We start from the raw sequence: 57,671 nt of genomic DNA, 5'->3' as shown, positions 1-57,671 counted from the left end.
CCTGACGGCGTACGAGGCCGCGCGCAATGGCATGCCGTACAGCCTGCTCACGGACAACGCCGCGGGCTCGCTGTTCGCCGCCGGGGAGGTGGACGCCGTGCTCATCGGGGCGGACCGCATCGCCGCGGACGGATCGGTGGCGAACAAGGTGGGCAGCTACCCGTTGGCGGTGCTCGCGAAGTACCACCACGTACCGTTCATCGTCGTGGCGCCGACCACGACCGTCGATCTGGACACCGTGGACGGGGCGTCGATCACCGTCGAGCAGCGACCCGGGAGTGAAGTGACGGAGTTCACATCGTTGCGGGCAGGGGCCGCAGGCGGGGACGCCGGTGGGGTGCTTGTGGCGCCCGCGGGAGCCCCGGCGTACAACCCCGCGTTCGACATCACACCGCCGGAGCTGGTCACGGCGATTGTCACGGAGGGGGGCGTGGTTTCCCCGGTCATGGGGGTCGGACTGGCAGAGCTGTGTGCCAGATCATCGCAGGTAACGATTAGCTAATGGGATGATGTCGATTATGAAGGGACGCGTCCTTGTCGTCGACGACGACACCGCACTGGCCGAGATGCTCGGGATTGTGCTGCGTGGTGAAGGGTTCGAGCCGTCGTTCGTAGCGGACGGCGACAAGGCACTTGCCGCATTTCGAGAGGCCAAGCCGGACCTGGTCCTGCTGGATCTGATGCTGCCCGGTAGGGACGGCATCGAGGTCTGCAGGTTGATCAGGGCCGAGTCGGGTGTGCCGATCGTCATGCTCACTGCCAAGAGCGACACGGTTGATGTGGTGGTGGGTCTGGAGTCCGGGGCCGACGACTACATCGTGAAGCCGTTCAAACCTAAGGAGTTGGTTGCCCGGATCAGGGCACGTCTGCGGAGGTCCGAGGAACCGGCGCCGGAGCAGCTGACCATCGGGGATCTGGTCATCGATGTGGCCGGTCACTCGGTGAAGAGGGAGGGGCAGTCGATCGCCCTCACCCCGCTGGAGTTCGATCTGCTGGTCGCGCTCGCCCGCAAGCCGTGGCAGGTCTTCACTCGTGAGGTGCTGCTGGAGCAGGTGTGGGGGTACCGTCACGCTGCCGACACCCGGCTGGTGAATGTGCATGTCCAGCGACTGCGTTCGAAGGTCGAGAAGGACCCGGAGCGGCCCGAGATCGTGGTGACCGTCCGAGGGGTCGGTTACAAGGCCGGACCGAGCTGACATGTCCCTGGGTAGCGCTGCTCCGCAGCCCGGGGAGCCGGGAGCCCGTGCGGAGCGGGCTGCTGCTCCAGGACACAAGGCGTCCCCGGTGGGGCGTCTTCTGCAGGGTGGCCGGTTGATCCAGGACTGGGCGCTCGGCGGTCCTGTGCCGCGATTGCTGATGCGTTGGGTGCGGCGTCCGCTGCTGCCGGCTGTGCGGCTGTGGCGGCGGAATCTGCAGCTGAGGGTCGTGGCGGGCACGCTGCTCATGTCGCTCGGTGTGGTGCTGCTGCTCGGCTTCGTCGTGATCGGGCAGGTGCGCAACGGCCTTCTCGACGCGAAGGGCAAGGCTGCCCAGACCCAGGCCGCCGGCGGTTTCGCCGCAGCCCAGGAGAAGGCCAACGCTCCGCTCGTCCCTGGCGGGCAGGGCGGTGACACGACGGACGGCACCACGGCCAACAACTCCTGGCGGACCGAACTCGTCGACCAGCTCGCCAGCGGCGGCAAGAACGCCTTCAACGTGGTGGCGCTCAGTGCCGACGAGGGCACCCGTGCGCCGCGCGGTTCGGGCAGCGTGGAGGCGGTGAGCATTCCGCAGAGCCTGCGGGACTCCGTGAACAAGGGCCCCGGGGCGTTCCAGACGTACTCCTGGATCCAGTACGCGAACGGGCAGCCGTCGCAGCCCGGGCTCGTCGTGGGTAAACGGCTGTACGACATCGACCACAATCCCTACCAGCTGTACTACCTCTTCCCGCTGACGCAGGAGGAGAAGTCATTGACGCTGGTCAGGGGAACGCTGGCAACAGCAGGGCTGTTCGTCGTCGTGCTGCTCGGGGCCATCGCGTGGTTCGTGGTGCGGCAGGTCGTCACACCCGTGCGGATGGCGGCGGGCATCGCCGAGCGGCTCTCCGCCGGCAGGCTCCAGGAACGGATGAAGGTCGCGGGCGAGGACGACATCGCGCGGCTCGGTGAGGCCTTCAACAAGATGGCGCAGAATCTGCAGCTGAAGATCCAGCAGCTGGAGGAGCTGTCGCGGATGCAGCGGCGCTTCGTCTCCGATGTCTCCCACGAGCTGCGGACACCGCTGACGACCGTGCGGATGGCCGCCGATGTCATCCATGAGGCCCGCAGCGACTTCGATCCCGTGACGGCGCGCTCCGCGGAGCTGCTCGGGGATCAACTCGACCGGTTCGAGTCGCTGCTCTCCGATCTGCTGGAGATCAGCCGGTTCGACGCGGGCGCCGCGGCGCTGGAGGCCGAGCCGATAGATCTGCGGCAGGTCGTGCGACGGGTGATCGGCGGGGCCGAGCCGCTGGCCGAGCGCAAGGGCACCCGGATCCGGGTGAGCGGTGACGAGCAGCCGGTGATCGCGGAGGCCGACGCACGGCGGGTCGAACGCATCCTGCGCAACCTGGTGGTGAACGCCGTGGAGCACGGCGAGGGCCGGGACGTCGTGGTGCGGATGGGGGTGGCCGGAGGCGCGGTCGCCGTGGCCGTGCGGGACTACGGTGTGGGGCTCAAGCCGGGCGAGGCGACGAGGGTGTTCAACCGCTTCTGGCGGGCCGATCCGGCCCGCGCGCGGACGACCGGCGGCACCGGACTCGGACTGTCCATCGCCGTGGAGGACGCGAGGCTGCACGGCGGCTGGCTGCAGGCATGGGGCGAGCCGGGCGGCGGCTCGCAGTTCCGGCTCACTCTGCCGCGTACGGCGGACGAACCGCTGCGCGGATCGCCGATACCGCTGGAACCCGAGGATTCCCGGCGCAATCGGGAGAACCGGGAGCGAGCCGCGACCGCTCCCACGACCGGGAGCGAGCACCGGCTGACGGCAGTGCCGGCCCAGCCCGGAGGCAACGACCGCGCCGCACTGCCCGTACCCTCGCGTGCTCCCGTGGCTTCCCGGACGGCGCCGGTCTCGGTGCATCCGGCGGCCCTGCCGGGGAGTGGCGCACGCGTGGTCGCGCGCCCCGCAGAGGAACGGCCGGGCGGAGATTTCGACTCTGCAGGGCAGGACCCGGACCGGGGGGACGCGAACCATGGGCACTGACCGTCACAGGGGCGGCCATGAGCGTGTGCCGGGGCTGGTCGCACTGCTCGGATGCGGTGTCCTGCTGCTGTCCGCGTGCAGCTCGATGCCTGTGACCGGGGACGTCAAGGCTGTGGACGCATCGCAGCCCGGTGACTCCCAGGTACAGGTGTACGCCGTGGCGCCGCGCGACAACGCCACCCCCGAGGAGGTCGTCGACGGCTTCCTGGAGTCCATGACCAGCGATGACCCGGGCTTCAGGACGACCCGCATGTACCTGACGAAGAAGGCGGCGAGCAAGTGGAGGCCGAGCGCGTTCACGACGGTGCTCACCAAGGCGCCGAACCGGAGCGACCGCCCGTTCCGCGACAGAGACCCCGGCGCCACGGACGTCACCTACACCCTGACCGGTGAGATGGTGGCAACGGTCGACGCCCAGAGCGTCTATCAGCCGCTTGCGCCCACGGACTACGACCAGACGCTGCGTCTGGTGAGAGAGAACGGGCCGGAGGGCAAGGAGTGGCGCATCGATGCCGTGCCGGACGGTCTTCTGCTCGGGCAGTCGGACTTCAAACGCCTCTACCGTTCCGTCGACAAGTACTACTTCGCCGCAGGGCGGGGGGAGGCGCAGTCGACGCTGGTCGCCGACCCCGTCTACCTCCGCAGCCGGACGGACCCTGCCACCAAGATGGACACCGTGACGCAGGCCGTCCGAAGCCTGCTGGCGGGGCCGACCAGTTGGCTGCGCCCGGTGGTCCGCTCCAGCTTTCCCCCGGGTACGACGCTGAAGAAGGGCGTCACCTCCCTGACCCCCGACGACCGCAATGTTCTGAAGGTTCCGCTCAGCAAGAAGGCGGACGGCGTCGGGCAGCGTTCCTGTCGCATGATGGCCTCTCAGATCCTGTACACCTTGCGGGACCTGACGTCCGCACGGGTCGAGCAGGTCGAGCTGCAACGCTCCGACGGCTCCCCGCTGTGCGTTCTCGGGACGGATCAGGCGGAGGAGTTCGCCCCTGACGGCTCGTCGAGCGGTCCGGACAGCCAGTACTTCATCGATCGCAAGGGGCATGTGGAGCGCATTCCTGGCAGCACCAAGGGCAGTGGCACCCCGGAGACGGTGGCCGGCCCGCTCGGCCACGGGCCGGTGCAGATGGGCACGGTCGGTGTGGCCAGGGACGAGCAGTCGGCGGCGGCGGTCTCGCGGGACAAGAGGAGCCTCTATGTGTCGTCCATCGTCTCGGACGGCGAGCTTCCGGCTGCCTCGGTGACCAGCAAGGCCGCGGACGAGAACGACCGTCTGTCGGTGCCGAGCTGGGACGGCCGGGGCGACCTCTGGGTGGCCGACCGGGATCCCGGCAACCGCAGGCTGCTGCGGCTGGCCGGTGGGGACGGCAGACCGGAGGCGGTCGCCGTGCCGGGCCTGGACGGTCGGATCGAGGCGCTGCGGATGTCCGCGGACGGAGTGCGGATCGCGCTCCTGGTCACCCAGGACGGCCACACCACGTTGAAGATCGGCCGGATCGAGCGGCACGGGCCGGAGACGGATCAGCAGGTCTCGGTCGTGGAGTTGCGCCAGGCCGCCCCCCAGCTGACGGACGTGACCGCGATGTCGTGGTCGGGCCGGAGCCGTCTCGTGGTGGTCGGCAAGGAGCAGGGCGGCGTCCAGCAGGTGCGCTATGTGCAGGCGGACGGTTCGACGCCCGCGTCCGGCGTTCTGCCCGGCGTGAACCAGGTGTCGTCGGTCGCGGCGGCGGACGACGAGCAGTTGCCGCTGATGGCGGCCACGTTGAGTGACGGGATAGTGAAGCTGTCGCCGGGTGACAACTGGCAGACGGTGGTCAAGGAAGGCTGGTCGCTGGTCTACCCGGGCTGAGACCCGTGAGTCCGGGCCGGGAACCGCGCGTCCGGCGTCGTGTTTTCCACAGGGGTGGCCGGGTGCCTTCGAGAGAGGCACAGTGGAGTCATGCGGGGGTGGTGGCGGGAGATATCCGGACTTGTCCTGCCGGTGTCCTGTGGCGGCTGCGGCAGGCCGCGTACGGAGCTGTGCGAGGAGTGCCGAGCGCAGCTGTGCGGCCAGGCGCCGCGCCGGGTGAGGCAGGTGCCGGAGCCCAGGGGCCTGCCGGTGGTGCATGCGGCGGCCGGCTACGAGAACGCGGTACGTGCGGTGCTCCTGGCCCATAAGGAGCGCGGTGCCCTGGGCCTTGCCGGGCCGCTCGGCAAGGCGCTGGCGGGGGCCGTCCAGGCGGGGGCGAGGTATGCGGGCGACATCGGCCCGCTGCTGCTCGTCCCCGTGCCGTCGGCGCGGCGGGCCGTGGCGGCGCGGGGCCATGATCCGACGCGGCGGATCGCTCTGGCCGCCGCAGGTGAGCTACGGCGCCGCGGTACTCGGGCCCGGGTGGTCGCGGTGCTCCGGCAGCGGCGTCCGGTGGCCGATCAGGTGGGGCTCGGGGCCCGGCAGCGGCAGGAGAATCTCGCCGGGGCCCTGGAGGTCGTGGCCGGGGGTGAACGGCTGCTTGCGGCCGGACGGGTGGTGCTGGTGGACGACCTTCTGACGACCGGTGCCTCGCTGGCCGAGGCGGCTCGGGCGATCGCGACAGCGGGCGGGCGCGAGGGCGTCGCACACGGCAATGGGCAGGCGGCCGTTGTCGCAGTTTCTCCGTCGGCCTTCGAAATAGACCGGAACTGTCAGTGAACTTGCATCGTTGCAGGTAGTGAGTGAGTAAAAAGACCTGAACGGAGGTACGTGCGAGTAGCGGGTGCCGACATCAGGCCGGGCAGGCTATGTTCGGTTGTGAGGAATGGTGAATGCCGGACCTCGACGAATGCACCGCCAGGTTTCGGGCAGGCAACTCACCAGTAGTCCGGAAGCAGGGAATTCGGTGGGGTGGAGACCCTGCCGATGGGGGAGGAGGAGGTGGAAGTCACCGAGTCCGCGGCTCCGGTCAACACCGGGGCCTGGTGCAAAAGGGAGACGCTCCGCCGCTGAGCGGAGCGATCCGGGAACGGAGTTCTGCGTGGACATCGTCGTCAAGGGCCGCAAGACCGAGGTGCCGGAGCGGTTCCGCAAGCACGTGGCCGAGAAGCTGAAGCTGGACAAGATCCAGAAGTTCGACGGCAAGGTGATCAGCCTCGACGTCGAGGTGTCCAAGGAGCCGAACCCCCGTCAGGCCGATCGTTCCGACCGGGTGGAGATCACGCTCCGTTCGCGTGGGCCGGTCATCCGGGCGGAAGCGGCCGCAGGCGACCCGTACGCAGCGCTGGACCTGGCCACCGGCAAGTTGGAGGCGCGGCTGCGCAAGCAGCACGACAAGCGCTACAGCCGCCGTGGCAACGGCCGGATTCCCGCTGCGGAAGTCGCCGAGACCGTGCCGGGCGCGGCGTCGTTCAACGGCGAGGGCGATCTGGTGGGCAGTGAGACGGGCCAGACCGTGCCCACCACCAGGTTCGGCTCGCTGGAGGTACAGGGCGAGGGTCCGCTGGTGATGCGCGAGAAGACGCATGTCGCCGCACCGATGTCGCTCGATCAGGCGCTCTACGAGATGGAGCTGGTCGGGCACGACTTCTATCTGTTCGTCGACTCCGAGACGAAGGAACCCAGTGTCGTCTACCGGCGGCATGCTTATGACTACGGTGTCATTCACCTGAGGACCGATCCGCTGGCCGCCGATGAGGCGGGCGGCGCGGGCGGTGCGCTCGGCGGCTGACGCCACGCTTCCACGGTGCCCCTGGAGCGTCTGTGCGCCCCCAGGGGCACCCGTGTGCGGCGGCGGGATCGCCGCTCCGACGTCCAGGCATGAAATCATGTCGTCCCAAGCCAACCGGTGCTCTGTGAACTGACGTTGGCGGACAGTTTGTGAACTTCAGGCCATGGCCTTCAGGGGGAGGAACGATGGCGGACACCTTCGGGCCCGTGCGCGATGCGAATGACGCCGGTGGCGCTGCCGGTACCGGCGCCGGCACGGAAAGTGGTTCCCACAAGGAGCCGATCCGGGTCCTCGTGGTGGACGACCACGCTCTCTTCCGCAGAGGGCTGGAGATCGTCCTCGCCCAGGAGGAGGACATCCAGGTCGTCGGCGAGGCGGGTGACGGGGCGGAGGCGGTCGACAAGGCCGCCGATCTGCTGCCCGACATCGTGCTGATGGATGTACGGATGCCCAGGCGCGGGGGCATCGAGGCCTGTACGTCGATCAAGGAGGTGGCCCCCAGCGCGAAGATCATCATGCTGACGATCAGCGATGAGGAGGCCGACCTCTACGACGCGATCAAGGCGGGCGCCACCGGCTATCTCCTCAAGGAGATCTCGACGGACGAGGTGGCCACGGCGATTCGCGCGGTCGCCGACGGACAGTCCCAGATCAGCCCCTCCATGGCGTCCAAACTGCTCACCGAGTTCAAGTCGATGATCCAGCGGACCGACGAGCGTCGGCTGGTACCAGCGCCGCGGCTCACCGAGCGTGAGCTCGAAGTCCTGAAACTCGTTGCAACGGGCATGAACAATCGCGATATCGCGAAGGAGCTGTTCATTTCCGAGAACACCGTGAAGAACCATGTCCGCAACATTCTGGAGAAGCTGCAGCTGCACTCCAGGATGGAGGCCGTGGTCTATGCCATGCGGGAGAAGATTCTGGAGATCAGGTGACCGCTGCGACGACGGGACCGAACGGATCGAACAGGTCGGCGCCGGGTAAAGGCAAGGGAATGCGCGCTCACGCCAGAGCGCGGGCGATTTCCTGAGCGAGCGGCCCGCGCAGTCCCGGTGCGTCGACCTGCTCCAGACGGACGTCCGTGCAGCCGACCCAGGACGCGGCCTCCACCAGGGCCTCGGCCATCGGTACCACGGCCTTCCCGCTCTCCAGGGACACCTGACGGGCCACCAGTGTGCTGCCCTCGCGCGCCGGGTCGACGCGGCCCTGCAGCCTTCCGCCCGCCAGCAGCGGCATCGCGAAGTAGCCATGTATCCGCTTGGGCTTGGGGACATAGGCCTCCAGGCGGTGCGTGAAACCGAAGATCCGCTCGGTGCGCGCCCGCTCCCAGACCAGGGAGTCGAACGGCGACAACAGGGTCGTGCGATGCCGCCCGCGCGGCTCCGAGGCCAGCGCCGCCGGGTCCGCCCAGGCCGGCTTCGCCCAGCCCCGCACCGTCACCGGCACCAGACCGGAGTCGGCCACGACGGCGTCGAACTGCTCCCCCTTGAGCCGGTGGTAGTCCGCGATGTCCGCGCGGGTGCCGATGCCCAGGGACTGCCCCGCGAGCGCGACCAACCGGCGCAGGCACTCCGCGTCGTCCAGATCGTCGTGCAGCACGGCATCGGGCAGGGCCCGCTCGGCGAGGTCGTACACCCGCTTCCAGCTGCGCCGCTCGGTGCACACCACCTCCCCGTACATCAGGGCGCGCTCGACGGCGACCTTCGACTCCGACCAGTCCCACCACTCCCCGCCGTTCTTCGCGCCGCCCAGCTCCGTCGCCGTGAGCGGGCCCTCGGTGCGCAGCTGCTTGATCACTGTTTCGTACGCGCCGTCCGGCAGGTCGTGGTGCCAGTGGGGGCGCGAGCGGTAGGCACGGCGGCGGAACGCGAAGTGCGGCCACTCCTCGACCGGCAGGATGCACGCCGCGTGCGACCAGTATTCGAAGGTACGGCCGCCCGACCAGTACGCCTCCTCGACCGCGCGCCGGCCGATCGCGCCGAGGCGCGCGTACGGAATCAGTTCGTGCGAACGCGCGAGCACCGAGATCGTGTCGAGCTGCACGGCACCGAGATGCCGCAGCACACCCGGAACCCCGGCCCGGCGGTCCGGAGCACCCAGGAAGCCCTGGGCGCGCAGGGCGATCCTGCGCGCTTGGTCGGCGGAGAGTTCGGCGGTGGGGGGCGGCACAGACGTCATGTCCCGCACCCTAGGGGGAGGCACTGACATCCGGGCGTGGAGTTCACCGATCGGGGTCAGCCGGCTGCGGTCAGATAGGTGTCGGTGCCCGGCAGGCCGAGATCGGACGGGATCAGCGCACCGATCCAGGCGTCGCGCCGTACACCCTTGTTGAGCAGTCCCGATCGTTGCTCGCCCTCCATCCGGAACCCCGCTCTCAGCGCCACGGCACGCGAGGGGGCGTTGCCGACCTCGGCCCGCCACTCCAGCCGGTCACCGCCGAGCGAGGTGAAGGTCCAGCGGGCGGCGGCCAGGACCGCCTCCGACGTGTAGCCGCGACCCCGGTGCTCCCTGGCGGTCCAGAAACCCACCTCGTACGTGCCCGGCAGATCGCGGCGGGTGATGCCGACCGCGCCCACCAGCGCCCCGCTGCCGCGCAGGACCACCGCGAAGCCGTACGCGGAGTCGTCGTGCCAGCCGCCGGGGGACTGCTTTTCCGCGAAGAGCTCCGCGTCGGCATGGCTGTACGGGGAGGGCACGACCGTCCAGCGCTGGATGTCCGGGTCCTGACAGGCGGCATGGATCTCGTCCGCGTCGCCACCGGCGAAGGGACGCAGCAGCAGACGCTCGGTGGTGAGGGTGATCGGCTCCATGTACGGATTCTGCTGAGGAGCCGACCGGGAAGCGAACACTTTTCGGACTTCCCGGCACCTTCGGAGCCCCCCGGCCGTTGACTGGGAGGGGACGGTGGAGCCGACGCGGCGGCAGCCCTCCCGGCGCGGCGGGGTCCTCGCTTACGATGGCCGTTGCGGTGGGGCCCACCTGCCGTGCCCGCGCCAGAGTCCATTCCACGACCCAGTGCCAGGCCCGACCGGCAAGGAGACCAGCCTCAGTGTCCGTCTTCAACAAGCTCATGCGTGCAGGCGAAGGCAAGATCCTGCGCAAACTGCACCGCATCGCGGACCAGGTCAGCTCCATCGAAGAGGACTTCGTCAACCTCTCCGACGCCGAGCTGCGGGCGCTCACCGACGAGTACAAGGAACGGTACGCGGACGGCGAGAGCCTGGACGACCTGCTCCCCGAGGCATTCGCGACCGTCCGTGAGGCCGCCAAGCGGGTCCTCGGACAGCGCCACTACGACGTTCAGATGATGGGCGGCGCAGCCCTGCACCTCGGCTATGTGGCCGAGATGAAGACCGGCGAGGGCAAGACCCTGGTCGGCACCCTGCCGGCGTATCTCAACGCGCTCTCCGGCAAGGGCGTGCACCTGATCACGGTCAACGACTACCTCGCCGAGCGCGACTCCGAGCTGATGGGCCGGGTCCACAAGTTCCTCGGCCTGACCGTCGGCTGCATCATCGCCAACATGACGCCGGCCCAGCGCCGTGAGCAGTACGCCTGCGACATCACGTACGGCACGAACAACGAGTTCGGCTTCGACTACCTCCGCGACAACATGGCGTGGTCCGCGGACGAGCTCGTCCAGCGCGGCCACAACTTCGCCGTGGTCGACGAGGTCGACTCGATCCTCGTCGACGAGGCCCGTACGCCGCTGATCATCTCCGGCCCGGCCGACCAGGCCACCAAGTGGTACGGCGACTTCGCCAAGCTGGTCACGCGCCTGACCAAGGGCGAGGCGGGCAACCCGCTCAAGGGCATCGAGGAGACCGGCGACTACGAGGTCGACGAGAAGAAGCGGACCGTCGCCATCCATGAGTCCGGTGTCTCGAAGGTCGAGGACTGGCTCGGCATCGAGAACCTCTACGAGTCCGTGAACACCCCTCTCGTCGGGTACCTCAACAACGCCATCAAGGCGAAGGAACTCTTCAAGAAGGACAAGGACTACGTCGTCATCGACGGCGAAGTCATGATCGTCGACGAGCACACCGGCCGTATCCTCGCCGGCCGCCGCTACAACGAGGGCATGCACCAGGCGATCGAGGCGAAGGAAGGGGTGGACATCAAGGACGAGAACCAGACGCTCGCCACGATCACCCTGCAGAACTTCTTCCGCCTCTACGGCAAGCTCTCCGGTATGACCGGTACGGCGATGACCGAAGCCGCCGAGTTCCACCAGATCTACAAGCTCGGTGTGGTACCGATCCCGACGAACCGGCCGATGGTCCGTGCCGACCAGTCGGACCTGATCTACCGCACCGAGGTCGCGAAGTTCGCCGCGGTCGTCGACGACATCGCCGAGAAGCACGAGAAGGGCCAGCCGATCCTGGTCGGCACCACCTCGGTCGAGAAGTCCGAGTACCTCTCGCAGCAGCTCTCCAAGCGCGGTGTCCAGCACGAGGTCCTCAACGCCAAGCAGCACGACCGCGAGGCGACGATCGTCGCCCAGGCCGGCCGCAAGGGCGCGGTCACGGTCGCGACGAACATGGCCGGACGAGGCACCGACATCAAGCTCGGCGGCAACCCCGACGATCTTGCCGAGGCGGAGCTGCGCCAGCTCGGCCTCGACCCCGTCGAGCACGTCGAGGAGTGGGCGGCCGCGCTGCCCGCGGCGCTGGAGAAGGCCGAGCTGGCCGTGAAGGCGGAGTTCGAAGAGGTCAGGGAGCTCGGCGGGCTCTACGTCCTGGGCACCGAGCGGCACGAGTCGCGGCGTATCGACAACCAGCTGCGCGGTCGTTCCGGCCGTCAGGGCGACCCCGGCGAGTCCCGCTTCTACCTGTCGCTCGGCGACGATCTGATGCGGCTGTTCAAGGCGCAGATGGTCGAGCGCGTCATGTCGATGGCCAATGTGCCGGACGACGTGCCGATCGAGAACAAGATGGTGACGAGGGCGATCGCCTCGGCGCAGTCGCAGGTCGAGCAGCAGAACTTCGAGACGCGTAAGAACGTCCTGAAGTACGACGAGGTGCTCAACCGGCAGCGCGAGGTCATCTACGGCGAGCGTCGCCGGGTCCTGGAGGGTGAGGATCTGCAGGACCAGATCCGCCACTTCATGGACGACACGATCGACGACTACATCCGTCAGGAGACCGCCGAGGGCTTCGCCGAGGAGTGGGACCTGGACCGGCTGTGGGGTGCGTTCAAGCAGCTCTACCCGGTGAAGGTCACCGCCGAGGAACTGGAGGAGGCGGCCGGCGACCTGGCCGGGATCACCGCCGAGTTCATCGGTGAGTCCATCAAGGACGACATCCACGAGCAGTACGGCGAGCGCGAGAAGCAGCTCGGCTCGGACATCATGCGTGAGCTGGAGCGGCGTGTCGTGCTGTCCGTCCTGGACCGCAAGTGGCGTGAGCACCTCTACGAGATGGACTACCTCCAGGAGGGCATCGGCCTCCGTGCCATGGCGCAGAAGGACCCGCTGGTCGAGTACCAGCGCGAGGGCTTCGACATGTTCAACGCCATGATGGAGGGCATCAAGGAGGAGTCCGTCGGCTACCTGTTCAACCTGGAGGTCCAGGTCGAGCAGCAGGTCGAGGAGGTTCCGGTGCAGGACGAGGCCGAGCAGGCCCCGCTCGCCAAGGAGGACCTCGTACCGGCGGCGCGTCCGGAGATCCGGGCCAAGGGGCTCGATGCCCCGCAGCGTCCCGACCGGCTGCACTTCTCCGCTCCCACGGTGGACGGGGAGGGCGGGGTCGTCGAGGGCGACTTCTCCAACGGTGACGGCGGGGCCGGGTCCGAGTCGGACGGGTTGACCCGGGCGGAGCGCCGCAAGGCCCAGAAGAACGGTGGCGGTGGGCGGCGCCGCAAGAAGTAGCGGTGGCGGTGACGTCGGCGCTGTTGGCGCCGATCGGCTTCTGACCGGGGCCGGGCACCTTGTTCGGGTGCTCGGCCCCGGTCTGTTTTTTCCTCGGTCCACTTTTTCCTCGGTCCACGGTTCGTTTTCCCCCGGCCCCGACCCCTGGCCCCGACCCCTGGCCCCGACCCCTGGCCCTGACCCCTGGCCCCGACCCCCGGCCCCGTTCGGGCCGGGGGCCGGGGGTCGGGGCCGGGAGGGCCGCGGGAAGGTCCCTGCTCGGGCGTCTACCGGGCTGTCGCCACCCGCAGGTGTTCGTCGCCCAGCTCCACCGCGGCGCAGCGCCAGCGGAGGTCCGGTCCCTGTTCGAGGCGGAAGGCCATCGCCCTCACCTGTTCGCCCGCGGCGATGCTCGCGCAGGCCTCCACCACACCCGGGGCCGGCTGGGCGCCGTGGCACATGCGGATCACGGGGCGGGCGCCGCGGGCCCTCAGCGGGGTGCGGGGAGCCAGTTCGGCCAGTTGGTCGTAGGCCTCCCCGATGGTGTGTCCGAGCATCCAGTGCACCGGGCGCTGGCCGCTGAGAACCGCCAGGAGGCGCTCGGCGAACCAGTGGTGGGGGTGGAGGCGCCGGGGAGTCCTTGTGCGCTGCGGTGGTACGGCTTCGGGCCTGCGTCGGTCGTGTCGTCCGGTGGGCCGGGTCCTGTTCGTGCTCATCGCTCATCGCCCCCGTGCTTCAGAGGCCCGGTCGAATACCGGGCGGTAACTTCTGCTGTGGATCTTCTACGGCGACGGCGGAGGCGGCCGCAAGCGCCCCAGGGGTGCCGGACGCGATCGGGCGGAATCACCTATCCGGGTGATGTGCCGGGTGTCGTGCGGGGCGCGAGGCGGGCGGGGGGAGGGTGAGAGACGGTTGTCGGGTGGACGGGGCGGCGGTGGTGCACGTAACCCCAAAGAGGGACGTCGCACGTATCCTGAGGGCGTTTCCGACTACGAAAGCGGCCAGCCATGCGCGTGTACGTCCCCCTGACGCTCCCCGGACTCGCAGCGGCGCACAAGGCGGGCGAGATCGGTCCCGGTCCGCTGACCGCCTACGCGGTGACTCCCGGTCTGCGCGAGTGGTACGTCTCCGACGACATCGAGGAACTGGAGTACGCGGCGCTCAACCGTGCCGCCTCCGCCTCGCTGCGCCTGATCGCCGGGAACCCCGACGTGGTGCGCCGACGGGTCGTCGTGGCCGTCGACGTGCCGGACGGTTCGGCCGTGGCCGACCCGGACCACAGCCTCGACTCGTCGTCGATCGGTGAGGTGCGGATCGCGTCCCCCGTCGCGCTGACGGAGGCCGCCGCGGTGCACGTCGACGCGGACGACGCGGAGAAGGACGTCACGGCCGCGGCGGCGGCGCTGGGCGCCGCGGACCTCGGTGACGACGACGCGCAGTTCACCGTGGACGGCGCCGAGGATCACGAGCTGCTGTGGTTCGGCGTCCAGGAGATCCCGAATCTGATCGGCTGAGGGCGGGCGCAAGAGGGGCCCCTCCCGCGCCGTCGGACCGGCTCCCGGACGGGACCGAGCCGCTCCCGGGCCGGCGATCGGGTCGGCTCCCGGATCGGGTTCGGGCCGGCTCCCGGGTCGGCTGTCGGACCCTGCGGGTACTTTCTGACGCATGGGGACGCACGGGAAGCACCGCACACATCTGGTCTGGGACTGGAACGGCACACTGCTCGACGACAACGCCGCGGTCGTCGGCGCGACGAACGCCGCGTTCGGAGAGGTCGGTCTGGAACCGATCACGCTGGAGCAGTACCGGGAGATGTACTGCATCCCGATCCCCCGCTTCTACGAGCGGCTGTTGGGCCGGTTGCCCACGGAGGCCGAGTGGGAGCGGATGGACGGGATATTCCACCGGTACTACACCGAACAGCGGGCCGCCTGCGGGCTCACCGAGGGTGCCGAGGAACTGCTCGCGGGGTGGCGGCTGGGCGGGGGCAGCCAGTCCCTCCTGAGCATGTACGGACATGACCAGCTCGTCCCCGTGGTTCGCGGGTACGGCATCGAGCGGCACTTCGTACGCGTCGACGGGCGCACCGGGCCGTCCGGCGGCAGCAAGGCGCTCCACATGGAGCGGCACCTCGCCGCACTGGACGGGATATCCCCGGAGCGCACGGTCGTCATCGGCGATGCGGTGGACGACGCCGTGGCCGCCGCCCACGTCGGTGCGAAGGCCGTCCTGTACACCGGCGGATCGCACAGCAGGGCCAGCCTGGAGGCGGCCGGGGTACCCGTGGTCGACAGCCTGGCCGAAGCCGCTGAGCTGGCCGAGGGAATGGCCGGATAGGAGCTGAAGGACGCGGCGGGGTCCCTGGAAGGCGCCGTCAGGCGGTGACCGGGGCCTTCGTACGGAGCACCTTCAGGAACTCACGCATCCATGCCGAGTGGTCCGGCCACGCGCGGGACGAGACCAGCGTGCCGTCGACCACCGCCTCGTGGTCCTCGAAGGTGGCGCCCGCCGCCTGCACGTCGAGCTCCAGAGCGGGGTACGCGGTGACGTGCCGGCCGGCCAGTGCGCCGACGGCCGCCGTCATCAGCGGGCCGTGGCAGATCTGGGCCACCGGACGGTCCGAGTCGAAGAAGGCCTTGAGGATCTTGCGCAGCTCGGCGTCGTTGCGCAGATACTCGGGGGCCCGGCCGCCCGGGACGACCAGGGCCACGTAGTCCCCGGCATCGACCTCGGAGAAGGCCAGATCCGCGGGCCAGGTGTAGCCGGGCTTCTCGGTGTACGTGTCGAAGCCGGGCTCGAAGTCGTGGACGACGAAGCGGAGCGTCTTGCGGGCGGGGGCCGCGATGTGGACGTCGTACCCCTCCTCGCGCAGCCGCTGGTACGGATAGAGGACTTCCAGGGACTCGGCGGCGTCGCCGGTGACGATCAGGATCTTCGGTGCCATGGCGGGGCTCCCACGGGTTCGTCGGCCTGTTCCGTCTACCAGAGTGCGGCAATACCGGCCGCCGCGCTGTCCAGAGTGTCAAACTTCGGGACCTTCTTTTGTACACATACGGGTCGTGACGGTTACGGGGGCGGGCGAGATAGCCTGGACCCCGTGATCAGCGCGATACGCCTCGGGGGCAGCGAAGCCCCCGGCCTGCGCCCGGAGTGCCACAGCACCCGGGCCATCACTGATCCTCACAGCCCGGCCCGACTGCCAAAAATGGCCAATATGGGCCCGGGTATCTCTCATAGCGGCATAGCGTCGACTCAGACCGGAAACCCCGTGTCGTGGCGGTACGTCGTCTTTTACACCTACGTCACGCAACGGCGCGCGACAGGAGCCAGAGGACATGCAGACCAAGCTGGACGAAGCCAAGGCCGAGCTGCTCGCACGGGCCGCCAAGGTAGCTGACAACAGCCCGGGCGGTGGTGTCGGTGGCCCGGGCGGTACCCCCCGGGTGAGTGCCGCGGCCACCGGGGCCGGGCAGGAGCGTCCCGGGCAGGACGTACTCCTCTCCTACCTCCAGCGCTACTACCTGCACACCGCTCCGGAGGACATCGGCGGCCGCGACCCCGTCGACGTCTTCGGTGCGGCCTCCTCCCACTACCGGCTCGCCGAGAATCGCCCGCAGGGCACGGCGAACGTCCGGGTGCACACCCCGACCGTCGAGGAGAACGGCTGGACGTGCAGTCACTCCGTGGTCGAGGTCGTCACCGACGACATGCCGTTCCTGGTCGACTCCGTCACCAATGAGCTGTCCCGGCAGGGGCGCGGCATCCATGTCGTGATCCACCCGCAGGTCGTCGTACGCCGCGACGTCACCGGCAAGCTCATCGAGGTCCTCGCCGAGGGCAACGGTCACGCCACGCGCCTGCAGGACCGCGCGAACGCCAAGGGTGCCAAGGCCGCCGGGACCGAGCTGCCGCACGACGCGCTCGTCGAGTCCTGGATCCATGTCGAGATCGACCGTGAGACCGACCGCTCCGACCTCCAGCAGATCGCCGCCGATCTGCTGCGGGTGCTGTCCGACGTGCGGGAGACCGTCGAGGACTGGGAGAAGATGCGCGAGGCCGCGCTGCGCATCGCCGACGACCTGCCCGGCGAGCCGCTCGACGACCTCGCCGACGAGGAGGTGAACGAGGCCGGGGAGCTGCTGCGCTGGCTCGCCGCCGACCACTTCACCTTCCTCGGCTACCGCGAGTACGAGCTGAAGGACACCGACTCGCTGGCCGCCGTCCCCGGCACCGGCCTCGGCATCCTGCGCTCCGACCCGCACCACAGCGTCGACGAGGCGCACCCCGTCAGCCCGTCCTTCGACCGGCTGCCCGCCGACGCACGGGCCAAGGCCCGCGAGCGCAAGCTCCTCGTCCTCACCAAGGCCAACAGCCGGTCGACCGTCCACCGCCCCAGCTACCTCGACTACGTCGGCGTGAAGAAGTTCGACGCCGACGGCAACGTCATCGGTGAGCGCCGCTTCCTCGGACTGTTCTCGTCCGCCGCGTACACCGAGTCCGTGCGCCGGGTGCCCGTCATCCGCCGCAAGGTCGCCGAGGTGCTGGAGGGCGCGGGCTTCTCGCCCAACAGCCACGACGGCCGTGACCTGCTCCAGATCCTGGAGACGTACCCGCGCGACGAGCTCTTCCAGACGCCCGTCGACCAGCTGCGTTCCGTCGTCACGTCCGTCCTGTACCTCCAGGAGCGCCGCCGGCTGCGGCTCTACCTGCGCCAGGACGAGTACGGGCGCTACTACTCCGCGATCGTCTACCTGCCGCGCGACCGCTACACCACCGGTGTGCGGCTGCGCCTGATCGACATCCTCAAGGAGGAGCTGGGCGGCACCAGCGTCGACTTCACCGCCTGGAACACCGAGTCGATCCTTTCCCGGCTGCACTTCGTCGTCCGGGTCGCCCCCGGCACCGAACTGCCCGACCTCACCGACGCCGAGGCCGACCGCATCGAGGCCCGGCTCGTCGAAGCCGCCCGCTCCTGGGCCGACGGCTTCCAGGAAGCGCTCGGCGCCGAGTGCGGTGAGGAGCGTGCCGCCGAGCTGCTGCGCCAGTACGGCCACTCGTTCCCCGAGGGCTACAAGGCGGACCACACGCCGCGCGCCGCCGTCTCCGACCTGGTCCATCTCGAAGCGCTCAAGAAGGGCGAGAGGGACTTCGCCCTCAGCCTCTACGAGCCCGTCGGCGCGGGCCCCGGCGAGCGCCGCTTCAAGATCTACCGGACCGGCGAGCAGGTCTCCCTGTCCGCCGTCCTCCCGGCTCTCCAGCGGCTCGGCGTCGAGGTCGTCGACGAGCGTCCGTACGAGCTGCGCTGCGCCGACGGCACCCACGCCTGGATCTACGACTTCGGTCTGCGGATGCCGCAGACCAACGGCAACGGCAACTACCTCGCCGACGATGCCCGCGACCGGTTCCAGGACGCCTTCGCCGCCGTGTGGACGGGTGAGGCGGAGAACGACGGCTTCAACTCGCTCGTGCTGGGCGCCGGTCTGAACTGGCGGCAGGCGATGGTGCTGCGCGCCTACGCGAAGTACCTGCGCCAGGCCGGATCGACCTTCAGCCAGGACTACATGGAGAGCACTCTCCGCAACAACGTCCACACCACCCGGCTGCTGGTCTCGCTCTTCGAGGCGCGGATGTCGCCCGAGCGCCAGCGGGCCGGTACGGAGCTGACCGACGGGCTCCTCGAAGAGCTGGACGGGGCCCTGGACCAGGTCGCCTCTCTCGACGAGGACCGGATCCTGCGGTCCTTCCTCACTGTCATCAAGGCCACCCTGCGCACCAACTTCTTCCAGATGTCGGACGACGGCAAGCCGCACGGTTACGTCTCGATGAAGTTCGACCCGCAGTCCATCCCGGATCTGCCCGCGCCCCGTCCGGCGTTCGAGATCTGGGTCTACTCGCCGCGCGTCGAGGGCGTGCACCTGCGCTTCGGCAAGGTCGCGCGAGGCGGTCTGCGCTGGTCGGACCGGCGCGAGGACTTCCGGACGGAGATCCTCGGACTGGTCAAGGCACAGATGGTCAAGAACACCGTCATCGTGCCCGTCGGCGCCAAGGGCGGCTTCGTCGCCAAGCGGCTCCCGGACCCGGCCGTCGACCGTGACGCCTGGATGGCCGAAGGCATCGCGTCGTACCGCACCTTCATCTCGGCGCTGCTCGACATCACCGACAACATGGTGGCCGGCGAGGTCGTGCCGCCCAAGGAAGTCGTCCGTCACGACGAGGACGACACCTACCTGGTCGTCGCCGCCGACAAGGGCACCGCGAAGTTCTCCGACATCGCCAACGAGGTCGCCGTCTCGTACGGCTTCTGGCTCGGCGACGCGTTCGCCTCCGGCGGCTCCGCCGGTTACGACCACAAGGGCATGGGCATCACCGCCCGCGGCGCCTGGGAGTCGGTCAAGCGGCACTTCCGCGAGCTCGGCCACGACACCCAGACCGAGGACTTCACGGTCGTCGGTGTCGGTGACATGTCGGGTGACGTGTTCGGCAACGGCATGCTGCTCTCCGAGCACATCCGGCTCGTCGCCGCCTTCGACCACCGGCACATCTTCATCGACCCCAGCCCGGACGCCGCCACCTCGTACGCCGAGCGGCGCCGCCTCTTCGACTTGCCGCGCAGCTCCTGGGCCGACTACAACAAGGACCTGCTCTCCGCGGGCGGCGGCATCCACCCGCGCAGCGCCAAGTCCATCCCGATCAACGCGCACATCAGGGAGGCGCTCGGCATCGAGTCGAGGGTCACCAAGCTGACGCCCGCCGAGCTGATGCAGACCATCCTCAAGGCCCGTGTCGATCTGCTGTGGAACGGCGGCATCGGCACGTACATCAAGTCCTCCGTCGAGTCGAACGCGGACGTCGGGGACAAGGCCAACGACGCGATCCGGGTCAACGGCCAGGACCTGCGGGCCAAGGTCGTCGGCGAGGGCGGCAACCTCGGCGCCACCCAGCTCGGCCGGATCGAGTTCGCCCGGGGCGGCGGCCGGATCAACACCGACGCGATCGACAACAGTGCCGGTGTGGACACCTCGGACCACGAGGTGAACATCAAGATCCTGCTCAACGGTCTGGTGCGGGACGGCGACATGACCGTCAAGCAGCGCAACAAGCTGCTCGCCGTGATGACCGACGAGATCGGCCGTCTGGTGCTGCGCAACAACTACGCGCAGAACGTGGCGCTCACCAACGCCACGGCGCAGTCGCCCTCCCTGCTCCACGCCCACCAGCGCTTCATGCGCCGGCTGGTCCGCGACGGGGACCTCGACCGCGGCCTGGAGTTCCTGCCCAGCGACCGGCAGATCCGTGAACTGCTGAACGCCGGAAAGGGGCTCAGCCAGCCCGAGCTGGCCGTGCTGCTCGCGTACACGAAGATCACGGTGGCCCGGGAGCTGATCCGGACCAGCCTGCCGGACGACCCGCACCTGCAGAAGCTGCTGCACGCCTACTTCCCGGAGCAACTGCGCGAGCAGTTCCCCGAGGCGGTCGACGGGCACGCGCTGCGTCGCGAGATCATCACCACGGTCCTGGTCAACGACACCGTGAACAGTGGCGGTTCGACCTTCCTGCACCGCCTGCGGGAGGAGACCGGAGCCTCGATCGAGGAGATCGTCCGGGCGCAGTTCGCGGCCCGCGAGATCTTCGGTCTCGGCCAGGTGTGGGATGCCGTCGAGGCGCTCGACAACCAGGTCGCCGCCGATGTGCAGACCCGGATCAGGCTGCACTCGCGCCGGCTCGTCGAGCGCGGTTCGCGCTGGCTGCTCGGCAACCGGCCGCAGCCGCTGGAGATCGCCGGGACGATCGACTTCTTCAAGGCCGGTGTCGAGCAGGTCTGGGCCGAGCTGCCCAAGATGCTGATGGGCGCCGACCTGGAGTGGTACCAGTCGATCCTGGAGGAGCTCACCGAGGCGGGTGTCCCGGGCGAGCTGGCCCAGCGGGTCGCCGGGTTCTCGTCCGCCTTCCCGACGCTGGACGTCGTGGCGATCGCGGAGCGCACCGGCAAGGACCCGCTCGCCGTCGCCGAGGTGTACTACGACCTCGCGGACCGGCTGGGCATCACGCAGCTCATGGACCGGATCATCGAGCTGCCGCGGGCCGACCGCTGGCAGTCCATGGCACGGGCCTCCATCCGCGAGGACCTGTACGCCGCGCACGCCGCGCTCACCGCGGATGTGCTGTCCGTGGGCAACGGGACCTCCACGCCGGAGGAGCGGTTCCAGGCGTGGGAGGAGAAGAACGCGGCGATCCTCACGCGGTCGCGCTCCACGCTTGAGGAGATCCAGGGCTCGGACTCGTTCGACCTGGCGAACCTCTCGGTGGCCATGCGGACAATGCGGACGCTGCTGCGCACGCACGCGTAGCGGGTCGAGAGGGGGAGGCGGCCGCCGGTACTTCCGGTGGCCGCCTCCCCTTCGCATGGCCCGGATGTACGCGGCCCCGCGTCAGTAGATGCGGGTCTCGCCCGCCGCGTCCGGCGGGGGCGGCCGACGGCGTTGCCATTCCTGGGCCAGTTCGGTCGGAAAGCGGCGGCGGGCTATGCCGCCCTCGCCGGGCGGGTGCTGCTGCGGCTGTGGAGCCGCGGCAGCGGTGCTTCTACCGCTGCCACAGGGTGAGTTCGGTGAAGTAGTCCGGCAGATCGTTGGTGGTGCGCCTCTCCACCTTGGTGATCTTGAGCATGGCGAGATTGCCGTCGGACGTCACCGTGCACAGGCGGGTACCCACCGGGAGGGTCTGGCCGCGCTGGAGTTCCTTCTCCCTGATCTCGGACGGCAGCACGTCGGACTGCGAGCCCTGAAGGCACTGTTCGGGGGTGGCTCCGGCGCTCTTGCCCATGGGCGTACGGAAGGTCCAGCTGCCGCCCGACACCTCGCTCAGCTCCAGCTCGTCGTCGCTGTCGGTGAATTCGCTGGGGCCCGAGATCCGTGGTTCGTCGAGATCGACTCCGATGACACTCGGCTCGGCGGGTGCCCGCAGCGCGAACGGCCGGTCCTTGAAGATCACCTTGTAGCTGCTCTGCCGCGCGGGCGGTCCGGACGAGGGGGAGCCCGACGGCTTCGGATCGGATTCCGGATCGGAATCCGGGGCCGAGGGCCGGTCGCTGTGCTTGGCGTCGGCGTTCGTGCTGTCGCCGCCCTTGTCATTGCTGCGGGTGGCGATCACCCATGTCCCCGCGACCAGCAGCAGCGCGACCCCGGCGGCCGCCGCGACCCGCACCGGCTTCCGGGACTTCGGGGCGGGCGCGGTCGCCGGATCCGGGGCGGGCACCGGCGGTGGCACGGTGGGGTGGCCGGGCTGCGGCGGGGTGTGTGGCGCGGGCGGCCGGTGCGGCAGGGTCGTCGCGAATCCGGTCTGCGCACCCGGCGGCACCGGGTCGGCGGGGGCGGTGGCGCCGGTCGGCGACGGGCCGGCGCCCGGCGGGTAGGTGGGAACCGCCGCCGGGTCCGTCGTCGGCTGCGCCGGTTGCGGGGGCAGTTGCGCTGCCTGCTCGCGGCGGGCGATCTCCGCGGCCAGCGGCTCCGGCAGCCAGCCGGCCGATTCGCCCAGCGGCCGTCCGGCCGACTGCTCGCACAGAGCGGCGAGTTCGGCGGGGGTGATGCGCGCCCGCGGGTCGGCGGCCAGGCAGCGTTCCAGCAGGGGGCGCAGCTCCTGCGGATAGCCGTCGAGCCGCGGCGGCCGGTGCTCGGTGTTGGCGATCTGGGCGGCGACGGTCATCGCCCCGCCCGTTCCGTACGGATGGCGGCCGGTCGCCGCGAGCGCCGCGATCAGACCGAGCGAGAAGACGTCGGTGGCCGGTCCGACCGGCTCGCCGAGGGCGTGCTCGGGCGACATGAACTGCGGGGTTCCGATGAGCCCGCCGCTGCGGGTGAGCTGGGTGGCGTCGGCGGCGCGGGCGATCCCGAAGTCGATGACGTACGGGCCGCTCGCCCCGAGCAGGATGTTGCCGGGCTTCAGATCGCGGTGGACGACCCCCGCCGCGTGGATGGCGGTGAGCGCCAGGGCCGTACAGCCGATGAGTCGGAAGACCGTGGGCAGCGGCAGCGGCCCGTGGTCCATGAGCGCCGAATGCAGCGACATGCCGGGCACGAACGCCGAGGCGAGCCAGGGCTGTTGGCCGGAGGTGTCGTGGTCGACCACCGGCACCAGGTGATAGCCCTGCACCCGGCGGGCGGCCTGCACCTCCTGCTCGAACCGGCGGCGGAACTCGGGATCGTCGCCGAACTCGCGGCGGATCAGCTTCAGTGCGACAGCCTGGCCGCCGCGGGTGTGCGAGAGATAGACGGTCCCCATGCCGCCCTCGCCGACGCGGGCGAGCAGCCGGTAACCGGCGGTCTCGCGCGGATCGTCCGGTCCCAGAGGTGTGAGTATGTCGCCCGTGCCGGTACTGATGGGAGCCTCCCCCGCTCGCGTGACCGAAATCCGACCGGATGGAGCCTACGACAGGTGGCGGGCCGTCAATTCACCATTCCGGGTCGGGGCCGCGGCGGATCCGGCGGGGCCGGCCGGCGGCCAGTGGATCACGCACGGTCGGCACATAGGTGGGGGTGTACGAGGACGGGCGGGGCCGCGTCGCCGTCTCGATCCGCGCCACGGCCGACGCCACCGGGTCCGGCAGCCAGCAGGTGAACTCCCCCTGCCCCGGTCCGCCGTCCCCGCCGAGCGCCTCCCGGCACGTCCCGGCGACCTCGCGGGCGGCGGGGCGCTCCTCGGGCCGGGCGGCCAGACAGCCTTCGAGCAACTGCCGCAGCGGCTGCGGGTGATGGTCCAGGCGCGGGGGTTCGCGGTCGGTGCCCGCGATCCGGGCGGCGACCGCGAGAGCGTGGCCCCGGCCGTACGGATGCTGCCCGGTGGCGGCCTCGGCGGCCAGCAGCCCGAGCGCGAACACATCGGATGCGGGGGTGAGGTCCCGGCCCAGCGCGTGCTCGGGCGACATGTACTTCGGGCTGCCGATCAGCCGCCCCGCCGTGGTGAGGGTCAGGGCACCGGCGGCCCGCGCGATCCCGAAGTCCAGCAGCCAGGGGCCGCTCGCGGCGAGCAGCAGGTTGCCGGGCTTGATGTCCCGGTGGATGACCCCGGCGGCGTGGACGGCGTCCACCGCGCGGGCGAGGGCGCCGGTCAGCCGGAGCACCGCGTCCGTCGGCAGCGGCCCGTGCGCGCCGAGCACGGCGTCCAGCGGCAGCCCGGGGACGTAGTGGGTGGCGAGCCAGGGCCGCTGCCCCTCGACGTCATGGTCGACGACGGGCACCAGGTGGTATCCGGAGACCCGGCGGGCCGCGGCCACCTCACGGGCGAACCGCACCCGGAACTCCGCGTCCCGCGCGTACTCCCGGCGGATCACCTTCAGGGCGACGGGGTGGCCGCCCCGGGTGTGCGAGAGATAGACGGTGCCCATCCCGCCCTCGCCCACCCGGGCCCGCAGGGCGTAGCCGGAGATCTCACGCGGGTCGTCCGCCCGCAGCGGTCCCGGTACGCCGTCCTGCATGTGTCCCCCTGGGCCGTGTCCGCGAAGTCCCGCCTGCCCCGAGGCGGTTCGAGCGCAACCCCGTTGTGCGGCAGGGGAGTTTATCGCCCCCGCGGCGACGGCCTACTTCTTGCCGGTGAACCTCTCGTACGCGGCCACGACCTCGTCCGCCGGACCGTCCATCCGCAGCGTCCCGGCCTCCAGCCAGATCGCCCGGTCGCAGGTCTCGGTGATCGACTTGTTGCTGTGACTGACCAGGAAGACCGTGCCCGCCTCCTTGCGCAGCTCAACGATCCGTTCCTTGCTGCGTCGCTGGAACCTGGCGTCGCCGGTGGACAGCGCCTCGTCGATCAGGAGGACGTCATGGCTCTTGGCGGCCGCGATCGAGAACCGCAGCCGGGCGCCCATGCCGGAGGAGTACGTCCGCATCGGCAGGGTGATGAAGTCGCCCTTCTCGTTGATGCCGGAGAAGTCGACGATGCCCTGGTAGCGCTCGCGGATCTCGGCCCGCGTCATGCCCATCGCGAGGCCGCCGAGGACGACATTGCGTTCGCCGGTCAGATCGCTCATCAGCGCCGCGTTCACCCCGAGCAGCGAGGGCTGGCCCTGGGTGTGCACCCGGCCCTTCGTCGCGGGCAGCAGGCCGGCGATCGCCTTCAGCAGCGTCGACTTGCCCGAGCCGTTGGAACCGATCAGACCGATCGCCTCGCCCTTGTACGCGGCGAAGCTCACCCCCTTCACGGCGTGCACCTCGCGCACCCCCGGGGCCTGCCGACGCGAGACGATCCGGCTGAGCGCCGAGGTGGCGCTGCCCTTTCCGGTGCGGGCGCCGTTGACCTTGTACGTGATGTGGACGTCGTCCACGACGACAGTCGGTACCCGTTCGTTGGTGTCGGTCACGTTGTCAGCCACGTCCGTACCGCTCCTCGGCCTGCCAGAAGTACACGAATCCGCCCACCCCGCACACGAGCGCCCAGCCCGCGGCGATCGCCCACACATGCGGCGGCAGATGGGACGCGCCGAAACTGTCGATGAGCGCGAACCGCATCAGGTCGATGAAGACGGCGGCCGGATTGCACTCCAGCATCACCACCACGTAGTGCGGAACCCGGTCTCCCGCGAGCATCCTGTCCACGCTCCACATGACGCCCGAGGCGTACATCCAGGTGCGCAGGATGAACGGCATCAGCTGGGCGACGTCCGGCGTCCGGGCGGCCAGCCGCGCCACCACCATGGAGACGCCGGTGTTGAACACGGCCTGCAGGAACAGTGCCGGAACCGCCAGCAGCCAGGACGGCCTGGGGAACTGCCCGAACCCCACCAGGATCAGCACCAGCGCGCCCAGCGAGAACAGCAGTTGCTGGAGCTGCTGGAGGGCGAGTGCGATCGGCAGCGAGGCGCGCGGGAAGTGCAGGGCCCGTACGAGACCCAGGTTGCCGCTGATCGCGCGGGTGCCCGCGGTGATCGAGCTGCTGGTGAAGGTCCAGATGAACACGCCCGTGACGAGGAACGGAACGAAGTCCTCGATGTTGCGCTTCGTGTTCATCAGGACGCCGAAGATGAAGTAGTAGACCGTCGCGTTCAGCAGCGGGGTCATGATCTGCCAGATCTGGCCGAGCTTCGCCTGGCTGTACTGGGCGGTGAGCTTGGCGGTGGCGAACGCCGTGATGAAGTGCCGCCGCCCCCACAGCTGCCGGATGTACGCGCCCAGGGAGGGCCGGGCCCCGCTCATGGTCAGTCCGTGCCGGGCGGCGAGCGCGGCGAGCTCGCCCGGCACGTACACCGGGAGGAGAGCAACGGCGGGGGTGTCGGCCGGGGCCGCTGGGGTTGTTGTCTGGCTCACCACGATCGCTTTCGACGGGAGGGCGGGAACGCGACGACCGACGGGACGGGACCGTATCGTCGCAACGCCGAGGGTATGGCGCATGTGCGTCGCAACGCAACCGTTTCGTCGTTACGGACTATGATTCGGCCATGACCACCGACCCGGGAACCCGCCGCCGTGTCCCCGCCGGAGCCGCCGTGCTGCGCGAGGACGTCACCGATGCGATTCGCAGCGCCGTCTTCGAGGAGCTGGCCGCGGTGGGCTTCGCCCGGATGTCGATCGAGGGCATCGCCCGGCGCGCGGGCGTCGGCAAGACCGCCGTCTACCGCCGCTGGAAGTCCAAGCTGGCCCTGGTCCTCGACCTGGTCTCCGCCGTCGCCGTCCAGGGCATGCCGGCCCCGGCCACCGGTTCGCTGTACGGGGACGTCCGCGCCGTACTGGAGCTCGCCTCCTACGCCCTGCGTCACCCCGTCGCCTCGCAGGTCATCCCGGACCTGCTGGTCGAGGCGGCCCGCAGCCCGGAGATCTCCGACACGATCAAGGCCGCCCTGCTGGACCCGCAGCAGGGCATCGCCGCCGTCGTCGTGCGGGACGCCGTGGCGCGCGGCGAACTGCCCGAGGACAGCGACCCGGACCGCGCCCTGGACCTGATCGTCGGCCCGCTCTACTGGCGGCTCGCCGTCGTCCGTTCCCCGCTGCCCAAGGGCTACCTCGACGACCTGGCGGCATCCGCGGTCGCCGCGCTCAAGAACCGGTCCGGCTGAGGGATCACGCGACAGCCCCCGGGAAGCCCGGCCGGGCGGGAACCCGGGCCGGCCGGGCCCTATCCCTCGGCGAGCAGCCGGTCCGCCACCCGCGCCGCCGCCCCGCCGTCGTCCAGGTCGCAGAAGTCCCGGCGGAAGCTCTCGTACGCCTCCGCGTGCCGCGCCGCTGACGCGGCCAGCGTGCCCGGGTCGCGCAGCGTCGCGGCGATCTCGTCCGTGCCGACGAGCAGTGGACCCGGCGCCCGCGTCTCGAAGTCCAGGCAGAATCCGCGCACCGTGTCGCGGTAGTGCTCCAGGTCGTAGGTGTGGAAGAGCATCGGGCGGCCCGTGTGCGCGTAGTCGAACATCAGCCCGGTGTAGTCCGTGACCAGCACATCGGTGATCAGCAGCAGTTCCGCGGCGGCCGGGTGTGCCGACACGTCCCGGACGCCGTGCCCCTCGGGCACGCTCCCGGTCACCCTCGGGTGGCGCCGCACCAGCAGCGTGTGGCCGTCGGCGAGCGACCGTGCCAGGGCGGCCAGGTCGAGCGCCGGATCCCAGCGGTAGCGGGGCCGCTCGCCTCCGGTGCCGGGCGGATGGGCCAGCTGGTCACGGTAGGTCGGCGCGTACAGCACGACCTGGCGGCCGTCCGGGATGCCGAGCCTGCGCCGTACCCGCTCGGCGGTCTTGGCCCGGTCGGCCGAGAAGAGCAGATCGTTGGCCGGGGAGCCCGCCTCCAGGACCTCGCCCCCGTAGGCCAGCGCGCGGCGCAGCAACGGGGTGGAGCGGCGGCTGGGGGAGACCAGGACGGACCACTGGGCCGCCCGGTGCGGCAGCGAGGCGAGCTGGTGGTGGTCGGCGTACAGGGTGCCGCCCAGGTCCGTGCCGAAGCGGCCGAGCGGGGTGCCGTGCCAGGTCTGCACGACGGTCTGGCCGGGCCGTCGCTCGAACCATTCGGGGAGCTGGTCGGCGGTGACGATCCGGCGGGACCGCGCGAGCGCCTCGTACCAGTCGGCGCTGTGCTCGATGACCGGGACGGCGGCGGCCGGGGTGTGCCCGTGCAGCCCGTCGGTGACCCAGAGGTGCTCCGACTCCACTCCCCGGCGCACGAGTTCGGCGTGGACGGCGCGCGGCGAGTCGCCGCCCGTGTAGAGCACGGCGTCCCGCAGAGGCAGCGCACGCCGGGCCGGATAGTACGTCCCGCGGAGTTCGGCCCCGCGGTACGCGCCCCGCTCGGGGACCGCGAGCACCGGCCCGGCCTGCACGGTCAGCCGGTCGCCGAACCTGCGGTCCAGGGCGAACTCCCGGCGGGGCGCGGGGGCCGTGCCGTCCGCGCCGGTGCGGTGGAGCGGCAGCCGGGTGCCGAGCGCGGTCAGCACCCGGACCGGCCGGCCGCCCAGATACGCGTCCCAGCGGCCCTCGTGCAGCCCCGCGGCCACCGAGGGCGCGAGGAACGCGGTGAAGCGGCGCCCCTCGCAAGCCGCCGCGCAGGCTCCCTCGCAAGGCCCTTCGGGCGCCTCTTCGAACGTCCCGTCGGACACCCCGGCGCCGGACGTGCCGTACGCCCCGGCGCGCGGCTCCTCGTGCGTGACGGGGACCGTCACCGTCACGCGCAGCGCCTCGTGCCGCAGTACGAGCCGGTCGTCCGGGCCGTCGTCCTGCCGCACACCCGCCCCGGCCCCGGTCACCCCCTCCATCCGCAGCGCCCCCTCCGCCGTCCACGCGGCCCCGTCCACGAACGGCTGTCCGCTCAGGTCCAGCACCAGTTCGCCCGCCGCGTCGGCCACGACCGGCGGCGCCGCCTCCGGGGCCGCGGCCAGCGGTACCCGCGACCCGTCCGCCAGCACCAGCCGGGCCCGCCACCGCCCGCCCGGCTCCGGCTCGACCTCGCGCGGCGCCCGGTGCGGTGGCGGTGAGGCGGCCGCCATCCCGGCGAGGTCGGCGAGCGGAATCCGTACCGCGAAACGACCGTCCGCCCGGCACTCGACCGGGTGGCCGAACTCCTGGTCCCGCACCCCTTCGCAGGTCAGCACCAGGGCCTTCGGCCGGGCGCTCCCGTACAGCCGGCCGGTCAGCTCCAGGTCCTCGCCGATACGGCGGTCCTCGCACCGGGCCGGCAGCTGGGCCAGCGTCAACCGGAGCCGACCGCCCAGGTAGTCGAGCACGGCCCGCCGGCCGTCGCCCAGGTCATGGACCAGCGGCTGGACGGCCCCCGCCTCCACGGCGCGCACGGCCACCCGGCGGACCGTGCCCTGAGCGGCCACCATCATGCCCACGAGCCAGCCGCCGGGCCGCAGCCGGCGCGGGTCGAGTGTGAGCTCGAAGCCGGAGTGGTCGTAACTGTGCAGCTGCTGACCGGAGTCGATGGTCGCCTCGGGCGAGGGGACGTTCCGTACCGGCACCGTCCGCAGCTGCTGGCCGTGGGTCGAGCGGACCATGCCCACCTTCAGCGACTGACGCGACGACGCGGTCGGCAGATTGCGGATGTACGCGTAACCGCGCAGCCGCAGCTTCCCGTCGTCGTCCCACCGCGCCTCCAGCAGCCGGGCCACGGCAGGGAGATCGGTACGGGCCGGCCGGGTGCTGACAGGGACGCCGGGGAAACCGGCCTGCCGCCGCCCCGGCACGCCGCCGACCACGAACGTTCCGGTGCCGTTGGCCCGTTCGAAGGCGAGCACGGAGAGCAGCTCGGCGAGCCTGCGCTCCTTCACCAGCCGCCACTTGATCCGCAACTCCGCCGGCAGCTCGTGCGCCACGGCCCGGCCCGATCTGGCCGGCCCGTCCATCCGTTCCATCCGGTCCAGGAACGCCCCCGCGCCCGCCATGAACGCGTCCCGGTACTCGGGCCCGCCCATCGTGAGCCCCTCCAGGAAGTACACGAAGTCGTCGCGCAGGCACGAGAGGTCGTAGCGGCGCCGCGCGGCGCCGTTGGCCATCCCGCCCCGGCCCGCCAGGAACGCGCTGACCTGTTCGCACGCCGAGATCCGGTCCCGTACACCCCGGACGTCCGTACGACGCCGGGTGATCGATCCCTCCCGCACCCGCCAGTAGTAGACGTGCTCGTGCAGCACGTCGACCGAGCCCGCCAGGAAGTGCGCCGGGATCATCACCGGGGTGTCCTCGTAGAGCTTCCCCTCCGGGAAGGCGAAGGCGTGCCGGTCCCAGAAGGAGCGCCGGAACACCTTGTTCCAGGCGACCCGGTCGGCGAGCAGCCGAGGATCGCGGCTGATGTGGGTGCGTGTCCGGGTGGCGGTCAGCCAGCGGTACTGCCAGGCCTGCTGCCGCCCCCGCTCGTCCAGCCGCCACACATTGCCGGTCGCGAGGTCGGAGCCGGTCGACTCCAGGGAGGCCAGCATCCGCTCGTAGGCGTCGTGGACGACGATGTCGTCGCTGTCGGCGAACGCCAGGTACGGCACGTCCGCCGTGGTGTGCCGTACGCCCGTGTTACGGGCCGCGCTCAGCCCGCCGTTGGGCCGGCGGACATAGCGGAAGCGGCGGTCACGGGCGGCGAAGGCCTGGGCGAGGGCGGTGCTGCCGTCCGTCGAACCGTCGTCGACGAGGACCACCTCGATGTCGGTGACCGACTGTCCGGCCACCGACCGCAGGCAGTCCTCCAGACAGTCCTCGACGTTGTGGACAGGGACGACGACACTGAGGCGCGGCTTCATGTCCGGTCAACCGGGGCGGACGCCCCCGGTCACCGGCACTGCCCCGAACGGGTGAACAGGCGATTCGGCGCGCGGTGCGTGCGCGATTACGCTCGGCTGCCATGCTTCTCAGTGTCGTCGTGCCCGTCCACCGCGCTCAGGGATATCTCCGGGCCACCCTGGAGTCCGTGCTCGACCGGGCCGGCGGCGGACCGGAACTGCTCGTCGTCGACGACGGGTCCCGGGACGGCAGCGCCCGCATCGCCGCCGAGTTCGCGGCGCGCGACCCGAGGGTCAGGGTGCTCACCCTCCCTGGGCACCACGGCGCGGGCCCGGCACGCAACGCCGGAGCGGCCGAGGCGCGCGGCCGGTATCTGCTCTTCCTCGACGACGACGACCTGCTGCGACCGGGCGCCCTGGAAGCGATCAGCGCCCTCCCGGCCGGGAACGAACCGGATGTGCTCCTCCTCGGACACGACCGCGTCGACTGGTGGGGCGACGTCACGTCCCCGGAGCCGGTGCCCGACCCCTTCTCCACCACCACCCCGCGCCTCTTCCGCCGCGCCTTCTGGACCGCGCACGGCCTCCGTTTCACCGACGGTCCGTACGAGGACATCCTCCCCGTCCTCCGTGCCACCCTCCTCGCCTCCGAAGCCGGCACGCTCGCCGCCCTCGACCGGATCTGTGTCCGCCACCGCGTCCGCCGCACCGGCACCTTCGCCACCACCCCGGGGCGCCGGCACTTCGCGATCCTCGACGCGTACGAACGGCTGCTCGCCGAGACCGGCCACGACCCGCGCGTCCGGGCGGCCCGCACCCGCCATCTGCGTGCCGTCCTCGCCGACCCCGGCCGGATCGCCCCCGAGGACCGCGCCGCCTTCCACCGTGCCGCCGGCCTCCCCGGCAGCTACGCGGTCGAGCGGGCCCGGGAGGCCGCCCGCACCGGTCGCACCCGCACCCGGGCCGCGCTGCTCCGCCGCAAGAAGACGCTCCGCGCCCGCGTCATGCGCGCCGCGTACCGCACGGACCTGCACCGTCCCCTGGACCCCCGTCTCGCGGTGTACGGGGCCTACTGGAACCGGGGCGTGGCCTGCAATCCGGCCGCGATCCACGCCAAGGCCCTCGAACTGGCCCCGCACATCCGGGGCGTCTGGGCCGTCTCGTCCCGTCACCGCGATCGCGTGCCGCCCGGCATCCCGTACGTCATCGAGGGCTCGCGCGCCTACTGGCGGGCCATGGCGACCGCCACGTATCTGATCAACAACTCCAGTTTCCCCGGCGGGTTCACCAAACGCCCGGGTCAGCGCTACCTCCAGACCCACCACGGCACCCCGCTGAAGACCATGGGCCTGGACCAGCACCTCTACCCGGCCCTCACCCACGGCATCAGCTTCGAGAGGATCGTCGCCCACGCCGACCAGTGGGACTTCTCCCTCTCGGCCAATCCGCACACCACCGAGATCTGGGACCGGGTCTATCCCTCCGGCTACGAGCACCTGAACCTCGGCTACCCGCGCAACGACATCTTCTTCACCGCCACCGCGGAGCAGACCGCCGCGATCCGCCGGCGCCTCGCCCTCCCCCCGGACCGGACCGTGCTGCTGTACGCGCCCACCCACCGCGACTACCGCAAGGGCTTCGTCCCGCATCTCGACCTGGAGCGGCTGGCACGCGAACTCGGGCCGCAGTACGTGGTACTGGTCCGCGCGCACTACTTCTACGGCCGCTCGGCGGGGCTGGGGAGCGCCCAGGTGATGGACGTGACCGGACATCCGTCCGTCGAGGAACTCTGCCTGGTCTCCGACGCGTTGATCACCGACTACTCGTCGCTGATGTTCGACTACGCCTGCCTGGACCGCCCGATCATCAGCCACGCCCCGGACTGGGCCGCCTACCGGGCCTCGCGCGGCACCTACTTCGATCTGCTCTCGGGCCGCCCCGGCGACACCCCGGGCGCGGTCGCCACCACCGAGGACGAACTCCTGGACCTGTTCGGAACGGGCGAGTGGTGCTCGGCGCGGACGACGGAACTGCGGGCCGCGTTCCGGCGGCGCTTCTGCCCGTACGACGACGGGCACGCGGCCGAGCGCGTGGTGCGGCGGCTGTTCCTGAGCGACGCGAGGTAGACCCGACCGGCAACGCGGCGCGAGCGATGTCACCCGTTCGGGAGAGACCGCAACCGGTGACCCCCGGCCGTCCCCGGGGTTGAGCCGTACGGACAACCAGGCCCCGATGAACGGACGTGCCCAACATGCCGCCACGGCTCAGTGTCGTCGTACCCGTCCACAACGTCGAGCTCTATCTGACGGACTGTCTGAAGTCCCTCGCGGAGCAGACCATGGCCGATCTCGAAGTGGTGATGGTCGACGACGGGTCCACCGACAACAGCGCGGCCCTGGCAGCCGCGTTCGCCGCGCAGGACGGTCGGTTCCGGCTGGTGAGCCAGGAGAACGGCGGACTGGGGCACGCCCGCAACACCGGGGTCCGCAAGGCTGATCCGGGCGCCCGTCATCTCGCCTTCGTCGACAGCGACGACGTACTCCCGCCCCGCGCGTACGAACTCCTCATCGGCGCCCTGGACGAGACGGGCTCGGACTTCGCGTCCGGCAACGTGCTGCGGCTGCGGGCCTCCGGCAGGCTCCAGCAGTCGCCCAACTTCCGCAAGCCGATGGCGACGACCCGGCTGCGCACCCACATCTCGCGCGACTGGGACCTCGCGGCCGACCGGATCGCCTGCAACAAGGTGTTCCGCCGGTCCTTCTGGGACGAACACGCCTTCGCCTTCCCGGTCGGCGCCCTGTACGAGGACATCCCGGTCGTCCTGCCCGCCCACTTCCTGGCCCGCTCCGTCGACGTGCTGAAGGACGCCGTGTACCACTGGCGCGACCGGGAGGGCTCGATCACCACCCGTCGCGCCGTCGTCCGGGGCGTCCAGGACCGGGCCTCGCACGTGCTGGGCGTCTCCACCTTCCTCGACGAGCACCGCGGCGCCGCCGACAAACGGCAGTACGAGGCGCACGTCCTCGCCCATGACCTCTGGTACTTCATGGAGGCGCTGCCCGACGGCGACGAGGAGTACCGGCGCGCCTTCCTCACCTACGCCAACGAGTTCACCGACCAGGTCGACCCTGCCGTACTGGAGGCGCTCCCGCTGCGGCTGCGGCTGATGTGGCACCTCGTGCGCGAGCGGCGGACCGACGAACTGCTGGCGCTGCTCGCCTTCGACAAGGCGGAGCCGGGGGCGTTCGCGGTACGGGGCGTGCGGCGCCGCAGCGCCCTCTTCCCGGCCCTCACCCGGCCGGTGCCGCGTCCGGTCCTGCGGGTCACCGACCGGGACCTGCCGCTCACGGCCCGGCTGCGGGACGCCCGCTGGCGGGACGGCAGGCTGCACCTCAAGGGGTACGCGTACATCCGGAACCTGCCGGCCACCTCGCGCGGCAGCGAGTTCCGGGCCGGGTGGCTGCGGGCGGGGCGGCGGCACGTGGTGCCGCTCCGGTTGCGCACGGTCGTCGAGCCCGAGGCCACCGCCCGGTCCCGGCAGAGCCTGCACGACTACGACCGGTCCGGCTTCGAGACCGTCATCGACCCGGCCAGGCTCCGCATCGACGCGGGGGGCAGTGTCGAACGGCTCACCTGGCGCCTGGAGATCGGCATCGCCGGGCACGGCATGCTGCGTCGCTCCGGCCTCTCGACGAACGAGGCGGCCGCACCACCGCCCGTACACCGGCCCGACGGCGACCACCGGATCGTGCCCGCCTTCGACGGCGGCAGGCTGGTGCTGCACGCAGAGCGGATCGACGCCCGCTTCGAGACGCACCGCGCGGGCGGCACGGGCGACGGCGACGCCACCGTGGCGATCGACGGGATGATCCGCGACCGCCTCGGCGCGGGGCCGCTGCGCCTCGCGTTCACCCACCGGGCCTCCGGGACCTCCTTCGACCGTCCGGTGACCGTGCACGAGGGGACCGTGCCCTCGGCGGCGGGCTGGCGGCGCTTCACCGCGGACGTCCCGCTCGACGCCTTCGCCGACGCCCGGCCGGGAACGGGAGAGGGGGCGGCGCCCGCGCAGGTCTCCTACAGCCTGCATCTCGTCGGCCCGGACGGCCGCCGGACACCGATCGATGTGCCGGGGCCCGTCCTGCCGGGCCGCTACCCCCTGGGCCGGCACGGCGACGAGCGGCGCGAACTCGGCCTCACCGCCGGCCCCCGGGGCAACCTGCTGATCAGCGACCGCACCGTGCAGCCGACCGTCGACCTGGCGACCTGGACGGAGAACGGACAGGTCCTCCTGGAAGGCACCTACCCCGGCGACCCGGACCGGTCCGTCGAACTGGTGGCCCGGCACAGCGGGCACGGCGAGGAGGCCGTCTTCCCCCTGGCCCTCTCCGGCGCCGCCGGATCACGCCGGTTCGGGGCGGTGCTCCGGCCGGACGCCGTGGAGGTGCCCGGTGGGGAACTGCCGCTGGGCGAGGGCCACTGGTACCTCTTCCTCCGCGAGAAGGGCGCGCGGGACGACACCGCGGGCACCCCCCTGCGCATCCCGGCCGCCGCCCACCGCACCCTGCCCGCGGCCCGCACCCTCGCGGGCCGGACGTACGTCATCGAACGGCGCTTCCACGACCAGTTGCTGATCGACTGCGCATCGGTCCTCACCGCCGCGGAACGCGGCCCGCGCGGCAAGCGGCTGCTGCGCGAGGCGTACCGGGGCCGGCGGTCCATGCCGCTGCGCGACACCGTGCTGTACAGCAGTTTCGACGGCCGCCAGTACTCCGACTCGCCGCGCGCGATCCATGAGGAAGTGGCCCGGCGGGGAACCGGGCTGGAGCATCTGTGGGTGGTGCGCGACCAGCAGGCCCGGATCCCGGAGGGCGCCACGGCCGTCGAGCACGGCTCCGCCGCCTGGCACGAGGCGCTGGCGAGCAGCCGGCACATCGTCACCAACACCCAGCTGCCGGAGTGGTTCGAGCGGCGCGAGGGGCAATGTGTCGTCCAGACCTGGCACGGCACCCCCCTCAAGCGCATCGGTCTCGACCTCGCGGGTACCGCGCTGGCCAACGCCGCCTATATCGCCACCATCGAGCAGCGCGCCCGCCAGTGGAGCCTCCTGGTCTCCCCGAACCGCTTCTCCACCCCCGTCCTGCGGCGCTCGTTCGGCTACCGGGGCGAGGTCCTGGAGTGCGGCTACCCCCGCAACGACCTGTTCCACGCCACGGACCGGGCCAAGGTCGCCTCGGCGGTGCGCGAGAGGCTCGGCATTCCCGAGGGCAGGCGGGTCGTGCTCTACGCGCCGACCTGGCGCGACGACCGGCCGCGGGGCGGCGGCCGCTACGCCCTCGACCTGCGGCTCGATCTGGCCGTGGCCGAGCGTGAACTCGGCGCGAACACGGTTCTGTTGGTGCGTCGGCACTATCTGGTGACCGACCATCTGCCGGACAGCGGCAGCGGCTTCGTCCGCGACGTCTCGCGCTACGGGGACGTCGGCGAGCTGATGCTGATCAGCGACGCCCTGGTCACCGACTACTCCTCGCTGATGTTCGACTTCGCCCAGACCGGCCGCCCGATGCTCTTCCACACCTACGACCTGGCGCACTACCGCGACACCCTGCGCGGCTTCTGCTTCGACTTCGAGACCCGCGCCCCCGGCCCCCTGATCCCCGGCTCCGCCGGACTCGTCGAGGCGCTGCGCGACCCGGAGCGGGCCACCAGGGGACACGCGCAGGCGTACGAGGCGTTTCGCCGGGACTTCTGCGACCTGGACGACGGACACGCGGCGGCGGGGGTGGTCGACCGGATGCTCCGGTAACCGGTACGGCCCTGATCCGGCCCCGGTCCGACGGGCCCCGGTCCGTCGGACCGGCCGGTCCCGACAGCGGCCGGGCGATGCCACCACGCCCCGCTTGAACCGTTCGAGTGATTCAAGAATTCGGACGTTTGCGCAGATACCCAGGGCATGGAAGTCGCGATCCATATAAGTGTGGTTATCGGTGCGTTGCCCAGCGTCTGCGGGTTGCTACGTTCTGCCTTCATGGGTATCCGAATGCGGTGCGAAACCTGGGACGTGCGGCGGGCGAGAACGGTGGTGCTCACCGCCGCGGCCGTCGGTCTCCTCGCCCGAATGCTGATCGCGGCGAACATGCCGGGCCCGGCTGACGTACGAATTTTTCACGGTTTCGCCAAGGCCATCGTGCGATACGGCCCCATTCGGATTTACGAACAGCCGCTGCCGGGACTGCCCGTCTACAATCATCCGCCACTGGCCGGCTGGATGCTTCTCGGCCTGAACGACCTCTCCGAACTCGGAATCCCGTTCGGAACGCTGATCAGATCACCCGCCTCGATCGCCGACTTCTTCTGCGCGCTCATCGTGTTCGAAATCATGCGCCGGCGTGGCTCCGTCGGCCTGGCGGTCGCCTGCGGGGTGGGCGTGGCGCTCAGCCCCGTACTGATCGCCACCTCCGGCTATCACGGCAACACCGACGCGGTGGCCATCACCTTCGCCCTGGCCGCCGCCCATCTGCTCGTGGACCGGAAGTCCCCGCTGGCCGCCGGAGTGAGCGCCGCGCTCTCGATCAGCGTGAAGTTCGTCCCGGTGGTGGTGATCCCGGCGCTGTTCGTCGTCGCGTTGCGGGCCGGCCGGCCGGTGCTCATCCGCTTCACCGCCGGGTTCACCGCCCTGATCGCCCTCGTCTGGGGGCCGGTTCTGCTGACCGTGCCGGAGAACCTCAAGGAGAACGTCCTGGAGTACGCGGGCGGCAGCCACCGCCTCTGGGGCATCGTCCGGTTCGCCGATGTGCTCGGGCTGCCCCAGTCGTTCATCACCTTCGTCCAGGGCGAGGGCCACTTCCTCTTCGTGCTGGCCTGTGCGGCGGCCGGGGTCTGGCTCGCCCGGCTGCGTCCCGCGCAGCTGCCCGTGGCCGTCGGCGTCACGATGGGCCTCCTGCTGCTGCTCTCCACCGCTTCGGCCCTGCAGTACCTGACCTGGGCCGCCGCCGGGCTGTTCGTCATCGGGTTCTGGGAAGGCGCCGCGTACAGCTGTCTGCTCGGCGTGACCGCGGTCCTCGGCTACCAGGGCCGCTCCGCCGTGCGCTGGAGCGAAACGGTGCTGCACTTCGGCGAGGCCGGCTGGTTCGTCCTCGCCGTCGGCCTCGTCAGCGGAATCCGCAAGATCCTCGCCGCGCCGCCGACCGTGCCCGCGCCGCCCACCGCCGGGCGGGCCCCGGTCATGGCTCCCCGCACCTCGCGGCCCACCGGTTCCACCGTCAACTGACCGCCTCCCCCTTAGAGCACCGAGCACAGAGCACCGAGCACCGAGCACAACTGGAGAACGCCCCGTGAAGGAAAGCCCGAGCCCCAGGATCGGCATCCTGGTGGTCGCGTACAACGCCGAGACGACGCTGGAGAGGACCCTCGACCGCATTCCGGAGGACTTCCGGTCCAAGGTCGCCGAGGTCCTCATCCTCGACGACGCGAGCCATGACGCGACCTTCACCGCGGGCTGCCGCTGGTCGCAGACGGAGGGAATGCCGCGGACCGTGGTGATGCGGCACACCAAGAATCTCGGATACGGCGGAAACCAGAAGGCCGGATACGCGCTGGCCGCCGAACACGGGCTCGACATCATCGTTCTGCTGCACGGCGACGGGCAGTACGCGCCGGAATTCCTGCCCGACATGGTCGCACCCATCGAGCGCGGCGAATGCGAAGCAGTTTTCGGCTCCCGGATGATGAAATCCGGATCCGCTCTCAAGGGCGGCATGCCGATGTACAAATGGCTCGGCAACCGCATTCTCACCCGCTTGGAGAACGCCCTCCTCGGCTCGCAGCTCACCGAATTCCACTCCGGGTACCGCGCCTACAGTGTCGCGGCACTCAAGAAGCTGCCGATCCACCGGAACACCGACGCCTTCGACTTCGACACCCAGATCATCGTCCAACTGCTCAACGAGGGAATGCGGATCAAGGAGATCCCCGTCCCTACCTATTACGGCGACGAGATCTGCTATGTCAACGGCATGAAGTACGCGAAGGACGTGGTCAAGGACGTCCTCGAATACCGGCTCGCCGTCAAGGGATTCGGCACCTGCGCCTGGATCCCCAAGCCCGTCGAGTACGCGTTCAAGGAGGGCGACGGTTCCTCGCACGCCGTCATCCTGGAAAAGATGCGCAGCCTCCCGCCCGGCCGGGTCCTCGATCTCGGCTGCTCCGGCGGCCTGTTCGCGCAGCGCCTCGAAGCCCTCGGCCACGAGGTGACGGGCGTGGACTACGTCGAGGTCCCCGGCGTACGCGAGAAATGCACCCACTTCCACCTCGCCGACCTGGAGGAGGGCCTTCCCGCGGGGATCGGCGCCGACTTCGACTACGTGGTCGCCGGCGACGTCATCGAGCACCTCTCCCGCCCCGAGAGGGTGCTCGCCGAGGTCGCCACCGTGCTGCGGCCGGGCGGCCATGTGCTGCTCTCCGTACCGAACTTCAGCCACTGGTACTCAAGGCTGCGGGTGGCGCTCGGGGTCTTCGACTACGACCGGCGCGGCATCCTCGACGAAACGCATCTGCGCTTCTTCACCCGGGCCAGTCTGCGCCGCACGGTCAGGGCCGCGGGCTACGACGTCCTCCATGTCGCCTCCACCGGGGCCCCGTTCTGGGCACTGCTCGGCGGCGGACCGCTTCCCGCGGTCCTCGGCGGTGTGTCGAAACTGCTCACCCGGATCCGGCCGACGCTGTTCGGCTATCAGCACGTCGCACTGCTCACCCCGCACGCGGCCGAGACGATCATCGCTGGAGAGCACGTCGATGTACAGGACATCCTCAACCGACAGTACGTCCATGCCGACCGGGTCGGCGTCTGAGGCCGGCGTCCTGCGTCCCACCCCCGCACTATCGTCCGCAACCCCGGCCGTCGCAGTCAGGAGCAAGGTCTTGACCCTTCCCAGTCTGATGCTGCTGCTGTTCGCCGTGTTCTCGTCGGCGGGCGGCCAGATCATGCTCAAGCACGGGATGAAGGGCGCCGCGGCCGCCGCCGCGCAGGGCGGCGGATCCGTCGTCCTGCGTGCCGCGACCAGCCCCTGGGTCGTCCTCGGCCTGGTGGTCTTCGCGGTGTCGGCCCTCGCCTGGATGACCACTTTGGCCAAGGTGCCGCTGTCCATCGCCTACCCGTTCAACGCTCTCGGGTATCTGCTGATCGTGCTGGCCGGCGCGACCGTGCTGCACGAACGGACCTCGATGTGGACTTGGGCCGGTTCGCTGCTCGTGGTCGTCGGGCTCGTCACGGTGATGGCGGGCCAGCAACGCTGAGAGCCTGTCGGGCGGCCTTTGATCGGGCGTGGCCGCCCGACAGGCTCTGAAGACCGCGTCGGCGGACGGACCTCGTCCTCAGGCCCGTCCGCCGACCGGCGCCGCTTCCCCCAGCAGCACCTGCCGTACCACCCGTTCCGCGGCGCGCCCGTCGTCGTACGGGCAGAACCGGGCCCGGAACGCGGCCCGCAGCGCCTCGTTCGCCGGGCTCCGCCAGCTGCCGTCGAGGAGGATCCGGGCCAGCTCCTCGGTGCCGGTGGAGACCGCCCCCGGGGTGTCGCCGGGTCTTTTGGACAGCAGATCGAAGCAGACCCCCCGGACCGTGCGGTACGTCTCCCAGTCGGGGGCGTGCACCACGATCGGACGGTCCAGATGGGCGTAGTCGAACATGACCGACGAGTAGTCCGTCACCAGCGCGTCCGCCGCCAGGCACAGCTCCTCGATCCGCGGATGGCCGCAGACATCGAGGAGCGAGGGGTGCTCCGGCAGCGCGGCACCCTCGTAGAAGTAGTGGGCGCGGACCATCACCACGGTGTCCGGGCCGAGCGCCTCGCAGAGCCGGACCAGATCCAGCCGGCTGGTGAACGCCGCTTCGTAGTCGCGGTGCGTCGGCGCGTACAGCACGGCCCGTTGCCCGGGACGGATGCCGAGCCCCGCGCGGATCTCCGCGATCCGCTGGTCCGTCGCCGTCGCGAAGACGTCATTGCGCGGATACCCCGCTTCGAGGGACCGCGCGGCGCCCGGGTAGGCGCGGGCCCACACCTCGGTGGAGTGGGGATTGGCCGAGACGCTCCAGTCCCACCGGTCGACGCGCTGGAGCAGCCGGTCGAAGTTCAGCCCCTGGGCCGCCGCAGGATAGTCCTGCTGGTCGAGCCCCATGATCTTCAGCGGTGTGCCGTGATGGGTCATCACATGGATCTGGCCGGGCCGCTTGACCAGGTGATCGGGGAAGTTGACGTTGTTGAAGAAGTACGTGGCACGGGCCAGCACCTGCCAGTAGCGGCGGGTTCCCGGCACCACGTGGTCGATGCCCCCGGGCAACGAGTCGACCTGGTTCCTCGCCACCACCCACACCCCGCGCACCTGCGGGGCCAGCTCCCGGGCCTTGCGGAAGACGGCCTCCGGATTGCAGCTCACCCCGCGGTTCCAGTACGCGGCGTAGACGGCGAGCCCGGGGTCCAGCGGAAGCCTCCGCTGCCACCAGTAGTAACGCGTGGACAGGGTGCGTCTGGCCCGTGCCCGGACCGCACCGGGCACGGCCCGCAGGTTCCGGCGCAGGGCCAGGACCGTGTCGAGGGCAGCGAGCGCGACGTACCGGCCGTCGCCCATCAGTCTCGGCCGCAGCCCCTTGGCACCATCCGGGAAGCGGTGCTCCTCGGGCCGGTGCGCCCGGTGGAAGGCCGCCACGGACCGTACGTAGCGCCTGCGTCGCCGGGTCACCGACGGGTATCCGGCGAGGAGTTCCGAGGCCGCCCGGTCGAAGAGCAGGGCCCGTACGGGCCGCAGGGGCGGCCGGTCCCGGACGAACTCCATCAGACCGGCGTACGCGTCGACGAGCCGGTGCGGTGCGGTGCCGTCCGCCGGTTCGGGCCCGTCGGCCTCGACGGGCAGACCGCGCCGGCCGCGGTGCTCGACGCACGCGGTGGGGAGCACGGCGACGGACCCGGCCGCGGCGAGGGTCTGGAACGCGTACATCCGCTCCCCGTGCCGCCCCGGTCCGAAGACCAGCTTCTCGCCCTCGTGAAGAGTGCGGCGCACGGCGCGGTTCCAGGAGACCGGTGCGATGTCCAGGAGCACGGGATGCCCGGCGAGGGTGAGCCGGTCCCCGGGCAGCATGCGGAGCAGCTCCAGTGACCGGGTCGGCCGGGGGCGGCCCCGGAACGGCCGCCGGTGATGGCCGAACAGCAGCAGTTCGGGGTCACCACAGGCCTCCAGCCGGTCGGCGACGGCCCACAGGGCGCCCGGCAGCAGGACGAAGTTGCCCTCCAGGAACAGGAGATAGTCGCCGACGGCCCGCTCGGCCCCGGCGTTGCGCCGCCCGTCCTGGCCGGCCCCCGACGGCAGATGGACGGCCTGCACCCGGCGGTCCCGTGCGGCGAACTCGTCGAACAGCAGCCCTGATCCGTCCGGCGCGCCGTCGTCGACCCCGATCACCTCGATGTCCGTGAACGACTGGGTGAGCACCGATTCCAGGCACTCGCGCAGCTGCCCTCGGGCGCGGCGGACGGGGATGACGACACTCAGCCGGGGCATGCGGGCTCTTTCTCGGACTCGGTTCTCGGGGCAGGCGGGAGGCGCGGGGAGGGGCGCGGTCAGGGGAGGTTGGTGGGCCGTGCCCCGGCGAGGCCGAGGCCCGTGGAGGCCTGCCGGTCCCCGGGGAGCGCGGCGCGGGCGGGGACCGGGACGCGTGCCGGGTCGCCCGCCGCCGGTGCGGGCCGCCGCAGCGCCGGAGGGATCACCGGCGGATGCACGGCCGTCTCGCCCAGGAACACCCGGCGCACCACCCGCTCCGCCGCGTACCCGTCGTCGTACGGACAGAAGCGCTCCCGGAACGCCTCGCGCCGCTGGGCGGAGCTGGTGCCGCACCAGTGGCCGGTCGTGAAGACGTCCAGCAGCTCGGCCTCGCTGTACGCGATCGCGCCGGGTGGGCAGGAGTGCAGGTCGAAGTAGGTGCCGCGGGCCGCTTCGTACGCCTCGCGGTCGCCGCAGTGGATGACGACGGGCCGGTCCAGATTGGCGTAGTCGAACATCAGCGACGAGTAGTCCGTGATCAGTGCGTCGGAGGCGAGCGCGAGGGCCTCGACGGACGGGTGGCCGCTGACGTCGACGACCCGCGGATGCGGCTCGCGGACCGGCTGGGCCCCGTACGAGTAATGGGCGCGCGCCAGGATCACGAAGCCCGGACCGAGGGCCCGCGCCACGCGTGCCAGGTCGAGCACGGAGTGCTGATCGCGTCGGTAGTCGCGGTGCGTGGGCGCGTACAGCAGGGCCAGGGTGCCCTCGGGGACGCCGATCGACTCGCGCAGCCGCGCCACGTCGTCGGCAGTGGCCCGCTGGTAGATGTCATTGCGCGGAGAGCCGTACTCCAGCGTCGCACAGCTCGCGGAGGCCGACGGATAGGCCTTCTCCCAGACGAGGGTGGAGTGCCGGTTCGCGGAGAGGGAGAAGTCCCACTTGTCGACGTTGGCGAGCAACTGCCCGAAATCGGTCCCACGAGCCGCCGCCGGCCGGTTCTGAAGGTCCAGCCCCATGGTCTTGAGCGGGGTGCCGTGGTGGGTCTGGAGCAGCACCTGGCCGCGCCGCTTGACCAGCCGCCGGTCGAAGTTGACGTTGTTCACCAGATAGCCGGAGCGGGCCAGCGCCCGCCAGTAGCCGTACGTGCCGGGGGTGATGCAGCGCGTCCCGGTGGGCACGGTGTGCGCGTCCTCGGGGCGGCAGATCCAGGCGGTCCGCAGGCCGGGGACCAGCTCGCGGGCCTTCGCCTCGATCGCCGCCGGGCTGCAGGTGTAGCCGCGGTGCCAGTACGCGGCGAACACCGCCCGGTCCCTCTGGACGGGCAGCCGCAACTGGACGCGGTAGTACGCCTGGAGGGCGCCGGCCCGCAGTACCCGGCGGACGGCCGCGGTGACGCTCCGCAGCCGTCTGTGCAGCAGCTGCGCCGCCCACAGTGCGCGATAGGTGCGGCGCGCGCCCAGCCGGATCAGGCCGTGGCGCAGCCGGGCGCGGTGCGGGGCGGGGGCGCCGGGGGTGCGGTAGCGGTCGCAGTGGGCGCGGGCACGGCGGAAGAACTCGGCGTGGCTGCCGCGCGGCAGTCTGCCCCGGGTGGTGAACACCGTGCAGAAGTGGTCGAGCATCCTGCGGTGGATCACCGGCCGCCAGGGCGTGAGCCGGGGTCGGGAGTCGATGAACGCGAAGACCCGGTCGTACTGTTCGAAGATGTCGAAGTGCTTGCGGCTGGTGGTGGCCAGGATGTTGCCCTGGCGCCGCTGCCGGTAGCCGACACACACCCGGTCGAGTACCGCGATCGAGCGGGCGGCCATCAGCACCGGGTAGGTCCAGGGAGTGTCCTCGTAGTAACCGGACGGGAAGGCAAACTTCTCGGCCTCGACGAACTCGCGGCGGTACGCCTTGTTCCAGACGACCATCAGGACCTTCAGCAGCCCCGGCCGGTCGGCGAGCGTGAAGGTGGCGGGGCCGGTCTGGGAGAGGTGCTCGGCGAAGGTGTTGCGCACGCTCTCGCCCGTCCAGTACGTACGGGCGTAGTCGTAGACCAGGACATCGGGTTCCCCGGTCTCCTCGATCCGGTCGGCGACGGCCCGCAGTGCGCCGGGGGCGAGGGTGTCGTCGCTGTCCAGGAAGATCAGGTAGTCGCCGGTGGCCTGTGCCATCCCGGCGTTCCGGGCCCGGCCCAGGCCCACGTTCTCCGGCAGGTGCAGGGCCCGCACCCGGCCGTCGCGGGCCGCGAACTCGTCGATGACGGCGCCACAGGCATCGGGTGAGCAGTCGTCCACCGCGATGAGCTCGAAGTCCTCGAACGACTGGGTCAGTACCGAGTCCAGGCTCTCGTGCAGATACGCCTGAACCCGGTACGCGGGCACAATGACACTGAACCGGGGCACAACACATCCATGGGTCGTTCGCAGCGCGGGCGGTCCGCAAACGGCCGATGGAGTGACGGAGTTACGTCAAAACGTGGCAAACCTGTGAAAGTGCAGGTGGGATGGCCCTGTTGTGGTGAACAGGACCACCCCGTGTTGACGTACGCCTGTGCGGCGTACTACTTCACCGCGCCCGCCATCACGCCGGAGACGAACTGGCGCTGGAAGGCGAAGAAGACCGCCAGCGGAATCACCATCGACACGAAGGCGCCGGGCGCCAGCACATCGATGTTGTTGCCGAACTGCCGTACCTGCTGCTGCAGGGCCACGGTGATCGGCGGGGAGCCGGAGTCCGCGAAGATCAGCGCGACCAGCATGTCGTTCCACACCCAGAGGAACTGGAAGATCCCCAGAGAGGCGATCGCCGGGCCGCCGAGCGGCATCACGACCCGGGTGAAGAGCCGGATCTCGCCCGCTCCGTCGAGCCGGGCCGCCTCCAGCAGTTCCCTCGGGATCTCCGCGAAGAAGTTCCGCAGCAGGAAGATCGCGAAGGGCAGACCGAAGGCCGTGTGGAAGATGACCACGCCGAAGGTCGTCTCGAAGATCCCGACCGCGCCGAAGAGCTTGGACACCGGGACCAGAGCCACCTGGACCGGCACCACCAACAGCGCCACGACCACCAGGAACCACCAGTCGCGACCGGGGAAGTCCATCCAGGCGAAGGCGTATCCGGCCAGTGAACCGATCACGACGACCAGGACGGTCGCCGGGACGGTGATCATGACCGTGCTGAGGAGGGAGTGGGTGATGGTCGAGTTGTCGAGCAGCCGGGAGTAGTTGTCGAAGGTGAGCTGGGAGGGGGCCGTGAAGATCTTCCACCAGCCGCTCGACGCGATGTCGTCCGCGCCGCGCAGCGAGGAGAGCAGCAGCCCGACGGTCGGCATCAGCCAGAACAGGCCCACCAGGATGAGGAAGACCCGCATCACACCGCCGCCGGCGCGGGCGGCGATGCGCGCTCCGAGGGACCGCTCGGCCTTCACCGGTGCGGTACCGGCCGTCGTGCTCGCGGTCGTGGCCGAGGCTGTCGTCATCGGCGCCCCTCCTTCCGGATCCGGCGGATGTTGACGTACATCACCGGGAGTACCAGCAGCAGCAGGAGTACGGCGATGGCGCTGCCGATCCCGAGGTCGGCGTCCGTGCCGAACGAGGAGCGGTAGAGCTGGAGCGCCAGCACGTTCGCGTCGGCCAGCGAGGAGCCCGGTGAGATGATGAAGACCAGGTCGAAGACCTTCAGGACGTTGATCATCAGCGTGACCAGCACCACCGAGAGAACGGGCGCCAGCATCGGCACCGTGATCCGGCGGAACACCTGCCACTCGTTCGCGCCGTCCACCCGGGCCGCTTCGAGGAGTTCACGCGGCAGACCGGCCAGGCCCGCGGCGATCAGCACCATCGCGAACCCGGCCCACATCCAGACGTAGGAGCCGATGATCGCCGGTGTGACGAGCGTGGGGCCGAGCCACTCGACCCCGTTGTACGGCTCCTTGAAGTTCGATGCGGGCAACCGGAGTCCGGCGCCGTCGGCCGAGGCGGGCAGGGTGAACGTACCGTCCGCGCCCGCGGTCGCCGAGGCGACCACCTTGCCGTCCTTGACCGCCTCGACCTTGATGCCCTTGAGCCCCAGCTCCTCGGCGTCGATGACATTGGGTCTGCCGCCGCCGCCCTTGGTGAAGTCCAGCCACGCAGTGCCGGTGATCTTCCCGGATTCCGCCGCGGCGGCCTTCGCCGGCTTCGCGTCCGTCGGCATCTTCGCCGGTGCCACACCGACCAGCGGCAGTTGGACCGGCTGTCCGGCCCGTACCGGCGCCTTGGTGACGAACGAGCCGCCGCCGCCCGCCTTGAGCGGATGGACGGGAAGCGGATGTGCCTTCGGGTAGCTCGCCGACTCGGCGAACGTGTCGTGCACACCCACCCATACGGCGTTGGCGACCCCACGCTCCGGGGCCTGGTCGTACACCAGCCGGAAGATGATGCCGGCGGCGAGCATGGAGATCGCCATCGGCATGAAGACGATCAGTTTGAACGCCGTACCCCAGCGGATCCGTTCCGTCAGCACCGCGAAGATCAGCCCGAGGGCCGTGGAGACCGTCGGCGCGAACACGACCCAGATCGCGTTGTTCTTGATCGCCGTACGGATGGTGTCGTCGGTGAACAGCGCCTTGTAGTTGTCGAATCCGGCGAAGCCCGTACCCGCCTGGTCGAAGAACGACCGGTACACGGAGTACACGATCGGATAGACCACGAGCGCGCCGAGCAGTACCAGCGCGGGCGCCAGGAAGAGCGCGGCGATGATCCGGCGGGTGCCCGTCACACTCCTGCGTCCGCGCCCCGGGCCACCGGCCGGGGCATCGGACGGCTTCCTGGGTGCGGGTACCGACGGCTGTCCGGAGGGATGCTTGTCGGCGGGGGGCACCGCGTCGGCGCCCCCCGCTGCGGCTGTCGTCATCCCGTCAGCTCTTGTACGCCTTGGCCGCGTCGGACTCCAGCTTCGCCTGGGTCCCCGCGATGTCCTTCGGGTTCTTCAGGAAGTCCTGGAGGGTCTTCCACTCGCCCTTCCCGGGCGTGCCGCCGAAGGACTGCGGGGCCTGGTCGGACATGTCGAACCGGACCGCGTCACCCGCCGAGATCAGCGCCTTCGCCATCGTGCGCTGCACCTCGTTCGGATACGCGGCGGCGTCCAGGGCCTTGTTCGGCGAGATGAACCCGCCCTGTTCGGCCATGATCTTCGCCGCGTCGGTCGAGGCCAGCCAGGTCAGCAGGGCCTGGGCGCCCTTGCCGTCCTTCAGGGCCACCGCCGCGTCGCCGCCCGTCACGACGGGGGACTCGGCGCCGACCGCCGGGAACGGGAACACCTTGGCGTCCGTCCCGATCTTCGCCTTCGTCTGCGCGATGTTGACGGCCACGAAGTCGCCCTCGTAGACCATCGCGGCCTTCGGCTGGTCTCCGCCGGTGAAGGTCTGGGTGACCGAGGCCGGGAACTCCGTCTGCAGCGCGCCGTCGGCGCCGCCCGCGATCAGTGACGGCTTGCCGAAGAGCTGCGCGAGCGTGGTCAGCGCGTCCTTGACGGAGGGGTCCGTCCACTTGATCTTGTGCTGGGCCAGCTGGTCGTACTTCTCCGGGCCCGCCTGGGAGAGATAGATGTTCTCGAACCAGTCGGTGAGGGTCCAGCCGTCCGCTCCACCGACCGAGACCGGGGTGACACCCGAGGCGGAGACCGTCTCGGCCGTCGCCAGGAAGTCCTTCCAGGTCTTCGGCTCGGACGCGCCCGCGTTCTCGAACGCCTTGGCGTTGTACCAGATCAGGGACTTGTTGGCGGCCTTGAAGTAGACGCCGTACTGGGTGCCGTCCACCGTGCCGAGGTCCTGCCAGACCTTCGAGTAGTTCTTGTCCAGCTGGGCCTTGGCCTCGGGGCCGACCGGCTTGGCCCACTTCTTCTGCGCGGCCTGCTGGATCGCGCCGACCTGCGGGATCATCGCGACGTCCGGCGGCTGACCTCCCGCGATCTTCGTACCGAGGAAGTTGACGATCGGGTCCTGGGCCGGGACGAAGGTGACCGTCGCCCCCGTACGGTTCTCGAACTCCTTGAGGACCTTGACGAAGTTGGCCTGCTCGGCTCCGGTCCAGACCGCCGCGACCGAGAGCTTCTCGCCGTCCAGTTTCGGCAGGGCGACGCTCGACGAGCCCCCCTTGCCGTTCCCGGAGCTCTTTTCCGGCTTGCCCTTTCCGCTGCCACCGTCGTCGCTGCAACCGGTGAGGGCCAGTGCGCCGATGGCGCTGAACACCACCGCGGCCCTGCTGATCCGAAGGGTTGTGCGCATAGCTTCCCCGTCTCTCACATCGTCGTGTGCGCACAGTCCTACGCCCGGTGCACGGGCGCCGCAATACCGCTCCCTGCGTCAACTCCTTGATCGTAATGGGCTCGTGACGTCATGTCAGTGCATGTACGGACCAGGCGGACCTCAGGAACGGACGGGCCCGAACGGGGCTATCGGCTCCGCGTCGACGGACCGGGCCGCCCGCTCCAGCGCACTGGCGAGCAGCGCCAGGTCCGTCGGGCCGTTGCCCAGCTCCCGGACCGGGCGCCGGGTGGGCGGATCGCCCATCCGCTCCCACTCCAGCGGCACGACGGTGGGGCGCAGCGTCGCCGTACGCGGAATGCGTCCCGTCACCCGGCCGCCCTGGAACGGCGTCACCCGCCCGTCCGGATGACCGAGGCGCCCACGGCCGGGCGCCGGGTCCTCCGGCGAGGGCGGGACGACCGGCGCGTCCAGCACGATGCGCAGCCGGGCCCCGTGGGTCAGGTCCGTGTCCTCCGTGCGGTCCGGGCGGGCGGATGTCGCGACCAGGTGGACGCCGAGCCGGCCGCCCTCCCTGGCCACGGCCTCCAGGGCCCGCACGACCGAACCGGCGGCCGGCCGGCCGGGACTGCCGAGCGCCGGGGCGACCAGCGCGTCGAAGTCGTCGACCAGGACGACGAGCCGGGGCAGCGGGGAAGGCCCGGGTGCCACGGACCGCGCCGCCGCGGGCCGCAGCCGGAGCGTGCCGCTCATCGCCGAGTCCACGTCGCCCCGCTGCTCAGCGGCCGTCGGCGGACGCTGGCCGACCATCCGCTGCGTCACCTCGTGCCGGTGGTGCCACTCGGTGAAGTCGTACGAGCCGAGCAGTTCGGCCCGCCGCTTCAGCTCACCGCCCAGCGCTTGCGCGAACTCGCGCATCCGCACCGGATCGGAGGCCACGAGGTGGGCGAACGCGTGCGGGAGTTCGGCGCACGGGCCGAGGCTCTCGCCGCGCTCGCCCCCGGCACCGTCGACCAGCAGTATGCCCAGCAGGTCGGGGCGGGCGGCCGCGGCCAGTGAGGCGGCGACGGCCCGCAACAGCTCCGTACGTCCGCTGCCGGGCGGCCCCTCGATGAGGAGATGGGGGCCCTCCTCCGCGAGGTCCACACCGACCGGGCCCCGGGGACCGGCCCCGAGCACCACGAACGGCCGCCCGGCGGCCACGGCGGCGGTGCCTTCGGCGGGGGCGGCGGCGGGCGTGCCCGTGCCGGTGTCCGCGGCCACGGCGGCACGTCCGGCCGCCGCCGCGCCCTCGGCGGTCCGCGCCGCGATCCGGGGCGTGTCGCCGCCGCGCGGTCCGCTCACCCGGTTCGGCGTGTGCGCGGGCCCGGCGGAACGGGGACCGTCGGCCCTCCGGGCATCTCCACCGCCACGGAACTCCGACCCGGCAACGGTGCGGGAGCCCGGAGTGTCCCCGGGCGGGCCGCCGTAGTGGCCGCCGCCGACCCGGGGGGCGGCGGTGCCGGGGTACGGGGTGCGCCCGGAGCCACGGGTGTCGTGGGTGTCGTCGCGCGCCAGGCCGTGGCCCGGTGTGCCGACGTGCGTGGCGGTCTCGCTGCCGGGATACGGGGTGCGGCCCGAACCGGGGCCGTATCCGCCCACACCGTCCGGCGCCGAGCGCTGGGCGCCCACGCGGGGGGTCGCGCCGCGCGGGTACTCCGTACGGCCCGAACCGCGGGCGTCCGCGTCCGTACCGCCACCGGCCGCACCTCCCGGCCCGCCCGTCCAGCGGCCCGAACCGCGGACCGTGGCGCCGGGCTGGTCGTCCGCGGTGGAGGCCCAGCGGGCCATCAGTGAGGCCGGGGTGGCGCGCGCCAGGCCCAGCTCGTCCAGCAGCCGGGCGGTCGGCGGGAGCGCGGCGGACGCGAGCCGGCCGTGGGACGTGGCCGAACCCTCCGTACGCAGCGGGGCCAGCGCCCGGCCGAACCGCTCGGCCCAGTGCGCCGACACCGCGTCCACCGCGGCGACCGTGCCACGGCCCGCGGCCCGGCCGTCCGCGGTACGCAGCAGTCGCAGAGCCGTCGCCACATCGCCGCTCAGTATCGCCACCGCCCCGCACTCGCGGAACGCGATCGAGGCGTGGCAGGCGGCCTCGTACGTCGCCGCGACCGGTGAGGTGGGCGTGGCGGCCGGGGTCTCCGCCAGACAGATCAGATGGATTCCGGCGGCCGAGCCCGCGGCGGCCAGCCGGGCGGTGGTCTCGCGCAGCGCCGCCGAACCGGGGTCGCCGTCGACGATCACCACGGTGTGGGGCCCGGTGTGCTGCCCGGCGGCCTCGGCGACCGTGCTCCGGTCCAGGCTCGCCCAGCCGGGCCCGAGCGGCCCCTCGTCCAGCCGGCGCACCAGCTCCGTCGTACGGGCGACGGCCTGCTCGCGGTCGTACGCGAGGAGCAGCCGGCAGTCCTGGCCGTGCATCGGCCGCAGATGGGGCAGCCAGCCCAGCCAGGCCCACTCGCGCCTGCGCTCGTCCGCGCCGCGCGCGCGGTCCGTGCTGATCAGCACGATCTCCAGATCGGCGGGGGAGTGCAGCGCGGCGAGCTGCGCCACCGTCGAGCGGGCGAGTCCGGCCAGCCGCGTCCGCGGCCCGGCGAGCCCGAGGGAACCGGCCTCCCGCAGCCCGACGGTCACCGGCACGGCGGGAAGCCCGGCCCGGTCCGTCGTGCCCAGGCGCACCACGAGCGCCTCCGGGTGCGCGGTGCCGCGCTCCCAGAGCCGGGGGCCGGGGCCGAGCGCGGTCAGCAGCACGGCCGCGGGGTCGGGCCAGCTGCTCGACGCGGACCCCGGCGGCGCCAGGGGATCGGTGGACGTATACGGCGGCCCTGCCTCCCCCGTCCCGTCGGGTGTCGCCTCGTGGACCGGCTCGCCCTTGTTGCCCGAGAGTCTGCGCGCCCAGGCGCCTATCCCGCCCCGCCGGGGCGACTCCTCGCCCGCGGACCGGGGGGAGCGCTCGGTGGGGGACCGGCGGCGGGTGTCGGTGTGTCCGCCGTCACCGCTTCCGTACGCGTGAGGGTCGTCGGCCCCTTCCTGGGGAGCGGGCCCGGAGCCGGGGGAGACGGCCTGGGCGTACGCATGACCGGAGCCGTACGCCTCGGGGTCGCCGTCGGCACCGGCCGTGCCCGCCGTGCCGGACACCCGAAGATGCCCTTCGCCGTCCGGGGCCGTCGCCAGCGTCGGCGTACGGGCGCCGGAGGTCAGCCGGAGCGTGGACTCGCCGAGCCGCAGCAGCGCGCCGGGATCCAGGCGGACCGGGCGGTCGCGGACCTCCGCGCCGTCGAGCAGGGTGCCGTTGGTGGAGCCCAGGTCCGCGACCGAGACCAGGCCGTCCGCCGAGACCGTCACCGCGCAGTGCAGCCGGGACACGTCGGGGTCGTCGAGCGGGACGTCCGCGTCGGCGGACCGGCCGATCCTGACCCGGCCGCCGTGCAGCAGATGGACGCCGCCCGCGTCGGGCCCCGCGACCACGTGCAGCTGCGCCGGGACGGCGTCGTCCGCCACCTCGTCCTCGCCCGGGACCTGGAGCGAGAGCACCGCTCCGTCGACCAGCGGGGGCTCACCCAGCGCGCATCGCTGCGCGTCCAGCCGCTCACGCCCGGCGAACAGCACCACCGCACCGCTGCCGAGCGAGCCGTCGGGCCCGGAGACCGCCGCCGCCAGGGGGGACGCCACCGTGGCGAGCGCCGTCCCCGACGGGGCGGTGACCAGCACGTCGCAGGCGCGCGCCGGGGTCTGGCCGCTGCGCGGCGCGAGGACGGTCAGCCGGATCTGCATCGCCGTCAGCGGTCCCTTCTGCGCGGGGCGCCGGGCAGGGGAAAAGCCCTGTGATTCCCCCCACCCGACACGGACGCGTCGTCCGGTACAGGTTCGTCACGTGCCGCAGGGCTCCCGACCCCACAGTCCCGTGCTGAAGGCATCCTCGCACCTGCCACTGACAACACGCCCGGGGGTCACCGCTAAGTGATCTTGAAACGTCTGCTGTGCGCCCATAAGTGCCTGCTTGGAAGGTTCTCCGCGGCGGAACCGTTCCGGGAGAGTGTCCGAAACGATTCGTCGTACAGGTGGGCGGCAACCATCGACCCGATGTGAGCGTCTTGTTCCGCGACCGGTCCGGTATCCCCCGGTAGGCATCCGGGCCCGGTGGGCGCAACCGGCGACGATCACCGGGCGGACCGGCTCGACCCCGTCGGCCGCCCCGCGCCGGGGTCTGCCGACGGACCGCCGTCCGTCGTGCGGGCCGGGCGCCGCACGGCAGCCCTCCGGGCGGCGACGGCAGTTTGACGACAGGCCCTAGAGTGGGCCGGAACTCCCGGGCCGATCCGGGAGCACCGCAAGCACCACGATCAGCAGGGAGCGCATGACGTGCGGCCGGTAGGCAGCAAGTACCTGCTCGAGGAGCCGCTGGGACGCGGCGCCACGGGCACCGTCTGGCGTGCCCGCCAGCGGGAGGCCGCAGGCGCCGAGGCGGCCGTGGCCGGCCAGCCCGGCGAGACCGTGGCGATCAAGGTCCTGAAGGAGGAGCTCGCCAACGACGCGGACGTCGTGATGCGATTCCTGCGCGAGCGCTCCGTGCTGCTCCGGCTCACCCACGAGAACATCGTGCGCACCCGCGACCTGGTCGTCGAGGGCGATCTCCTCGCCCTCGTCATGGACCTGATCGACGGCCCCGACCTGCACCGCTACCTCCGCGAGAACGGCCCGCTCACCCCGGTCGCCGCCGCGCTGCTCACCGCTCAGATCGCGGACGCGCTCGCCGCCAGCCACGCCGACGGCGTCGTCCACCGCGACCTGAAGCCCGCCAACGTCCTGCTCGACGAGCGCGACGGCCAGATGCACCCGATGCTCACCGACTTCGGCATCGCGCGCCTGGCCGACTCCCCGGGGCTCACCCGGACCCACGAGTTCGTCGGCACGCCCGCCTACGTGGCGCCCGAGTCCGCCGAGGGCCGCCCGCAGACCTCCGCCGTCGACATCTACGGCGCCGGCATCCTGCTGTACGAGCTGGTCACCGGCCGCCCGCCGTTCTCCGGCGGCACCGCCCTCGAAGTCCTGCACCGTCACCTCAGCGAGGAACCCCGCCGCCCCACCACCGTCCCGGCGCCGCTGTGGACGGTGATAGAGCGCTGCCTGAGCAAGGACCCGGACCAGCGGCCCAGCGCCGAGAACCTGGCCCGCGGACTGCGCACCGTCGCGGCCGGCATCGGCGTGCACGCCAGTGCCGCCCAGATCGCGGCGGCCGACGGCGTGGGCGCCCTGCTCGCACCCGACCCGGCGCCCGCGGCCGTGCCGCAGACCCCCGGCGCGGCCGACCCGACGCAGGTGCTGCCGAGCAACGCGGGCTCGTACGATCCGAACGCCGCGACCAGCGTCATGCAGCACGCCCCCGGTCAGGGCCCGGGCGGGCACGCCGACCCGACCTCGGTCATGCCGCCCGTACCGCCGCGCGCGGACGGCGCTCCGCAGCCCGAGGACCCGCACCCCTGGCAGTCCCAGCTCCAGGCCGCCCGTGACCGCAACGAGCAGACACAGGTCCAGCACCTCGACCCGAACCAGGACCCGCTGCGCCGCCGCCCCCAGCGGCCCCAGCCGCAGCAACGACAGCAGCCGCAGCAGTACCAGCAGCCGCAGCAGCAGTACCCCCAGCCCCAGCGGCAGCAGTATCAGCCGCAGCACCAGCCCCAACAGCAGTACCAGCGACAGCAGTACGCGCCCCCGCAGCAGCCGCCGCCCCAGCAGCCTGCCCCGAGGCAGCCCCGCGAGCCCAGGCAGCGCAGCGCCAACCCGATGAGGATCCCCGGACTCGGCTGCCTCAAGGGCTGCCTGTTCACGCTGGTCCTGCTCTTCGTCGCGGGCTGGCTGATCTGGGAACTGACCCCGCTGCAGGACTGGATCGGCCAGGGCAAGAGCTACTGGCAGGCGATCAGTGACGCCGTCTCCACCGTGACCGACTGGGTCTCGAAACTGGGTGGCGGGGGCAGCGGCAGCAGCGGTTCCTGAGCGGCCGACGCATCATCAACTCTGTAGCTAAATCGACTTCTGCGGGCCAGTTTCCATCTCATTTCGCCCGCAGAAGTGAGGGTTGGCGCCATCCCGGGCACTCAACACCCCGATCGACGCGTAACTTTGTCGACCGGGGGTCATGAGCGACGGTCCATCGCCAGCCGCTGAGGGAGCAGTCTTGGCACGGAATATCGGCAGCCGGTACACCGCCCACCAGATCCTGGGGCGCGGCAGCGCCGGCACGGTGTGGCTCGGCGAGGGGCCCGAGGGCCCGGTGGCCATCAAGCTGCTCCGCGAGGACCTCGCGTCCGACCAGGAGCTCGTGGGCCGCTTCGTCCAGGAGCGCACCGCGCTGCTCGGCCTGGACCATCCCCATGTCGTCGCCGTCCGCGACCTCGTGGTGGACGGCAACGACCTGGCACTGGTCATGAACCTGGTCCGCGGCACGGACCTGCGCACCCGCCTCGACCGTGAACGCCGCCTCGCCCCCGAGGCCGCCGTCGCGATCATCGCGGACGTCGCCGACGGCCTGGCCGCCGCGCACGCCGCCGGAGTGGTCCACCGTGACGTCAAGCCGGAGAACATCCTGCTCGACATGGAGGGCCCGCTCGGCCCCGGCGGCTCGCACCCCGCGCTGCTCACCGACTTCGGTGTGGCCAAACTGATCGACACCCCCCGCCGCACCAAGGCCAGCAAGATCATCGGCACGCCGGACTATCTGGCCCCCGAGATAGTCGAGGGCCTCCCGCCCCGCGCCGCTGTGGACATCTACGCCCTCGCCACGGTCCTGTACGAACTCCTCGCCGGCTTCACGCCCTTCGGCGGCGGACACCCCGGCGCGGTCCTGCGCCGCCACGTCACGGAGACGGTCGTCCCGCTCCCGGGCATCCCCGAGGAGCTCTGGCAACTCCTGGTCCAGTGCCTGGCCAAGGCCCCGGCCTCGCGGCTGCGCGCCTCCGAGCTGGCGGCCCGGCTGCGCGAGCAGCTCCCGCAGCTGGCCGGCATCCCGCCGCTCGACGTGGACGAGCCGGACGCCGAACCGGAGCCCCGGACGTACGACGAGCAGCAGTACACCCCCGCGCCCGAGGAGCCCCGCCGCCGTGGCGCGGTCCCGCTGGTCCCCGGATCGTCCACCGACTCCAATCGCGACACCCACACGAGCATGCGTGTCCCGGCCCCCGACGAACTCTCCGGCGGTCCCCGGGGTACGGCCAGGGCCCCGCGCGCTCCGGGCAGGCCCCGCCCCGGCTCGGCCCGCAACAAGTCCGCGGCGGTCCGCAAGCGCCGTCTGACGCTGGGCGCCGCGGCGCTGGTGCTGGTGGTCGCCCTCGGCGTCGGCGGCTGGCTGGCGCTGGGCGACGACGGCACGAACGCGCCCGCACAGGACACGAAGAGCTCGGCGCCGGGAACACCCTGACCGGAGCGCCCCCACGGGGCGGTTCCCGACGGCTTCCGGAGCCGGGCGGCCCCCTCGGCAGCCCTCGGCGGCAGGGGGCGCGGACGCTCCGCGCGCCCGGTCACCGAGTCGTGATCATGCGGCCCGAGGAATGTCCGCGCCGACAGCCGTTACGCTGGACCCGTGGCAGTCGTCGATATTTCCGAAGAGCTGAAGTCCCTCTCCTCGACCATGGGGTCGATCGAGGCCGTCCTGGACCTGGATGCGCTGAGGGCGGACATCGCCGCGCTTGAGGAGCAGGCGGCCGCGCCCTCCCTCTGGGACGACCCGGAGGCGGCGCAGAAAATCACCAGCAAGCTTTCGCACCTCCAGGCCGAGGTCCGCAAGACCGAGGCCCTCCGCGGCCGGATCGACGATCTTGAGGTCCTCTTCGAGCTCGCCCAGGACGAGGGCGACGCCGATGCCCTCGCCGAGGCCGAGTCCGAGCTGGAGTCGGTCAAGAAGGCGCTGGACGAGATGGAGGTCCGTACGCTCCTCTCCGGCGAGTACGACGCCCGCGAGGCCCTGGTCAACATCCGGGCCGAGGCCGGTGGCGTCGATGCCGCCGACTTCGCCGAGAAGCTCCAGCGCATGTACATCCGCTGGGCCGAGCGGCACGGCTACAAGACCGAGGTCTACGAGACGTCGTACGCGGAAGAGGCCGGCATCAAGTCGACCACCTTCGCCGTCCAGGTGCCGTACGCCTACGGCACGCTCTCCGTCGAGCAGGGCACCCACCGGCTCGTCCGGATCTCGCCCTTCGACAACCAGGGCCGTCGCCAGACCTCCTTCGCGGGTGTCGAGGTGCTGCCCGTGGTCGAGCAGACCGACCACATCGAGATCGACGAGTCCGAGCTCCGCGTCGACGTGTACCGCTCGTCGGGTCCGGGCGGTCAGGGCGTCAACACCACGGACTCCGCGGTGCGCCTGACCCACCTCCCCACCGGCATCGTCGTCTCCTGCCAGAACGAGCGCTCGCAGATCCAGAACAAGGCGTCCGCGATGAACGTCCTCCAGGCGAAGCTCCTTGAGCGACGCCGCCAGGAGGAGCAGGCCAAGATGGACGCCCTCAAGGGCGACGGCGGCAACTCCTGGGGCAACCAGATGCGGTCGTACGTCCTGCACCCGTACCAGATGGTCAAGGACCTGCGTACGGAGTTCGAGATGGGAAACCCGGAAGCGGTCTTCAACGGCGAGATCGACGGCTTCCTGGAGGCGGGCATCCGCTGGCGCAAGCAGCGGGAGAAGTAGGCGGGCCGCAGGGGCCTGCTTCCTGTCCTGTTTCCTTGCCTCTGTTTCTTGCGGCGGTGCCGGAATCCCCAAGGGTTCCGGCGCCGCCGTTTTCGTCGGGCGCGGTACGGAGCCGCTCCGAAAGGGAGTTGGGCCTCCGAGTTGCGCAGACGCCGTGGCGAGTGCGTCACAGTCGTGATTCTGAATGAAGGTCAACTGCGAGCAAACCGGTTCACATTGCCCGGAACGGCCTTGACGTAGTCCTTAACTCTGGACAGGGTGCTAGGGCAGCATGCGTATGTCTGGGACGGGTGTGAACGGGGGCGGGCGGTATGGCCACGACTCGATGTGGCGCCGTTCGGAGCGAACCCCGCAGAGCCGGGGCCCGCATATGGCTGCTCCACTGACGAGAACAGCTACTGGGGGTAGCAGCAGATGACCAAGAAGACGCGAGTACGCGTCGCGCGGATAGCCGCGGGTGCGGTGATCGCCGCGGGCGCCTCGCTCACCGCTGCCGGTGTGGCATCGGCCGTCGGCGTCGATGTCAACGTTGCCGGGCTGTCGGCCAACGCTCACGTCGACGAATCCGGTCTGGGGATCGACGCCGGCCTCAAGGGGCCGTCGGGCGAGTCCCAGGGCGGCACAGAGGGCGGCGACCCGGGCGGTGTCGACCAGGGCGGCACCACGGAGGGTGGCGACCAGGGTGGCGCGGGCGACCAGGGTGGTGCCGGTGACCAGGGTGGCGCGGGCGACCAGGGTGGTGCCGGTGACCAGGGTGGCGCGGGCGACCAGGGTGGCGCGGGCGACCAGGGT

35 protein-coding genes and 1 pseudogene (1 of these 36 running past the window's edge) are annotated in these 57,671 nt (G+C 71.2%); 21 read left to right on the top strand and 15 right to left on the bottom strand.

From position 1 onward, the window contains the following. From mtnA to ACF1B9_RS13280, 7 genes are all read left to right on the top strand, one after another. Positions 1-502: the 3' portion of an S-methyl-5-thioribose-1-phosphate isomerase gene (gene mtnA, locus ACF1B9_RS13310; protein WP_391743905.1), read on the top strand. The gene continues 638 nt to the left of window position 1, outside the view; only the last 502 of its 1,140 coding nucleotides appear in the window; its start codon lies beyond the left edge, outside the window; its stop codon occupies positions 500-502. A gap of 4 nt (positions 503-506) precedes the next feature. Beyond that, on the top strand, positions 507-1,196 hold the full coding sequence (gene mtrA, locus ACF1B9_RS13305; RefSeq protein WP_007448372.1) for a two-component system response regulator MtrA: 690 nt from the start codon (positions 507-509) through the stop codon (positions 1,194-1,196). A gap of 1 nt (position 1,197) precedes the next feature. Then, positions 1,198-3,222 (top strand): MtrAB system histidine kinase MtrB, encoded by a 2,025-nt coding sequence (gene mtrB, locus ACF1B9_RS13300; protein ID WP_391743907.1) that lies wholly within the window; start codon positions 1,198-1,200, stop codon positions 3,220-3,222. Further along, the gene (locus ACF1B9_RS13295; protein ID WP_391743908.1) at positions 3,212-5,074 is read left to right on the top strand and encodes an LpqB family beta-propeller domain-containing protein; all 1,863 of its coding nucleotides are present in this window, start codon (positions 3,212-3,214) and stop codon (positions 5,072-5,074) included. The genes mtrB and ACF1B9_RS13295 overlap by 11 nt, the downstream gene beginning before the upstream one ends. Before the next feature lie 90 nt (positions 5,075-5,164). Then, positions 5,165-5,893, top strand: coding sequence for a ComF family protein (locus ACF1B9_RS13290; RefSeq protein ID WP_391743910.1), 729 nt, complete (start codon positions 5,165-5,167; stop codon positions 5,891-5,893). A 322-nt stretch (positions 5,894-6,215) separates the two neighbouring features. Further along, positions 6,216-6,905 (top strand): ribosome hibernation-promoting factor, HPF/YfiA family, encoded by a 690-nt coding sequence (gene hpf, locus ACF1B9_RS13285; RefSeq protein ID WP_351085335.1) that lies wholly within the window; start codon positions 6,216-6,218, stop codon positions 6,903-6,905. 185 nt (positions 6,906-7,090) lie between these two features. Beyond that, a complete protein-coding gene (locus ACF1B9_RS13280) occupies positions 7,091-7,840 on the top strand; it encodes a response regulator (RefSeq protein ID WP_391743913.1) in 750 nt (249 codons plus the stop codon). Between the two features lie 67 nt (positions 7,841-7,907). Here the strand turns inward: ACF1B9_RS13280 and ACF1B9_RS13275 are convergent, their stop codons facing one another. Both ACF1B9_RS13275 and ACF1B9_RS13270 read right to left on the bottom strand, forming a co-directional pair. After that, complete coding sequence (locus tag ACF1B9_RS13275; protein ID WP_391743915.1) at positions 7,908-9,083, bottom strand: winged helix-turn-helix domain-containing protein; 1,176 nt, start codon at positions 9,081-9,083, stop codon at positions 7,908-7,910. A 56-nt stretch (positions 9,084-9,139) separates the two neighbouring features. Beyond that, complete coding sequence (locus ACF1B9_RS13270; protein WP_391743917.1) at positions 9,140-9,715, bottom strand: GNAT family N-acetyltransferase; 576 nt, start codon at positions 9,713-9,715, stop codon at positions 9,140-9,142. 239 nt (positions 9,716-9,954) lie between these two features. On the opposite strand from ACF1B9_RS13270, the gene secA reads away from it, so the two are divergent. Next, positions 9,955-12,774: a preprotein translocase subunit SecA gene (gene secA, locus ACF1B9_RS13265; RefSeq protein WP_391743918.1), complete on the top strand. Its 2,820-nt coding sequence runs from the start codon at positions 9,955-9,957 to the stop codon at positions 12,772-12,774. A gap of 266 nt (positions 12,775-13,040) precedes the next feature. Here secA and ACF1B9_RS13260 read toward each other — a convergent pair whose 3' ends face one another. Then, positions 13,041-13,469, bottom strand: a complete 429-nt coding sequence (locus ACF1B9_RS13260; RefSeq protein ID WP_391743920.1) for an Rv3235 family protein — start codon at positions 13,467-13,469, stop codon at positions 13,041-13,043. 291 nt (positions 13,470-13,760) lie between these two features. Between ACF1B9_RS13260 and ACF1B9_RS13255 the strand changes: the two genes are divergently transcribed. Next, positions 13,761-14,267 (top strand): DUF6912 family protein, encoded by a 507-nt coding sequence (locus tag ACF1B9_RS13255; RefSeq protein ID WP_391743921.1) that lies wholly within the window; start codon positions 13,761-13,763, stop codon positions 14,265-14,267. A gap of 151 nt (positions 14,268-14,418) precedes the next feature. Continuing rightward, on the top strand, positions 14,419-15,090 hold the full coding sequence (locus ACF1B9_RS13250) for an HAD family hydrolase (protein ID WP_391743923.1): 672 nt from the start codon (positions 14,419-14,421) through the stop codon (positions 15,088-15,090). A 37-nt stretch (positions 15,091-15,127) separates the two neighbouring features. Here ACF1B9_RS13250 and ACF1B9_RS13245 read toward each other — a convergent pair whose 3' ends face one another. Further along, on the bottom strand, positions 15,128-15,697 hold the full coding sequence (locus tag ACF1B9_RS13245; RefSeq protein WP_391743925.1) for a DJ-1/PfpI family protein: 570 nt from the start codon (positions 15,695-15,697) through the stop codon (positions 15,128-15,130). Between the two features lie 391 nt (positions 15,698-16,088). Between ACF1B9_RS13245 and ACF1B9_RS13240 the strand changes: the two genes are divergently transcribed. Next, positions 16,089-21,101 carry an NAD-glutamate dehydrogenase gene (locus ACF1B9_RS13240; protein ID WP_391743927.1) on the top strand — a complete coding sequence of 1,671 codons (5,013 nt, stop codon included), beginning with the start codon at positions 16,089-16,091 and terminating at the stop codon, positions 21,099-21,101. A 232-nt stretch (positions 21,102-21,333) separates the two neighbouring features. Here the strand turns inward: ACF1B9_RS13240 and ACF1B9_RS13235 are convergent, their stop codons facing one another. The 4 genes from ACF1B9_RS13235 to ACF1B9_RS13220 all read right to left on the bottom strand — a co-directional run bounded on the left by ACF1B9_RS13235 (position 21,334) and on the right by ACF1B9_RS13220 (position 26,045). Next, a complete protein-coding gene (locus ACF1B9_RS13235; protein ID WP_391795911.1) occupies positions 21,334-23,055 on the bottom strand; it encodes a protein kinase in 1,722 nt (573 codons plus the stop codon). 142 nt (positions 23,056-23,197) lie between these two features. Beyond that, positions 23,198-24,220: a serine/threonine-protein kinase gene (locus tag ACF1B9_RS13230; RefSeq protein WP_391743928.1), complete on the bottom strand. Its 1,023-nt coding sequence runs from the start codon at positions 24,218-24,220 to the stop codon at positions 23,198-23,200. 102 nt (positions 24,221-24,322) lie between these two features. Beyond that, positions 24,323-25,198 carry an ABC transporter ATP-binding protein gene (locus ACF1B9_RS13225; RefSeq protein ID WP_391743930.1) on the bottom strand — a complete coding sequence of 292 codons (876 nt, stop codon included), beginning with the start codon at positions 25,196-25,198 and terminating at the stop codon, positions 24,323-24,325. After that, the gene (locus tag ACF1B9_RS13220; RefSeq protein WP_391743931.1) at positions 25,104-26,045 is read right to left on the bottom strand and encodes an ABC transporter permease; all 942 of its coding nucleotides are present in this window, start codon (positions 26,043-26,045) and stop codon (positions 25,104-25,106) included. Before ACF1B9_RS13220 ends, ACF1B9_RS13225 begins: the two co-directional genes overlap by 95 nt. Positions 26,046-26,173: 128 nt before the next feature. Here ACF1B9_RS13220 and ACF1B9_RS13215 point away from each other — a divergent pair, with 128 nt between their 5' ends. Continuing rightward, complete coding sequence (locus tag ACF1B9_RS13215) at positions 26,174-26,788, top strand: TetR/AcrR family transcriptional regulator (protein ID WP_351073578.1); 615 nt, start codon at positions 26,174-26,176, stop codon at positions 26,786-26,788. 59 nt (positions 26,789-26,847) lie between these two features. Here ACF1B9_RS13215 and ACF1B9_RS13210 read toward each other — a convergent pair whose 3' ends face one another. Then, positions 26,848-30,435 carry a CDP-glycerol glycerophosphotransferase family protein gene (locus ACF1B9_RS13210; RefSeq protein ID WP_391743932.1) on the bottom strand — a complete coding sequence of 1,196 codons (3,588 nt, stop codon included), beginning with the start codon at positions 30,433-30,435 and terminating at the stop codon, positions 26,848-26,850. Between the two features lie 101 nt (positions 30,436-30,536). Between ACF1B9_RS13210 and ACF1B9_RS13205 the strand changes: the two genes are divergently transcribed. The 5 genes from ACF1B9_RS13205 (at position 30,537) to ACF1B9_RS13185 (ending at position 39,705) form a co-directional block, all read left to right on the top strand. Further along, positions 30,537-32,540 (top strand): CDP-glycerol glycerophosphotransferase family protein, encoded by a 2,004-nt coding sequence (locus ACF1B9_RS13205; protein ID WP_391743934.1) that lies wholly within the window; start codon positions 30,537-30,539, stop codon positions 32,538-32,540. Between the two features lie 125 nt (positions 32,541-32,665). Beyond that, positions 32,666-36,217 carry a CDP-glycerol glycerophosphotransferase family protein gene (locus tag ACF1B9_RS13200; RefSeq protein WP_391744072.1) on the top strand — a complete coding sequence of 1,184 codons (3,552 nt, stop codon included), beginning with the start codon at positions 32,666-32,668 and terminating at the stop codon, positions 36,215-36,217. Positions 36,218-36,439: 222 nt separating this feature from the next. Beyond that, the gene (locus ACF1B9_RS13195; RefSeq protein ID WP_391743935.1) at positions 36,440-37,681 is read left to right on the top strand and encodes a hypothetical protein; all 1,242 of its coding nucleotides are present in this window, start codon (positions 36,440-36,442) and stop codon (positions 37,679-37,681) included. A gap of 64 nt (positions 37,682-37,745) precedes the next feature. Continuing rightward, a complete protein-coding gene (locus tag ACF1B9_RS13190) occupies positions 37,746-39,260 on the top strand; it encodes a methyltransferase domain-containing protein (RefSeq protein WP_391743936.1) in 1,515 nt (504 codons plus the stop codon). A gap of 70 nt (positions 39,261-39,330) precedes the next feature. Further along, the gene (locus ACF1B9_RS13185) at positions 39,331-39,705 is read left to right on the top strand and encodes a hypothetical protein (protein ID WP_351073569.1); all 375 of its coding nucleotides are present in this window, start codon (positions 39,331-39,333) and stop codon (positions 39,703-39,705) included. Positions 39,706-39,783: 78 nt separating this feature from the next. Here the strand turns inward: ACF1B9_RS13185 and ACF1B9_RS13180 are convergent, their stop codons facing one another. From ACF1B9_RS13180 to ACF1B9_RS13155, 6 genes are all read right to left on the bottom strand, one after another. Further along, the gene (locus ACF1B9_RS13180) at positions 39,784-41,958 is read right to left on the bottom strand and encodes a CDP-glycerol glycerophosphotransferase family protein (RefSeq protein ID WP_391743937.1); all 2,175 of its coding nucleotides are present in this window, start codon (positions 41,956-41,958) and stop codon (positions 39,784-39,786) included. 59 nt (positions 41,959-42,017) lie between these two features. After that, complete coding sequence (locus tag ACF1B9_RS13175; protein ID WP_391743938.1) at positions 42,018-44,324, bottom strand: CDP-glycerol glycerophosphotransferase family protein; 2,307 nt, start codon at positions 44,322-44,324, stop codon at positions 42,018-42,020. Between the two features lie 158 nt (positions 44,325-44,482). Beyond that, positions 44,483-45,394: a carbohydrate ABC transporter permease gene (locus ACF1B9_RS13170; RefSeq protein ID WP_365689111.1), complete on the bottom strand. Its 912-nt coding sequence runs from the start codon at positions 45,392-45,394 to the stop codon at positions 44,483-44,485. Beyond that, positions 45,391-46,809, bottom strand: coding sequence for a carbohydrate ABC transporter permease (locus tag ACF1B9_RS13165; protein WP_391743939.1), 1,419 nt, complete (start codon positions 46,807-46,809; stop codon positions 45,391-45,393). Before ACF1B9_RS13165 ends, ACF1B9_RS13170 begins: the two co-directional genes overlap by 4 nt. 4 nt (positions 46,810-46,813) lie before the next feature. Then, positions 46,814-48,181 (bottom strand): ABC transporter substrate-binding protein, encoded by a 1,368-nt coding sequence (locus ACF1B9_RS13160; RefSeq protein WP_376218864.1) that lies wholly within the window; start codon positions 48,179-48,181, stop codon positions 46,814-46,816. A 141-nt stretch (positions 48,182-48,322) separates the two neighbouring features. After that, positions 48,323-51,967, bottom strand: a complete 3,645-nt coding sequence (locus ACF1B9_RS13155; protein ID WP_391743940.1) for an FHA domain-containing protein — start codon at positions 51,965-51,967, stop codon at positions 48,323-48,325. A 588-nt stretch (positions 51,968-52,555) separates the two neighbouring features. Between ACF1B9_RS13155 and ACF1B9_RS13150 the strand changes: the two genes are divergently transcribed. The 4 genes and pseudogenes from ACF1B9_RS13150 to ACF1B9_RS13135 all read left to right on the top strand — a co-directional run. Continuing rightward, the gene (locus tag ACF1B9_RS13150) at positions 52,556-54,190 is read left to right on the top strand and encodes a serine/threonine-protein kinase (RefSeq protein WP_391743941.1); all 1,635 of its coding nucleotides are present in this window, start codon (positions 52,556-52,558) and stop codon (positions 54,188-54,190) included. Between the two features lie 181 nt (positions 54,191-54,371). Next, positions 54,372-55,610 (top strand): serine/threonine-protein kinase, encoded by a 1,239-nt coding sequence (locus ACF1B9_RS13145; protein ID WP_391743942.1) that lies wholly within the window; start codon positions 54,372-54,374, stop codon positions 55,608-55,610. 162 nt (positions 55,611-55,772) lie between these two features. Beyond that, the gene (gene prfB / locus ACF1B9_RS13140) at positions 55,773-56,879 is read left to right on the top strand and encodes a peptide chain release factor 2 (protein WP_391743944.1); all 1,107 of its coding nucleotides are present in this window, start codon (positions 55,773-55,775) and stop codon (positions 56,877-56,879) included. Positions 56,880-57,293: 414 nt separating this feature from the next. Continuing rightward, positions 57,294-57,671 (top strand): annotated as a pseudogene (locus ACF1B9_RS13135) (hypothetical protein); the annotation flags it as partial.

Origin of the sequence: Streptomyces sp. NPDC014727, assembly GCF_043083485.1 — a bacterium.
Classification (GTDB): domain Bacteria; phylum Actinomycetota; class Actinomycetes; order Streptomycetales; family Streptomycetaceae; genus Streptomyces.
The sequence above is the reverse complement of the archived record's forward strand: the minus strand, read 5'-3'. Positions and strand labels throughout refer to the sequence as shown.

Coding starts and splice junctions, on each gene's coding strand:
- ACF1B9_RS13290 (WP_391743910.1), top strand. CDS start 5,165: ATGCGGGGGTGGTGGCGGGAGATATCCGGACTTGTCCTGCCGGTGTCC.
- ACF1B9_RS13165 (WP_391743939.1), bottom strand. CDS start 46,809: ATGACGACAGCCGCAGCGGGGGGCGCCGACGCGGTGCCCCCCGCCGAC.
- ACF1B9_RS13280 (WP_391743913.1), top strand. CDS start 7,091: ATGGCGGACACCTTCGGGCCCGTGCGCGATGCGAATGACGCCGGTGGC.
- ACF1B9_RS13295 (WP_391743908.1), top strand. CDS start 3,212: ATGGGCACTGACCGTCACAGGGGCGGCCATGAGCGTGTGCCGGGGCTG.
- ACF1B9_RS13270 (WP_391743917.1), bottom strand. CDS start 9,715: ATGGAGCCGATCACCCTCACCACCGAGCGTCTGCTGCTGCGTCCCTTC.
- ACF1B9_RS13225 (WP_391743930.1), bottom strand. CDS start 25,198: ATGTGTGGGCGATCGCCGCGGGCTGGGCGCTCGTGTGCGGGGTGGGCG.
- ACF1B9_RS13230 (WP_391743928.1), bottom strand. CDS start 24,220: ATGCAGGACGGCGTACCGGGACCGCTGCGGGCGGACGACCCGCGTGAG.
- ACF1B9_RS13200 (WP_391744072.1), top strand. CDS start 32,666: ATGCCGCCACGGCTCAGTGTCGTCGTACCCGTCCACAACGTCGAGCTC.
- ACF1B9_RS13250 (WP_391743923.1), top strand. CDS start 14,419: ATGGGGACGCACGGGAAGCACCGCACACATCTGGTCTGGGACTGGAAC.
- ACF1B9_RS13195 (WP_391743935.1), top strand. CDS start 36,440: ATGGGTATCCGAATGCGGTGCGAAACCTGGGACGTGCGGCGGGCGAGA.
- ACF1B9_RS13180 (WP_391743937.1), bottom strand. CDS start 41,958: ATGCCCCGGCTGAGTGTCGTCATCCCCGTCCGCCGCGCCCGAGGGCAG.
- ACF1B9_RS13275 (WP_391743915.1), bottom strand. CDS start 9,083: ATGACGTCTGTGCCGCCCCCCACCGCCGAACTCTCCGCCGACCAAGCG.
- ACF1B9_RS13155 (WP_391743940.1), bottom strand. CDS start 51,967: ATGCAGATCCGGCTGACCGTCCTCGCGCCGCGCAGCGGCCAGACCCCG.
- ACF1B9_RS13260 (WP_391743920.1), bottom strand. CDS start 13,469: ATGAGCACGAACAGGACCCGGCCCACCGGACGACACGACCGACGCAGG.
- ACF1B9_RS13255 (WP_391743921.1), top strand. CDS start 13,761: ATGCGCGTGTACGTCCCCCTGACGCTCCCCGGACTCGCAGCGGCGCAC.
- ACF1B9_RS13170 (WP_365689111.1), bottom strand. CDS start 45,394: ATGACGACAGCCTCGGCCACGACCGCGAGCACGACGGCCGGTACCGCA.
- ACF1B9_RS13205 (WP_391743934.1), top strand. CDS start 30,537: ATGCTTCTCAGTGTCGTCGTGCCCGTCCACCGCGCTCAGGGATATCTC.
- ACF1B9_RS13240 (WP_391743927.1), top strand. CDS start 16,089: ATGCAGACCAAGCTGGACGAAGCCAAGGCCGAGCTGCTCGCACGGGCC.
- ACF1B9_RS13215 (WP_351073578.1), top strand. CDS start 26,174: ATGACCACCGACCCGGGAACCCGCCGCCGTGTCCCCGCCGGAGCCGCC.
- mtrB (WP_391743907.1), top strand. CDS start 1,198: ATGTCCCTGGGTAGCGCTGCTCCGCAGCCCGGGGAGCCGGGAGCCCGT.
- ACF1B9_RS13210 (WP_391743932.1), bottom strand. CDS start 30,435: ATGAAGCCGCGCCTCAGTGTCGTCGTCCCTGTCCACAACGTCGAGGAC.
- ACF1B9_RS13160 (WP_376218864.1), bottom strand. CDS start 48,181: ATGCGCACAACCCTTCGGATCAGCAGGGCCGCGGTGGTGTTCAGCGCC.
- mtrA (WP_007448372.1), top strand. CDS start 507: ATGATGTCGATTATGAAGGGACGCGTCCTTGTCGTCGACGACGACACC.
- ACF1B9_RS13245 (WP_391743925.1), bottom strand. CDS start 15,697: ATGGCACCGAAGATCCTGATCGTCACCGGCGACGCCGCCGAGTCCCTG.